Annotated in this window: 36 protein-coding genes and 2 rRNA genes (1 of these 38 cut by a window edge); 21 read left to right on the forward strand and 17 right to left on the reverse strand. The window is 46.8% G+C overall.

The window, feature by feature from the left end; genetic code table 11:
• The 3 genes from recO to panB all read left to right on the forward strand — a co-directional run.
• Positions 1 to 182, forward strand: the 3' end of a protein-coding gene (gene recO, locus HMPREF9140_RS07650; RefSeq protein WP_025073342.1) for a DNA repair protein RecO. Its footprint begins 544 nt before the window's first position; only the last 182 of its 726 coding nucleotides appear in the window; its start codon lies off the left edge, out of view; the stop codon is at positions 180 to 182.
• A 72-nt stretch (positions 183 to 254) separates the two neighbouring features.
• On the forward strand, positions 255 to 953 hold the full coding sequence (locus HMPREF9140_RS07655) for an HAD family hydrolase (protein ID WP_006953097.1): 699 nt from the start codon (positions 255 to 257) through the stop codon (positions 951 to 953).
• A gap of 7 nt (positions 954 to 960) precedes the next feature.
• A complete protein-coding gene (gene panB, locus HMPREF9140_RS07660) occupies positions 961 to 1,779 on the forward strand; it encodes a 3-methyl-2-oxobutanoate hydroxymethyltransferase (RefSeq protein WP_006953098.1) in 819 nt (272 codons plus the stop codon).
• A gap of 313 nt (positions 1,780 to 2,092) precedes the next feature.
• Here the strand turns inward: panB and HMPREF9140_RS07665 are convergent, their stop codons facing one another.
• Positions 2,093 to 4,576 (reverse strand): TonB-dependent receptor, encoded by a 2,484-nt coding sequence (locus HMPREF9140_RS07665; protein ID WP_006953099.1) that lies wholly within the window; start codon positions 4,574 to 4,576, stop codon positions 2,093 to 2,095.
• 189 nt (positions 4,577 to 4,765) lie between these two features.
• Here HMPREF9140_RS07665 and HMPREF9140_RS07670 point away from each other — a divergent pair, with 189 nt between their 5' ends.
• On the forward strand, positions 4,766 to 5,599 hold the full coding sequence (locus HMPREF9140_RS07670) for a hypothetical protein (RefSeq protein ID WP_006953100.1): 834 nt from the start codon (positions 4,766 to 4,768) through the stop codon (positions 5,597 to 5,599).
• Here HMPREF9140_RS07670 and HMPREF9140_RS07675 read toward each other — a convergent pair.
• Both HMPREF9140_RS07675 and HMPREF9140_RS07680 read right to left on the reverse strand, forming a co-directional pair.
• Positions 5,596 to 6,090: an N-acetyltransferase gene (locus HMPREF9140_RS07675; RefSeq protein WP_006953101.1), complete on the reverse strand. Its 495-nt coding sequence runs from the start codon at positions 6,088 to 6,090 to the stop codon at positions 5,596 to 5,598. The two genes, HMPREF9140_RS07670 and HMPREF9140_RS07675, sit on opposite strands and share 4 nt — an antisense overlap.
• Entirely contained in the window at positions 6,071 to 7,027 is a 957-nt protein-coding gene (locus HMPREF9140_RS07680; RefSeq protein ID WP_006953102.1) for a glycosyltransferase family 2 protein, read from the reverse strand. Before HMPREF9140_RS07680 ends, HMPREF9140_RS07675 begins: the two co-directional genes overlap by 20 nt.
• Positions 7,028 to 7,129: 102 nt before the next feature.
• On the opposite strand from HMPREF9140_RS07680, the gene HMPREF9140_RS07685 reads away from it, so the two are divergent.
• The 3 genes from HMPREF9140_RS07685 (at position 7,130) to HMPREF9140_RS07695 (ending at position 15,495) form a co-directional block, all read left to right on the forward strand.
• Positions 7,130 to 7,729 carry a 30S ribosomal protein S16 gene (locus HMPREF9140_RS07685; RefSeq protein ID WP_006953103.1) on the forward strand — a complete coding sequence of 200 codons (600 nt, stop codon included), beginning with the start codon at positions 7,130 to 7,132 and terminating at the stop codon, positions 7,727 to 7,729.
• Positions 7,730 to 7,984: 255 nt separating this feature from the next.
• Positions 7,985 to 9,952, forward strand: a complete 1,968-nt coding sequence (gene rho / locus HMPREF9140_RS07690) for a transcription termination factor Rho (protein ID WP_006953104.1) — start codon at positions 7,985 to 7,987, stop codon at positions 9,950 to 9,952.
• 1,082 nt (positions 9,953 to 11,034) lie between these two features.
• Positions 11,035 to 15,495: a choice-of-anchor J domain-containing protein gene (locus HMPREF9140_RS07695; protein WP_006953105.1), complete on the forward strand. Its 4,461-nt coding sequence runs from the start codon at positions 11,035 to 11,037 to the stop codon at positions 15,493 to 15,495.
• A 324-nt stretch (positions 15,496 to 15,819) separates the two neighbouring features.
• On the opposite strand, the gene HMPREF9140_RS07700 is transcribed toward HMPREF9140_RS07695, so the two are convergent.
• A complete protein-coding gene (locus HMPREF9140_RS07700) occupies positions 15,820 to 17,337 on the reverse strand; it encodes a bifunctional ADP-dependent NAD(P)H-hydrate dehydratase/NAD(P)H-hydrate epimerase (protein ID WP_006953106.1) in 1,518 nt (505 codons plus the stop codon).
• A gap of 62 nt (positions 17,338 to 17,399) precedes the next feature.
• Between HMPREF9140_RS07700 and ligA the strand changes: the two genes are divergently transcribed.
• The 5 genes from ligA (at position 17,400) to rpsA (ending at position 29,407) form a co-directional block, all read left to right on the forward strand.
• Positions 17,400 to 19,382: an NAD-dependent DNA ligase LigA gene (gene ligA / locus HMPREF9140_RS07705; RefSeq protein WP_006953107.1), complete on the forward strand. Its 1,983-nt coding sequence runs from the start codon at positions 17,400 to 17,402 to the stop codon at positions 19,380 to 19,382.
• 32 nt (positions 19,383 to 19,414) lie between these two features.
• The gene (locus HMPREF9140_RS07710; protein WP_006953108.1) at positions 19,415 to 21,160 is read left to right on the forward strand and encodes a phospho-sugar mutase; all 1,746 of its coding nucleotides are present in this window, start codon (positions 19,415 to 19,417) and stop codon (positions 21,158 to 21,160) included.
• Between the two features lie 100 nt (positions 21,161 to 21,260).
• The gene (locus tag HMPREF9140_RS07715; protein WP_006953109.1) at positions 21,261 to 22,703 is read left to right on the forward strand and encodes a lipopolysaccharide biosynthesis protein; all 1,443 of its coding nucleotides are present in this window, start codon (positions 21,261 to 21,263) and stop codon (positions 22,701 to 22,703) included.
• Positions 22,704 to 23,039: 336 nt separating this feature from the next.
• The gene (locus tag HMPREF9140_RS07720) at positions 23,040 to 27,509 is read left to right on the forward strand and encodes a translocation/assembly module TamB domain-containing protein (RefSeq protein ID WP_006953110.1); all 4,470 of its coding nucleotides are present in this window, start codon (positions 23,040 to 23,042) and stop codon (positions 27,507 to 27,509) included.
• A gap of 116 nt (positions 27,510 to 27,625) precedes the next feature.
• Complete coding sequence (gene rpsA / locus HMPREF9140_RS07725; protein ID WP_006953111.1) at positions 27,626 to 29,407, forward strand: 30S ribosomal protein S1; 1,782 nt, start codon at positions 27,626 to 27,628, stop codon at positions 29,405 to 29,407.
• 484 nt (positions 29,408 to 29,891) lie between these two features.
• Here the strand turns inward: rpsA and typA are convergent, their stop codons facing one another.
• Entirely contained in the window at positions 29,892 to 31,697 is a 1,806-nt protein-coding gene (typA, locus tag HMPREF9140_RS07730; protein WP_006953112.1) for a translational GTPase TypA, read from the reverse strand.
• Positions 31,698 to 31,905: 208 nt separating this feature from the next.
• Between typA and rpsO the strand changes: the two genes are divergently transcribed.
• Positions 31,906 to 32,181, forward strand: coding sequence for a 30S ribosomal protein S15 (gene rpsO, locus HMPREF9140_RS07735; protein WP_006953113.1), 276 nt, complete (start codon positions 31,906 to 31,908; stop codon positions 32,179 to 32,181).
• A gap of 93 nt (positions 32,182 to 32,274) precedes the next feature.
• On the opposite strand, the gene HMPREF9140_RS07740 is transcribed toward rpsO, so the two are convergent.
• Both HMPREF9140_RS07740 and HMPREF9140_RS07745 read right to left on the reverse strand, forming a co-directional pair.
• On the reverse strand, positions 32,275 to 32,691 hold the full coding sequence (locus HMPREF9140_RS07740) for a Fur family transcriptional regulator (protein WP_006953114.1): 417 nt from the start codon (positions 32,689 to 32,691) through the stop codon (positions 32,275 to 32,277).
• Entirely contained in the window at positions 32,688 to 33,506 is an 819-nt protein-coding gene (locus tag HMPREF9140_RS07745) for a GSCFA domain-containing protein (RefSeq protein ID WP_006953115.1), read from the reverse strand. Before HMPREF9140_RS07745 ends, HMPREF9140_RS07740 begins: the two co-directional genes overlap by 4 nt.
• A 407-nt stretch (positions 33,507 to 33,913) precedes the next feature.
• On the opposite strand from HMPREF9140_RS07745, the gene HMPREF9140_RS07750 reads away from it, so the two are divergent.
• From HMPREF9140_RS07750 to HMPREF9140_RS07765, 4 genes are all read left to right on the forward strand, one after another.
• A complete protein-coding gene (locus tag HMPREF9140_RS07750) occupies positions 33,914 to 36,223 on the forward strand; it encodes a TonB-dependent receptor (protein WP_006953116.1) in 2,310 nt (769 codons plus the stop codon).
• A gap of 362 nt (positions 36,224 to 36,585) precedes the next feature.
• Positions 36,586 to 38,475 carry a GH32 C-terminal domain-containing protein gene (locus tag HMPREF9140_RS07755; protein WP_006953117.1) on the forward strand — a complete coding sequence of 630 codons (1,890 nt, stop codon included), beginning with the start codon at positions 36,586 to 36,588 and terminating at the stop codon, positions 38,473 to 38,475.
• Between the two features lie 12 nt (positions 38,476 to 38,487).
• Positions 38,488 to 39,648, forward strand: coding sequence for an MFS transporter (locus HMPREF9140_RS07760; protein WP_006953118.1), 1,161 nt, complete (start codon positions 38,488 to 38,490; stop codon positions 39,646 to 39,648).
• A complete protein-coding gene (locus HMPREF9140_RS07765; protein WP_006953119.1) occupies positions 39,645 to 40,526 on the forward strand; it encodes a carbohydrate kinase family protein in 882 nt (293 codons plus the stop codon). Before HMPREF9140_RS07760 ends, HMPREF9140_RS07765 begins: the two co-directional genes overlap by 4 nt.
• Before the next feature lie 689 nt (positions 40,527 to 41,215).
• Here HMPREF9140_RS07765 and rpmA read toward each other — a convergent pair.
• The 8 genes from rpmA to mscL form a co-directional block, all read right to left on the reverse strand.
• A complete protein-coding gene (rpmA, locus tag HMPREF9140_RS07770) occupies positions 41,216 to 41,506 on the reverse strand; it encodes a 50S ribosomal protein L27 (protein WP_006953120.1) in 291 nt (96 codons plus the stop codon).
• 18 nt (positions 41,507 to 41,524) lie between these two features.
• A complete protein-coding gene (gene rplU / locus HMPREF9140_RS07775; protein WP_006953121.1) occupies positions 41,525 to 41,842 on the reverse strand; it encodes a 50S ribosomal protein L21 in 318 nt (105 codons plus the stop codon).
• Between the two features lie 248 nt (positions 41,843 to 42,090).
• Complete coding sequence (gene guaA, locus HMPREF9140_RS07780; protein WP_006953122.1) at positions 42,091 to 43,632, reverse strand: glutamine-hydrolyzing GMP synthase; 1,542 nt, start codon at positions 43,630 to 43,632, stop codon at positions 42,091 to 42,093.
• Between the two features lie 25 nt (positions 43,633 to 43,657).
• Positions 43,658 to 44,908 (reverse strand): imidazolonepropionase, encoded by a 1,251-nt coding sequence (gene hutI / locus HMPREF9140_RS07785; RefSeq protein WP_006953123.1) that lies wholly within the window; start codon positions 44,906 to 44,908, stop codon positions 43,658 to 43,660.
• Entirely contained in the window at positions 44,905 to 46,380 is a 1,476-nt protein-coding gene (gene hutH, locus HMPREF9140_RS07790; RefSeq protein ID WP_006953124.1) for a histidine ammonia-lyase, read from the reverse strand. Before hutH ends, hutI begins: the two co-directional genes overlap by 4 nt.
• A gap of 363 nt (positions 46,381 to 46,743) precedes the next feature.
• A complete protein-coding gene (locus HMPREF9140_RS07795) occupies positions 46,744 to 48,738 on the reverse strand; it encodes a urocanate hydratase (protein ID WP_006953125.1) in 1,995 nt (664 codons plus the stop codon).
• A 7-nt stretch (positions 48,739 to 48,745) separates the two neighbouring features.
• Positions 48,746 to 50,449: a glutamate formimidoyltransferase gene (ftcD, locus tag HMPREF9140_RS07800; protein ID WP_006953126.1), complete on the reverse strand. Its 1,704-nt coding sequence runs from the start codon at positions 50,447 to 50,449 to the stop codon at positions 48,746 to 48,748.
• A 437-nt stretch (positions 50,450 to 50,886) separates the two neighbouring features.
• Complete coding sequence (gene mscL, locus HMPREF9140_RS07805) at positions 50,887 to 51,276, reverse strand: large-conductance mechanosensitive channel protein MscL (protein ID WP_006953130.1); 390 nt, start codon at positions 51,274 to 51,276, stop codon at positions 50,887 to 50,889.
• Between the two features lie 238 nt (positions 51,277 to 51,514).
• On the opposite strand from mscL, the gene gap reads away from it, so the two are divergent.
• The 4 genes from gap to HMPREF9140_RS07825 all read left to right on the forward strand — a co-directional run bounded on the left by gap (position 51,515) and on the right by HMPREF9140_RS07825 (position 55,159).
• Positions 51,515 to 52,546 carry a type I glyceraldehyde-3-phosphate dehydrogenase gene (gene gap, locus HMPREF9140_RS07810; protein ID WP_006953133.1) on the forward strand — a complete coding sequence of 344 codons (1,032 nt, stop codon included), beginning with the start codon at positions 51,515 to 51,517 and terminating at the stop codon, positions 52,544 to 52,546.
• 109 nt (positions 52,547 to 52,655) lie between these two features.
• On the forward strand, positions 52,656 to 53,591 hold the full coding sequence (gene miaA / locus HMPREF9140_RS07815; RefSeq protein ID WP_006953136.1) for a tRNA (adenosine(37)-N6)-dimethylallyltransferase MiaA: 936 nt from the start codon (positions 52,656 to 52,658) through the stop codon (positions 53,589 to 53,591).
• A 12-nt stretch (positions 53,592 to 53,603) separates the two neighbouring features.
• Complete coding sequence (locus HMPREF9140_RS07820) at positions 53,604 to 54,542, forward strand: diacylglycerol/lipid kinase family protein (RefSeq protein WP_006953138.1); 939 nt, start codon at positions 53,604 to 53,606, stop codon at positions 54,540 to 54,542.
• 11 nt (positions 54,543 to 54,553) lie between these two features.
• Positions 54,554 to 55,159 carry a DUF3109 family protein gene (locus tag HMPREF9140_RS07825; protein ID WP_006953140.1) on the forward strand — a complete coding sequence of 202 codons (606 nt, stop codon included), beginning with the start codon at positions 54,554 to 54,556 and terminating at the stop codon, positions 55,157 to 55,159.
• Positions 55,160 to 55,763: 604 nt separating this feature from the next.
• Here the strand turns inward: HMPREF9140_RS07825 and rrf are convergent.
• Positions 55,764 to 55,876: ribosomal RNA gene (rrf, locus tag HMPREF9140_RS07830) — 5S ribosomal RNA — on the reverse strand.
• A 147-nt stretch (positions 55,877 to 56,023) separates the two neighbouring features.
• Positions 56,024 to 56,136, reverse strand: a 23S ribosomal RNA gene (locus HMPREF9140_RS07835); the annotation flags it as partial.

Here is a 56,136-nt window from a genome sequence, read left to right on the forward strand (position 1 = left end):
CGCAAGAAGTTGGGGTGGTTGGCGATTTGATGCGCATGAATTATGAAACGATGCGTCTTTTCCGATTATCACATTCGGACAGGAATCGCATAACCGAGCTAACTCTTTATTATTATCGATTACATATCACGAGCATGCCCGAGTTACAGAGCTTCCATGTTCTGCGTACCCTTTTTGCCTAAAGGAAATTTCTAATCCGGTAGCAAGAAACATCTGATTAACTTTGCTGGCCAGACTTAATTACAAAAAATAAGATGATAAAAGCGTGTTTATTCGATTTGGACGGGGTAGTGTTCGACACCGAACCGCTCTACACTGAGTTTTGGAGAGAAATCGGCAAGGAGTTCGTGCCGGGTATTAAGGATTTCGAGTATAAAATCAAGGGGCAAACGCTGGTACAGATTTTTGACGTATTCTTCGGCGGGATAACCGATCGAAATCCCGAGAGAACTGTCCAACAGACAAAAGTAACAAACCAAAGAGCTGGGAGGAATGACCAACCAATCAATCAAAAGGCCGAGATAACCGACCGGCTTAATCGTTACGAGCAACGGATGCGATATGAATATGTGCCAGGATTCGAGGAGTTCATTGTCAAGATTAGGAAGGAGGGAATGAGAACTGCGCTTGCAACGAGTTCCAACCGCGAAAAGATGCAGAATGTTTACAATCAGCACAACGAGTTTAGGGAGTTTTTTGACGAGATTCTCACCGCGGAAGAATTCGATGAGAGTAAACCTTCTCCCGATTGCTATCTTAAGGCTGCCGCTCGACTCGGAGCCGCCCCCGAAGAGTGCGTAGTATTCGAGGATAGTTTCAACGGACTTAAAGCCGGAAAGGCATCGGGTGCGTACGTCGTGGGCCTCGCAACAACCAATTCACCCGAGGAAATAGATAAGTATTGCGAGTTGGTGATTAAGAATTTCAGGAATTTCGAACTCAAAATAGGATAAACAAACAATGGGCTATCTCTCAACCAACCGGAAGAAAATTACCGTGCGCACTTTCCTGGAGATGAAGGCTGCCGGAAAGAAAATAGCGCAGCTCACGGCCTATGATTTCACCACTGCACGACTAATTGACGAAGCCGGTATTGACAGTATTCTTGTAGGTGATTCGGCATCGAATGTTATGGCTGGCTATGCCGACACGCTACCTATTACTCTCGACGAAATGATATATCACGCTCGCTCTGTTGTTCGTGCTTGCCGTCGCAGTTTGGTGGTGTGCGACATGCCTTTTGGAACATTTCAGGCCTCGCGCGAAGAAGGAATCGGCAACGCCATTCGCATTGTAAAGGAGAGCGGTGTGGATGCACTGAAACTCGAGGGTGGAAGCGAAATTATCGACACAGTTCGCGGTATTATTGCGGCCGGTATTCCTGTTGTTAGTCATTTGGGCTTAACTCCGCAGAGCATTCATAAGTTCGGCGGTTACGGTCTTCGGGCATCGACCGAGGATGAGGCTCGGAAGTTGATCAACGATGCTTTGGCACTTGATGCTGCTGGCGTGTTTGCCATTACTCTAGAGAAGATTCCGGCTGCTTTGGCTGCTGAGGTTACTCGCAAGGTGAAAGCTGCAACAATCGGCATCGGCGCAGGGAGCGAAACCGATGGTCAGGTGTTGGTTTATGCTGATGCGTTAGGCCTGACCGATGAATTCTGTCCGAAATTTCTTCGTCGGTTTGCCGACGCCGGCCGCTGTATCACACAGGGTGTCCAGTCTTATATCGAGAGCGTGAAGATGGGCGATTATCCCAACGAGTCGGAGTCGTATTAACCGCCACCAGAAAAAATGAAACCTGCGCGCATCACTGTGGGCAAGTCTCAATATAATAAAAAGCCGCGCACGCTCGCTGACTGCTGCAACCGAGTTGTTTGAAAATAAACTCTGCTCAATTTCACGTCCTTATGCCAACTCGAGTGTTAGCCCGCATGTAGTCCGCCCATTCGCTAAGGACGGAGATATATTGTGCGGTCGGTAGACCGAATTAGCGCGGGAATCTGACAGGGGAATCATTCCTCCCCACCTTATTGTATATAAGAGACGGCATTATATATAAGAGACGGCATTATATATAAGAGACGGCCGACTAGAAATGATACATAATGTCGAGGCCGAGCTGAAAGGGATGGCCCTGTTGTGCGAAAGTGAGGCGGGTTCCGGTGGCTGAGCTCTGGATGGCGAAGGTATTATGGCGGGTGTCGGTTAGATTACGAATCCAGAGATTGAGGTGGAGGACACCGAAATTGGCGTCGGCATGGGCACCGAGAAGAGCGTAAAAATTTTGTCGGATGGTGTTGGCCATATCCCAATAAATCGGCCCGTTGGCCGATAGATTCAGTCCGACAGTGAGAGTTCGGAGGTGCATTTTGGCCGTAGGATTGATGAGGGCTGCGGGGTCGACTTTTATAAGATAATCGACCATTGTTCCTAGCGTGTGTCGTGGAATGAATGGCGTTTGTTTGTTGTGATATGGTGCAGTGATAGAGGCGTTCGTTCGGGTGAATCGTGCGCGTGCGAAGGCGTAGCTGAAGGCGTAGTTCATTTTTCCGTCAAGTGCGTTGCCTCGTAGTTGAGTTTCGATACCGAAGGTGTTACTTCGTAGGGCGTTGGTTGTTTGTCGACCGAATCCATAGTTCGATGCCATTACTGAAATTTGCTGGTTTCGGATTCTAGCGTAGTAAGCTGCTAAGTCAACGTGGAGCTGTTTGTTTTTTGTGTTGAGATGTGCTCCAATCTCGTAGTTCCAGCTGGTTTCGGGTTTATATGTTATTGTTTCGGCAAGAGCACGATATTGTTCGGGCGTGTGGGCAATGTTGATGTCTTGTCGGGCAGTTTGCGTTACAGCTGACAGCTCGGCCTGTAGAATGTCGGCAAACATCTGGATATTGTATCCTCCGGCACGATAGCCTTTTGCACATGTAAAGTAGATGTTACTCTGGTTAGGGAGTTTGTAAAGCAGGCCCGCTTTGGGGAGTATATGTTTGAATCGGGTGCTTTCGTTGCTCCGTAGTATTGAGGTGATGGTTGGTGTGAGGGTTACGCCCATTACTTGCTCGTTGAGTGTTGCTCGAGCCGATGTTGCATAGTCAATTTCGATTCGCGAGATGTCGTATCGTAATCCGATGGTAGCCGTGAGCCGACGGGTTAGGGCGATGTTGCTTTCGTGGAATATTCCAAGGTTGGTACTTGGCGTTTGGAATGTTCCAGGAATAGGACTCATGTTGATTGTGATGTTGCATCCGCCTGCGGCTTGTATCATCGTTCGAGCTGTGACGAGGGCGGCTAATTGTGCCTGTTCGGGCGACATTCCGTTTTGAATGAGTTTCTGCGCTATGCCGGCGGCCATGGATTTGAGAATTCCGTTGTAGGCATATTGGGTGATGAGTTGCGATAGGTGTTTATTCATGTCGTTCCCGAAAACAACAGGCGATTCGGTTCTAAGCCACTGGTGGGTTGCAATGGCTCCGAAGGTCCAATTCCATGTGGCAGGAGTTGTGTTCTTTATGGTTAGTTCTTGGGTTAGAGCGTTTTGTTTTTGTTTCTGTTGGAGCAGCAGATAGTCTTTTGGCAGATAATCTACATCCATTAGCATTCGGTCTTTGAGGAATTGCCACGTCATCATGGAGTTTATTTCAAATTGCGGAGCAGTGTATTTTATTCCGAATCCGGTGTTGAGCAAATGTCGTTTGTAAGAGCTTTGTCTGTTTTGATTAGGAGCCTGCGTGCCTGGCTTCAAACCAAATAATGGTGATGTGATTGGAGCTTGCGCAATCTGCTCGGAAGTTAGAAACAATCCGTAGGGCGCGGCGTTTTGATCGGTGTTCTGATAGTCGGACGTGAGCATGAAATTCCAGTTGGTGTTAGTTCGCCAAAGGAGCTTCGCTCTCGAGCCAAATTCGTTTATCAAACTAGCATACTCACCGTTGAATTTATTCTTGAATGATCCATTCTCTCCACTGTAGAATGCGGCTAGCGAATAGGCAAAGTTGTCGCTTTGCTTTTTGTACAAAACCGCTTCAAATTCTCGCTTGAACTTGGTTCCAATAGATAGTTTAATATCTGTTCCCTGATAGTTGAACGGATTGCGGGTGTAGAGGCGAATTAATCCGCCCTCGGTGTTGGTTCCGTAGAGCGTGCTTTGCGGACCGCGCAGAATATCTATACGTTCAACATTATAAATGTGGAAGTTAAGGGCGCTTTTACTCTGGATGGGCATTCCATCAAGATATATCCCCATCGCTGGCGAATAAACTCGCGAACCGATACCTCGGATATATATCGAAGAAGTGTAGCGACTTCCGTAGTTGGGCATGGCAAACGATGGAACAAAAGCCGAAAGCTGATGCAAACTGCCAACATTAAGCAAATGCAGCTGATTTTGACCGAAAGTAGTACTGCTCAAAGGTTGTTGTCGCAAGCGGAGATTCTCTTTCGGTTGGTCAACGATAACAACCTCCTCTATGTCGTAGACTCGTGAAGAATCTTCAACAATATCTTTACATACAGCACTCATCTTGGTCGATGATGTCAGGGCTAACAAACAGCTTAGTAGAAATACATTTCTAGTCATTATAGTCACTTGTTTCTAATTAATTTTGCAGTGTTGCAAAGGTATGCAGATTCGCCAGAACAGGCAATCCGAAACCTTATTCAGCTCGTTTTGAAAAGTTTGGCAATTTATGTTTTAGTCTTTACTTTTGCAACGCTTCCATTGCAGGGTAATGGAAGCGAAAATAAACAGAAAACAGAATAAAAATATATGAAGCGACAAGGTCAGTCATTATCGTTAAAAACACTCACGAAAAACAACGTTTGGGAAATTCAAGAAAACGACATCTTCAGGTTATGGAGTCAGGCAGAACGCGATTCAGATTTCAAAGAAAACAGACATCGCTATATGGACGTAATCAAGAGTGCCTTCATGGTTGAAGAAATTAAGCTTGACAGGCCCGAAATTCTTAAGAAATATCAAGAACGCGGATTCAAAACCAATAACGTGCGCATGGACGACCATGTCACCGTGAAGTGGGCCATAAAAAAGAAACCGATTCTCAGAGTAACCGACCTCACGATGGAGAATATTCATCACATCTCGGCACATAAACTCATAAAAGTACTCGAACGTAACTTTGGAGGCGGATGGGATAGCCTTTCAAAATCGGTGCAGAACATAATTCAATCAGCATTCGACGTAACCACAACCACCATGCCCACCAACCGCATTAAAAATCCGGGCGGACTCTATGAAAAGAAATGTAACGAAGGCTATGAAGTACTAGAAATTCCAAAAGGCGGATGGACAGAAGCTATTTTCGTTAGAGATAAAATGGTTTTCGAGTTGCCGCCTGAAGAAGAAGAGGAAAAAGTTGTCGCCGCTCCTGAGAAACCGAAGGAATCTCCAGAAGAAAAACTCGAAGAAACAGTCCAAACCGAACCTTTGCCCGCCGAAACCGAAAGCACAGGACAAGAGGAAGAAGACGATTCTTTCGACGACGAAAAACTAACCGAAGAAAGTTATCGCACAACCTATGAGACTAATCCCGAGGATTTGGAAATGCAAGCCGAAGAGGTAACCGACGAGGAGGAATTCTAAACTCCGCGATTGCATTTCATTTGATAAGCCAAACGCACGCCGTGATCCGGAATTTCTATAATACCACAATACTGAAATCCCGCTCCGAGCAAAAGATGTTGCATTATTTGATTATCGGCGTGCGTGTCTATCCGAATATTCGCAGTTTGTCGCGAACAATAATCCAAGATTCTTTTGAAAACCCCACGAGCTCCCGGAGCCGAGGCTATGCGATGAATCACGCAATAAGGTTCATCGTTTAACCATCGGCCGTCTATGTTTCGATAAGTGTCGTCAGGACCGGGAATAAAAGCGAATGTCGCCACAGGCTTTCCATCGTCCACAACAATATACGAATGCCCTTTGAGAATATCGGTAAGCAACTGCTCATGTGACGGATAACCCGGTTCCCACTGTCGCATATTACCTGACTCTCTCATCTTTTCTTTACCAAGATCGATGAGATTCTCAACGGTAACAAGATCTGTCGTATTAGCCTTTATTATTTCCATATTGTTCGATTTGCTTTTCTGTGCAGAGCGAAAGGAATGCCCCAAGTTTATAGGCATTCAAAACAATTAGTGAAGGATGGCGGCCCGTTAGATTTAGCCTTTCGAGCGGACAGAAAATACTATGGAATAACCTAACTGCCGGACGAATAATCGCAAGCCTACGCGCTGTTTGGACAAGCTGAGAATAGTCGCAAAGCTCAATCTCGAAGTTCTTCAGAGTTTGTAAACTGATGTCGATTTTCTCCAAATATGCCGCATTAGTTTCATATTTCCGATAAACAACCGGGTTCTCAATGTAAGTTATCGGAACAGCTCGAAGACTCAATCGTCGACCAAAATCTACGTCTTCATATCCGAATCTCCTGAATCGCTCATCAATCCGAACTTCCAGCATAGTTTGTCGGCGAATAGCGAAGTTTGTTGTCCGGAAACTTTTGTAAGGCTCGGTTTGTTGGCAGTCTACTGAATGTCTTGCATAGTAATTGTGTTCGTAAAGATAGCGCAAACAACTTCTGGCAGACTGGTTGGTAGGAAGTTCGGGGCAGACTCCACCGCAAATAACATCACTTTCGGGTGTCATCGCATTGAGATAAATCTCCAAGAAGGAATCGTTCTCGATTTCAATACTACTGTCGAGAAATATCAAATACTCATAGCTCGCCATTTCGGCCAGCAGATTCCTAATGGCAGCTCGTCCGTGATTCTTTTTGTTCCGAACTAACCGACAGTTGGGCAATTCGTTCACGGTACTATTTTGGCGAATGAAACATGGGTCGGTCGAAGCATCGTCCATAACTATTATTTCATACGTCAGCCTAGGGATTTTATTAGCCTGCTCACAGAGGGTCTTAACCTGCGTCAAACACAGGTCGTTGTATGTTGGAATAAGGATGGATATGTTTCTGTTCACGCGAACAAATTTACGATAATGTTGCATATACGTTTAATTACAGCCACATAAGTAGATTTAAAGTCGTATTTTTGCACGCGCTGCTACGTGATGGCAGCATAAAATTCAAACCTAATTAAATAGTTTTTTATGGCAACAAAAATCAGATTGCAACGCGGAGGTCGCAAAGGCTATGCTTTCTACAGCATCGTCATCGCCGACGCTCGCGCACCACGTGATGGTAAATTTACTGAGAAGATTGGCACTTACAATCCAAACACCAATCCGGCCACAGTAGATTTGAATTTCGAACGTGCCCTTTATTGGGTTGGCGTAGGAGCTCAGCCAACAGACACTACTCGGAACATTCTTCGTAATGAAGGTGTCTACATGATGAAGCATCTTCTTGGAGGCGTTAAGAAAGGCGCTTTCGATGAAGCCGAATGTCAGAAGCGTTTCGATGCTTGGAAACAGTCAAAGATTGCTTCGCGCGAAGCTCTTGGCAAAAAAGAAGCCGACGAAAAGAAGGCCATAATCGCCAAGAATCTCGAAGCTGAGAAGAAAATCAATGAAGCAATAGCCAAGAAAGTGGCCGATAAAAAGGCTGCCGAAGAGGCTGCAAAAGTTGAAGAAGCTGCAGTAGCAGTTGCTGAAGAAACATCGGCAGAAGAAGAAGTTCAGGCAGCCGAAACTCCGGTAGCTGAAGCTCAGACAACTGAAGCTACAGCAACTGAAACAACAGAAGCTTAAAAGCCATTGTTTCTCAAACCAACAGGATGGGGAGGTGAATGCAAATAAATGGCATTTACCTCCCGTTTTTATATTCAGCCACCAAAGAAATTCAGAGATTCGACAACGCGTATCAGAGAGAGCACAAAAAAGAACCCGCTTTTGGAAAATTCAATAAAAGTCCTACCTTTGCAATGTTCTAAACACACTTATGTTTCATTCCTCGAAGCATATTTTCACAGATAGAATAAAAACTCCCTTCACATTTAATTTTTTATGTTCAGTAAAGAAGAATTATTAGAGAAAGATATTTCCGAATTGGGGAATATCGCAAATGAAATCGGCGCAGATTTCAAACATGACGACGATAAAGATTCTCTCGTTTATGCCATACTAGACCGACAAGCCATAGAAGTTGGAACAACTCATCCGTTAACAAATAAAAGGAAACGCACACGAATAGCACGAAAAGAAACCGATAGAGTGTATTCAGTTAATGGAGACAACGGCGAGAACTTCGACACACAGAAAAGCAAAACAAATGCCGAAACGCAACCCTCAATTTTCAAAGAAGAAAAAACAAACGACAACCTCTTGAAACTAGAAGGCAAAGACCCCGAAGAAATCCTTGCATCGTTACCAAAACACCGCGGACGTAAATCGAAAGCCGAACTCGAAACCATAGCCGCTGCAGAAGCCGCTATACGCGAACGGCAAATGCGCGAAAATGAACAACAAGAAACTATGAAAGAAGAAACCGAACAACAAAACAACGACACCCTAGCTATACCCGAAGCAGAATTTGCCGCAAAAAAATCCGAACAGAATCAAAACGCCAATGAAGAAAACAACATGCTGGCTAAATTGCAAGAAAAAGTGAACGCACACAACGAAGAAAACACAACCATACACTTAATTGAAGAAGAAACACCCAACGGCGTTTGGGAAGGTGACCCTGGAGACGGAACCGACTTCATTCCAGTTGTCGACATACCTATCGAAGACGAAGGCGTTATGCCCATCTACGATATGTTCGACCGCCCCATAACACAGACACAAACCCCCAATATGCCCAACAATTATAAGGCACCCACACAAGCACCCGCAAATGATAAATTCGACTTTGCAGACATCATCACCGCAAATGGAGTACTGGAAATAATGTCGGATGGATATGGATTCCTACGCTCAAGCGACTACAACTATCTCTCATCGCCCGACGACATATACGTATCAGCAAACCAAATCAAAAACAACGGACTCAAAACCGGCGACGTTATAGAATGCGGCATACGACCACCACGCGAAGGAGAAAAATATTTCCCGATGACAAGCATCGAAAAAATAAACGGGCGCAAACCAAACGAAATGCGCGACCGCATATCCTTCGAACATCTCACCCCACTCTTCCCCAACGAAAAATTCACACTTTGCGGCAATCCCCATACAACAAACCTCTCCACACGAATTGTAGACCTCTTCTCACCAATCGGAAAAGGACAGCGCGCACTCATCGTAGCACAGCCCAAAACCGGTAAAACAATTCTCATGAAGGACATCGCCAACGCCATCGCAGCCAACCATCCCGAGGCCTATCTCATGATGCTCCTCATAGACGAACGACCCGAAGAAGTAACCGACATGGCACGAACCGTCAATGCCGAAGTCATAGCATCCACATTCGACGAACCAGCCGAACGCCACGTCAAAATAGCCGGCATAGTGCTCGAAAAAGCAAAACGAATGGTTGAATGCGGGCACGACGTTGTCATCTTCCTTGATTCCATAACCCGACTCGCCCGCGCCTACAACACCGTAGCCCCAGCAAGCGGAAAAGTACTCACCGGCGGAGTCGACGCCAACGCCCTCCAAAAGCCCAAACGATTCTTCGGAGCAGCACGAAACATCGAAGGAGGAGGCTCGCTCACAATCATCGCAACCGCCCTCATCGACACCGGTTCAAAGATGGATGAAGTTATATTCGAAGAATTCAAAGGAACCGGCAATATGGAATTACAACTCGACCGAGTCCTATCCAACAAACGCATCTTCCCAGCCGTGAACCTCGTTGCGTCGAGCACCCGTCGCGACGACCTATTGCAAGACAAGACAACACTCGACCGCATGTGGATTCTCCGCAAATACATCGCCGACATGACAGCCATAGAAGCCATGAATTCACTGCACGACCGAATGGCTCGTACACGCGACAACGAAGAATTCCTGATGTCGATGAACGGATAAATTCTCATCTCAACCCATACAAAACAGGGTGCGCCTAGCTAGGGGCGCACCCTGTTTTGTATATTCTTCATTGTGTTGTGGATTATCTTGTCAAATTCAACATTTGGCTCCCTATCGATAAACTCCTCCCTCCGCTACTTATCTTAATATTTCAGGGGTATTCGGCAATCCTCTTAGCCTTTACGACAGTATCGCAAGTGCTAAAACAAGTATATATATTCATTTGCGCTAGCGTCGCACATAGGTCTCCATCCTATTTACATACGTATCTCCTAGAAATTACTCCCGTATTGCAATACGATTGTTCCCGTATTCCCTTCTATTTATATACGGAGCCCCCTCTATTTGCTCCCGTACTCCATTCTATTTATATACGGAGTCCCTTCTATTTATATACGTACTCTCATTGTTTTCTAAACCGAGAAATTGAATTATCATCATGATGAAAAATTAGTTTCATCATGATGATACAAACGTTTCATCATGATGATAAATTTGTGTCATCACGATGATAATCCAATTTCTCAAGTATGTCTATGATACAACTCCCTAATGTGAATAGAAGGGAGTACGTATATAAATAGAAGGGAATACGGGAACAATCGCATTGCAATACGGGAGTAATTTCTAGGGAATACGGGAGTAGATACACGTGGGCTCGTATGTAGATGGAAAGAACTCCGGGAGTAATTTCCAGGAGTTCGGGAGTAGAGGAATGGATTTATGTATTGGCTTGCTCGGAGATTCGTAAGGGGGCAATTAATTATCCGTATGTATAGAAAAGGGGTCTACAGGTATCTTTAATTACGTGTTGATTCCACTATGACCGAAGATGATAGCCCGTTTTTATACCGCAGGGAATTAGAATGGCAGAAAGAAAGTCTTATACACTGTTTTTCAGTTGTTTTTCTAGTGACAGTATGTGTTTAGCCGACAAAAAACCTTGTGTTCCGGAGGAAATAATTTCAAAATTCTTTAAGTAATCATTAGGAGGCATGAGAAACATCGCCTATATTCGCGAAAGTTATTTTATAACAGTTAGTAATTATTTCTTTTATTATTAAACCAAACCTTTTCACAACATGAAAACAAAGGCCTACTTATTGGGAAGCATCATTGCAATAGCAACTGCTTTACCGGCATCGGCACAAATTAAACCGATGACTCAGATTCCTTTTACGGCTGAACGACTTCTGCCAGGTCAGAAAAGCGCTACGCCGGAAATTGATGTCGAGAAAGAATACCCGTTGCTCAAGGGTAGATTGGCGATAGACAACAGGAGCGCGTTATTTAAACGACCAACTACAGTGTTGAAATCGACTCCGAAGGTAACGCCGCTGCAAGTCAACCAGAATCTTACGATTTGGGGAAACCTTCTGTCTAACGGCAGCTTGCAGGGAATCTATTCTTTTAATCCTACGCCGACCATTAACTTCACAGAATTGCTTGCTTACAGTGAATCTTATTTTAATGGCGGAAGCGCTCTTATAGGCGACAACTTGCATGGTATCTATTTTGATGCAAGGCTTGCACCCCAAGGTATTATTCTGGTTTATTATTATGCGTTCGACATCTATACTTGGGATTTCTCAATTGAACCCAAGATGGTGCAGGGCTACAACCTGATTGCCATGGAAACTGCTTATGACCCGACAAACGATAAGATTTTCGGAGAGTTCTATACTGCAGACCTTAAGGGTATGGAATGGGGCGAAATTGACTACACAACGCTCACTCGTACTACAATCGGACCTGCACAGCGTACGTATGTTGCATTGGGGGTGACCAATGACGGACGGGCCTTCGGTGTTGCAGATGATGGGAATCTCTATCAGATTGACCGTGCCACAGGTACTGAAACTCTGAAAGGCTCGACGGGCATACGGATTACTAACGATAAGGGTATCTATTATTTCCAGAGCGGAGAAATCGACCCGAAGACCAATGAGTTCTATTGGGCAGCTACGAATTCCGAACAAGTTTCGACTCTCTACACGGTCGATCTAAACGACGGTCATCTCACGGAGGTTGGACAATTGAACGATATCAACATTCTTGGAATGACCATTCCTAAACCCAGAGCCGTTGAAGATGCACCCGAAAGTGTGACGGATGTGAACTTGAACTTCACGAATGAAAGTAGAACGGGCATGGTTTCTTTCAAAGCTCCTAGCAAAACATATGGCGGTGCGGCTTTGGCAGGTAATCTCAAATACACCATAACGGCGAATGATGAAGAAATTGCTAAAGACCAACCGATGTCATCGGGAGCTACAGTCAATGCCCCCGCAACTGTAAATAAAGAAGGAATGTATGTGTTCACGATAACGGCAAGCAACGACAAAGGTCAAAGCCCCAAGGTGAAAGTGAAGAAGTATATCGGCTATGATGTTCCGAAACCTGTGAAAGACATAACCTTCAGTATCGAAGAAGCAACGAGAGAAGCTAAACTGACATGGACTGCTCCAACGGAAGGTCTTAATAGAGGATATATCGGAAATCTTACGTATGATGTCTATCGAATAAAGAACTCCGACACAACGCTGGTTGCAAATAACATTACACAGACCAGCTTCAGCGAAATTCTTCCGCAAGCGAAATTGGCTAGTTACACTTATGCTATTTGTGCTGTGAACACCACTCAAAAAAGTAGATTGGCAAAGAGTAACTACAAGATTTTCGGTGATGTGTTTGAACCGCCATACTTCGATAACTTTGAAGACGAAAGTTCATCAAGGTTCTACAAGATTATTGATAATAACAATGACTGGTCGACCTGGGAATGGGTTAACGACAGAGATAAGGGTAAGTCATTCTTCTATAAATTCAGCAAGAAGAATACGGGCGACGACTGGCTCATCACTCCGGCATTCAAGCTCAAAGGCGGTAAGACATATAATGTATTATTCAAAGCCAGTGGCCGAAATTCGTTCTATCCCGAACGCATTGAAGTTAAATACGGAACCAGTACAACCGCTGAAGGAATGACCGAAGAGGTGATGCCTACAACCGAAATAACATCGGGAGAATTTGAAGAATTTGAGAAACAGTTCACCCCTGCCGCCGACGGTGAATATTATATCGGCTTCCATGCTGTTTCAGAACCAGACAGATATTATCTCTTTTTAGATGATATCGGTATTGAAGTTGCAGCCGACAAGGCAGCTCCTGCAGCTGTGACAGACCTGAAAGCCACGCCTGATCCAACTGGCGCTCTGAAGTCGACCATCACCTTCAAAGCTCCGGACAAGACTATCAGCGGAAGCTCATTAGCAAACATAAGCAAGATTGAAGTCAAGTCGGGTAACCGTCTCGTTAAGGATATAACAGCCCCCGCACTTGGTTCAGTTCAAACAGTTATTGATAACGATGCAGTGGCCGGCTATAACTCTTATACCGTCATTGCCTACAATGACAAGGGTAATGGTATGAGAAACAATACGAAAGTTTATGTTGGCGTGGACGTTCCTACCAAACCCGATCCCAAGATAACAGATAACATCACGTCGGTGAAATTCAACTGGGAAGGTGTTACAGGAAGTCACGGTGGAATAATGCTTGCAGATAAATTGGAATACAATATATTCAATGTGAGTCCTCGAAATGAGATAGGCGATAAATTGGCTACTATTCCGGGCACTGCCACAGAGTACACCGTTACGGGTTTGAATACAAACGATGGTGAGCAAGCCTATGCTAAGTGGGCTATGAATGCCAAGACACCAACCGGAACCAGCGAATACGGAGTGACTTCTATCATTGTTGGAAAGCCCTATGTTCTGCCATATCACAACAGCTTCAAGGATGCCGGCGTAGAGGGTAAATTTGTTGCTCTGGAATCATTGGACCAGAGTGTTTCATGGAGTATCAGCGAACGAGTATCTGTTGATGATGATGGAGGTTCGCTCATCTTCAATCCAAAGAAAGAAGGCTATTCAAGCATTATTCCTGGAAAGTTAAGCTTTAGAGGCGCGTCAAATCCAAAACTAATCTTCGATTATCAAGGCGAGGCTGCAGCTCCTGGTAAGCTCGAAATACTAATTCGTCATAAAGACGGAACGTTTGATCCAGCTGTTTGGACACACGATTTCACCAACGAGCCGAATCCCGGAGAGTGGAATAATGTGGTTGTGAATCTTCCAGCATCGATTGCAAACGAAGATTATGTGCTCTTATGCATAAAAGCAACATCGAGTGGCGATATGAGTCAGGCGCCAATCTATGTGGATAACATCAACATTGCCGACCCATTGCAGAAAGATGCCGACATTGAACTAACAGTGCCGGATAATTTGAAGAAAGGTCAGATGGCTAATCTTAAACTTAAAGTAACTAGTCGTGGACTCGATAAAGTGGAGAACGCAAAGGTTAGAGTTAGCGTGAACAATAAGATTGTACACGAATCTACAATCAGTCAAGCAATTGGCTATGCCAAGAGCGTAGATATTCCTGTAACCTATAGAACTACCACTCTCGATCAGGCAACAAGTCTAAATGTTAAAGCCGAAGTAATAGTACAAGGCGACCTTTATGTCGACAATAACATAGCCAATGCAACCATCGCCCTTGAAAAGGCAAATGTTGCAGCTCCGACTGATTTGAAGAATACCGGAAACCATAAGCCTAACGTTGAACTAACGTGGAAAGCTCCTGCTTCGACACAGGAAACTGTAAATGACGACTTTGAGGAATATGAAGCATGGGGACTCGACTTCGGTAAGTGGACAACCGTAGATGCCGACCACGGTAAAGCCGGCTATCTAACTCAGAAAGCAAAGTATAATCATCAAGGCGAAGAGTTCGCATTCATGAACTGGAAACCATCCGACATCTTTAAGGCCGGCCAAGGTCTAGACCCACACTCTGGCGACAAAGCTGCAGTAGCAATCTATCAGGTTGAAGGTCAGAATTTCGTCGATGCCGATAACTGGATCATCAGTCCGGAGCTCTCAGGCAAGGAGCAAACTGTGAGATTCTGGGTGAACAATTACAAAGGGCCTAATTACGGAACTGAAACGTTCGAAATCCTCACCTCGTCGACTGGCAATGCCACGAGCGACTTCCAGAAGATTGGCGATACTTACACACAAGGCACTGGTACATGGACCGAAATCAGCGTTAAAGTTCCACAAGGCACCCGCTATTTCGCCATTCACCATATCACTTTAGGTGCTCAAGCATTCATCTTCATGATAGATGATGCAACCTTCGAGGCAAGTTCTGGAGCTAGTAGTTTCAACATCTATCGCGACAATGAATTCAAGATTAACACCACCGAGCTCACGTTTATCGATAACTCGGCCGACGCCGGAACAAGTAATCACACTTACAGCGTCACGGCAGTTTATTTTGACGGTTCAGAATCAGATCCTATTACGATTAGCGTAGCCAGTCTGATAGACGCTTTGCAGGCCGACGGTCAGTCATCCTTCACGGTTTACACTCTAGATGGCAAGCTCGTTCTGGATAAAGCCCGCAGTTTGAAGTCACTCCAGAAGGGCGTCTACATCATCAACGGTAAGAAGACGACAATAATAAAGTAGCCCCTTTGTTTTCATTTCGCCTCCAATAATTGGGACGCGAAAAATCCTAACTCTCTGTACAGCCGCAACCCACCTATGGGTTGCGGCTTTTTGAATTGCATTCGAGTGCGAGGAATACAATAGTATTTTTCGTCGTAGAGTGCCAGCGGCCGAGTTGGCTTCTATTGAGTATTAAAGCAAAGGAAATCGTCTCCGAATATAAAAGTTCTGTTTCCTCTCCAGGGTTTAAGCAGATTCTTAAACCGAATTCACTTTTAAGATGCAAAAAGAGGATGTGACTGTATTATCACATCCTCTTTTTGCATCTTAAAAGTATGTAGGCGATTATTCGTAGAGTCGTTTGAAGACCTCTGGAAGATAATCGATAATGTCACCTGCCATTAAACTTTCCTTTCCAAATTTGCGAGCCGCCATATCACCTGCTGCTCCGTGAATAAACATTCCAATAATACAAGCATTCAATTCCGAATATCCACGAGCCAGTAGAGCAGTAAGGATTCCCGTAAGAACATCGCCACTGCCAGCTGTAGCCATTCCGCTGTTGCCCGTGGGATTAAAAATAACCTTACCGTTAGGCAAACAAAGTGCGCTGTTTTTACCCTTAAGAATGATATATGCATTCAGATTTCGTGCCATATTCCGCGCACTGTTCAACCGTTCATAGTCGCAGGTCGAGGCTGAACCCGCAAGCCGTTCCATTTCCTTCGCGTGCGGGGTGAGAATGATTCCTTTGGGAAGTTGCTGCATCCAGGCCCGATGAGTACTCAGGATGTTCAGAGCATCGGCGTCGGCAACAATCGGGCAGCGTGTGCGGCGAATCTGTGAGATAATTGCAATGGCCGTGTTTTCGTCTGTTCCGAGTCCGGGCCCTATTCCGAGCGAATCGAATTTTTCCGCGTCTACAGTCTCAGTAAATTTCTCTTCATCAGCATCGATTTGCACAATCGCCTCGGGTACGGAAGTTTGAATAATGGTGTAGTTTTTCTCCGGAATATGCACCGTTGCCTTTCCTACACCCGATCGCAAACAGGCTCGAGTTGCCATAACTGCCGCACCCGCCATGCCGTAGCTTCCGGCAACGATGAGTGCATTACCCATTGAACCTTTATGGGCAAACTCGTTGCGTTGATGAATTAGTGCTCTGACTGTTGATTCGTCTAAAATGGAAAACTCCGTATCGGTGGTCTTGATATATTCTCGACTCAGACCTATGTCAAGAACCTTCACCCGACCAAGGAACTCTTGGGTGTCGGCGAAGAAGAATGCAAGTTTACGCTGATGTAAACTGAGGGTCACGTCGGCCTGAATGATATTGGCCCGCACGTTAGATGAGTTATCTTCGGCCATCAATCCCGATGGAATATCTATACTCACAACTTGTGCATTACTTTGATTGATATATTTGATGAGCGATGCAAATCCGCCGGCGATAGGCTTGTTGAGGCCCGACCCGAATAAACCATCAACAACCAGCATATCGGCCGTGAGTTCGGGTGGGTCGAACTTTATCGTGACTTCCGTGAACTCTTTCACATTCTGATTTTCTTTTAGTCGGTCACGATTCACAACACAGTCGGCCGATAAATCATTTGAAATATTGAAAAGGAATGCGCTTACTTTGTAACCTTTCTCGGCTAGCATCCGCGCTACGGCTAGCGCGTCGCCCCCGTTATTTCCAGGTCCGGCAAACACTGTTACAGGCGTATCGTTATTCCATTCTTCGGTTATTGCACGAGTTATTGTTCTAGCGGCTCTCTCCATAAGGTCTATTGATGATATGGGTTCATGTTCTATCGTAAATTTATCGAGCTCTTTAATCTGTGAGTTTGTAAAAATCTTCATAATAGCGCAAATTTACTAACATACATGCAGAAACATCCCCTACGCACATTACTTTTGTGCTCATGCAATCATCAAAACTCCAAGAAATACAATTGCTCGTGAGGAAACTCAACGAGGCATCGGATGCCTACTACAATGGGCGCGCCGAAATGATGACCGATTTCGAATGGAATGCCGACTTAGATAGATTGAAACGTCTTGAAATCGAAAGTGGTATTGTTTTGCCAGAATCACCGACAAACAGAGTTGGAGCCGACAATACTTTGGGGCAAAAGGAAGAACACGAGTTTGCAGCTCTGTCGCTAGCCAAGACCAAGAGCGTTATCGAATTGGCTAAATGGGCTAGCGGCAGACCGATTTGGTTGTCGTGGAAGTTGGATGGACTGACGCTAGTTGTGACATACGACAGTGGACGACTCACAAAAGTTGTCACACGCGGCGATGGACACATCGGTACGAATATAACCCATCTTGCGAAGGCTATAGAGGGCATAAGGTCGGAGGTTAGCGACACTGGACATATTGTTATCCGCGGTGAGGCTGTGATTAGTTATGCCGACTTCGAGCAATTTAATATGGAGGCTGATGAGGAATATGCCAACCCGCGTAATCTGGCGTCGGGTTCACTTACGCTCAAGAATGCCAACGAAGCCAAGACGCGCCATCTGCAATGGATTCCTTTCACGCTTGTACATTCCGATAGCGAGATTCGGTCGTGGGGTGAACGGATGGAGTTCTTGCGCCGGCTGGGATTCAATCCCGTGGAGCACGAACTGATTGCGAATCCGGAGCCCCACAATATAGAAAAGGTAATTGAACAATGGACAGAACGGGTAACCTCGATCGAAAATAGATTCCCTTTCCCGGTGGATGGACTAGTTATAAACTACGATGACACGGAATATGCGTCAACAGGTTCGGTTACCGGTCATCATGCCACACGTGCCGGTTATGCTTTCAAATGGCAAGACGAGAGTGCTGAAACCCAACTCGAGAGAATCGAATGGTCGTGCGCAGTGTCGACAATATCACCGATTGCCGTGTTCCGCCCGGTTGAGCTGGAAGGCACAATGGTTAAGCGAGCCAGTCTTTGCAACATATCAGAATGCCGACGTTTGGGAATCGGTGACAGTGGAACACAGATTGCTGTCATCAAAGCCAATAAGATTATTCCAAAGGTCATCGAAGTCATCCGTCGCAAGGGCGATCTGCATATACCTACTACTTGTCCTGTTTGCAGTGCGCCAACAGAAATAATCCGAAGCGAGATTAGTAGCACCGAAACTCTACACTGCACCAACAAACGATGTGCGGCAAAGCAACTTAAGAAGTTTGCAAGATTTGTGTCGAAAGAAGGCATGAGTATCGATGGCCTGTCTGAACAAACGTTGCAGAAATTCGTAAACCTTGGGTGGGTTTTGGAATATGCCAACATATTCAATCTAAGTGTCCACGCTAACGAAATACGAAGCATCGATGGTTTCGGAGATCGCAGCGTGAATAATTTGCTCACTGCAATAGAGAAAGCACGAAACGCTGAGGCTCGTCGCCTGCTTTATGCACTCAATATTCCGCTTGTGGGTAAAGAAGTTTGCATGCGTTTGTTATCAGCCTATTCACTTGAGGAGCTAATCATCCATGCTCGTCAAGCTAGCGACCCGGCAATATTTTCGTCAATCCCCGGTATTGGTCCGGAGAAAAGCACGAGTTTCGTGACATGGATGCAGGATGCTGAAAATATCAAGATACTCGATAATTTGCTGCACGAGCTCAGTGTCTCGCAACCAGTGTCCGAATTAAAGGGAGAACGTTGCAAAGGACAAACCTTTGCTATAACTGGCGATGTGCAGCGTTACAAGAATCGTGATGAACTGAAAGCCTATATCGAAAGCCAGGGTGGCAAGGTTACAGGAAGTGTTTCAAAGTCAACCGACTTCCTCATCAACAATGATGCCGAAAGTACATCGAGTAAGAACCAAAAGGCAAAGGCTCTATCAATACCCATAATCACCGAAGGCGAATTCATCGAACGATTCGGAGAATAGAAATACTTTACTCATTCAAATACATTTCACTTATGGAAAATAACCAGAAACTCATCGCCCAGTGCGAAGCGAAAGCGCGCGAATGGTTGTCGCCTGCTTTCGACGAAACAACAAAGAAAAAGGTTCAAAACATGTTGGAAAATCCCGACAAAAACGAACTCATTGAGAGCTTCTACAAAGACCTCGAGTTCGGTACCGGAGGATTGCGTGGAATCATGGGCGCCGGCTCGAATCGGATGAATATCTACACAGTGGGTATGGCTACGCAGGGGTTTGCCAACTATCTGAAGAAGAATTTCAAGGATAAAGAGCAGATAAGTGTAGTTGTTTGCTATGACTGCCGAAACAACTCGCGCCTCTTTGCAGAAACGGTTGCTGACATCTTCTCGGGTAATGGAATCAAGGTTTATCTCTTTGAAGACATGCGCCCTACGCCCGAATGTTCATTCGCCATTAGACATTTCAAGGCACAGGCTGGTGTTAACATGACAGCTAGCCATAATCCCCGTGAATATAATGGCTACAAGGCTTATTGGGAAGATGGTGCACAGGTGCTAAGTCCACACGACACGGGTATCATCGACGAAGTGAACAAAGTTAAGGTTGAAGACATCTGCTTCGAAGCCCGTCCGGAGCTAATCCAGATAATCGGCAAGGAAATAGATCAGATTTATCTCGAGGAGATTAAAACTCTCTGCATAGACCCCGAGGTTATCACTCATCAGCACGACCTCAAAATTGTCTATACTCCGCTGCATGGGGCGGGTATGAAACTCATCCCACAATCACTCAACCTTTGGGGATTTAATAATATTCATTGCGTTAAGGAGCAGATGGTGAAGGATGGAAACTTTCCCACCGTTGACCGACCTAACCCCGAGTTTGCTGAAGCATTGACGCTAGCTCTTCGTGATGCTAAAGCCATTGATGCCGACATATTGATGGCCTCCGACCCAGATGCCGACCGTGTGGGAATGGCATGCAAAAACGATAAGGGGGAATGGGTGCTCATTAACGGAAACCAAACCTGCTTACTCTTCTTGTGGTATATCATTACTAATCGGCAGGCAGTGGGAAAGATGCAGCCCAGCGATTTTATAGTAAAAACTATAGTTACCACCGAGGTTATTGCCGAGATTGCCCGCAAACAACATATAGAAATGCGCGACTGTTACACCGGATTCAAATGGATTGCTCGCGAGATTGCACTCTCCGAAGGCAAACAGAAATACATAGGCGGAGGCGAAGAAAGCTATGGTTTCCTAGCCGAAGATTTTGTGCGCGACAAAGATGCTGTGAGTGCCTGTTCGCTGCTCGCCGAGATGTGTGCCTATGCCAAAGACCACGGTAAAACGCTCTACAACATTCTCATGGAAATCTACATTGAATATGGCTACAGCAAAGAACACACCGTGAACGTTGAGCGACCCGGCAAGAGCGGCGCCGAAGAAATTCAGCAGATGATGAAAAACTTCCGTATCAATCCGCCCCAACAGCTTGGCGGAAGCAGAATATGCGTTTGGAAAGACTATCAAACTCTTGAGGAAACCCACGACGATGGCTCGAAACATAAGCTCGAAATGCCCGACACGAGTAATGTTCTGCAATGGTTCTGCGAAGATGGAACAAAGGTGAGTGTTCGCCCGTCGGGAACCGAACCTAAGATTAAGTTCTATCTTGAGATTAAGGACAAAATGAACTCGCCTGTCGACTATACTGAGTGCGAAAAGCGAGCCGAGCAGAAAATCGAGAAAATCAAGAAAGACCTTGGTGTGTAATCCTTCCATATTTGCAACTGATTCAATAGTTGTGAAATAAAAGAAGACAGTCGACCGATTCCTGAATCAGTTGACTGTCTTTCATTAATCCAACCGAAAGATGAAAGAAAATCTCAAAGCCAAAACCGCAAAGGGATTGTTCTGGGGAGCCCTGAACAACGGAACAATGCAATTGCTCAACATTGTGGTAGGAATATTCCTGGCACGACTCCTGTCGCCGGCTGACTATGGACTCATTGGTATGCTTGCTGTGTTCACTGCCGTGGCAGGGGCCTTGCAAGAAAGCGGATTCACTACCGCACTTGCCAATATCGAACGTCCCACTTCGAACGACTACAATGCCGTGTTTTGGTTCAGCATAATCGTGAGTTGGTGCTCCTACGCCATTCTTTTTTTCTGTGCCCCGCTCATTGCCGCCTTCTTTCATCACGACGAACTAATTCTGCTTGCTCGATTCGTTTTCGCTACCCTTCTTTTCTCAGCCATCGGTACAGCTCCCACTGCCTATCTGTTCAAGAATATGATGGTGCGCGAAACCACCATCCTTCGTGTTTCATCGCTCTTCGTCTCCGGCACTGTTGGGATAACCCTAGCCCTATGCGGTTATGCTTACTGGAGTCTGGCTTGGCAACAGATGATTTACATTGTACTAATAAGTCTTGGGAGATTTTTCCTCATTCCTTGGCGACCGTCGTTGAAGATAGACTTCTCGCCGGTGAAGCGAATGTTCGTATTCAGCTATAAGATTCTAGTCACTACGATTGTCAACACCCTAAGTCAGAATCTGCTCACCTTTATTTTTGGTAGGCTTTACTCGGCTAAGGCTGTGGGTAATTTCTCGCAAGCATTCAAATGGGATACTATGGCAAGCAACTTTGTTTCGGGAACCATCGCCCAAGTTGCCCAGCCCGTACTGGTTGAGGTAAATAGCGACATTACTCGACAGAGAGCCGTGTTTAGAAAGATGCTTCGTTTCACCGCCTTCCTGGCCTTTCCTGCGATGTTCGGCTTGGCAATGGTAGCCCACGAATTTATAATCCTGCTCATTTCCGATACCTGGGTTGAAAGCATTCCTTTGCTTCGTATTCTATGTATTAGCGGTGCTTTTTTGCCGTTCTACACCATGTATCAAAACCTCATCATAAGTCACGGTCGGTCCTCGCTCTACATGTGGTGCACCATCGGACTCATCGCTATTCAGATCCTTTGTGTTATTCTTGTTCATAGTCGAGGCATAATCTTCATGGTGAGCGTTTACACCGCCATTACCATTCTATGGCTCTTTGTGTGGCAGATTCTTGCTTCGCGCCTCATCGGTTTGAAGCTGCGCGAAGCGGTAAAAGATATTGTTCCCTACTTTATCATCTCGGTTGGCATAATGTGCGCGATTTATTTTTCAACCGGTTTCATCAATAACCTTATTCTTCTCCTCATAGCGCGCATCATTCTTTCGGCTGTGCTTTATCTTCTTATTATGAAGCTATGTGGTTCGAAGATTCTACAAGAAATCATTGTGTATCTCGGACAGCGCAGAGTACGTTAACCTCTCGGCCAAATCAGCATGGGTTGGGCGAGAGGCTAAGTATGTAGGGACTATCCGTGAGAGAGGATTAGCAATATATAACCTCGAAAGAGATGATGGACGATAGACATGGGAAACAATGCCAATGTGGTCATAAGCCCGCATGTATGCCCCCCGTGTCTGTCTGCCCACCCGACAGGACGGTATATATTATGCAGTCGGTAGACCGAATTGGGATGTAGGTACAGAACACAGGGCCTGTACCTACATGCGGACTAACACCCGGACGGGAGCTCTTTTCTTAAACCAAACTCTCGTACAGCTGTATCGTGTGCATAAATGCATTTATAAAAGAATGTGGTAATTTTTCGTAGTTTTGTCCGTGCTTTGAGGATTATCAAAAACATTATAAGTAAGACAATATGGGTACTCATTAGCTCATATTTAATAGTGGCAGTACTACTCCATATTCCGGCGGTTCAGCGACTCATCGGCGACGGATTGGAAGGCATACTCGCCAGAAAATTCGGAACGACCGTGGAAGTAGGAAGAGTTAACCTCGGGATGCTGAACCGCGTGACGTTGGATGATATTCTGGTATACGACCAGCAGCAGAAAAAAATGTTGCAGATTACCCGACTCGCAACGCGTCTGAACATCATTGAAATATTGGGAGGTGAGAATGTCTCCATCTCGTCGATTCAGCTCTTTGGACTCAAAGCCAACCTCTATAAAAACAACGCTCAAAGCAAGCCTAACTTTCAGTTTGTGATCGATTCACTCTCTTCCGGAGGAGCAGACTCTGGGTTGAATCTGAAAATTCAGAGTATAATAGTTAGGCACGGTGCGGTGAAATACGATGATAATGCCGCTCCCGTAAAGCATGACGTAATATCTGCCAACCATATCGACCTGAAAGGAATTTCAGGACATTTCGTTCTGGAAAGTCTCACGGACAAGGAGGCGAAAGCAACGGTTAGATCGCTGGCTTTCGAGGAAAACTCCGGACTGGCAGTCAAGAATCTCCGATTCTCTTTACTGGCCGATAAGTATCGCGCCAGAATAAACGATTTCGAGCTCGAACTCGGGCAGAGCCGGATTTCCATTCCGCGTGTGGAGGCAACATACAGAACGATTGAGAAAGGAATCGACCTCGACGCAATGAACCTGTATGCGAGCATAGCCTCTTCAAAGCTGTCGCCGGTAGATATGGCGTTTCTCGACCGTAGACTGGGGCGATATAGTGGTGCGGTGTACTTCAGCGGAGATATTGAGGGCGGAAAAAGATGGATTAAAATTCGAAAGCTGAATCTTAGGTCGTCGAAACCATTCTTGTCGATGCGGTTGGATGGGCAGATTGTTAATCCTTTCGGGAATATGAAGTGGAATATTAGAGTTGCGTCGCTGCATGTTGGCCGAAATACCTGCGAACTGTTTGCAAGAGATTGGAAAATACCCATTCCGAAAGAGATTATTCGGTTGGGCTATGTGCACTTTGCGGGATATTCAGCAGGCGATAAAGAATCAGTCTCGCTTGGCGGCACACTAAAGTCTGACCTGGGCGGAGCGAAGTTCAATCTGAAATCAGGAAAGACAATACAGCTGGCTTTGAACACGCAAGAATTCAACGTGGGTGGGGTGCTCAATGATTCGCGCTTAGGAATGCTTACGGCACGGATGAATGTTCGGCTGGCTAGAAATCTATCGTCGGTTTGGGCGAAAGGTACAGTCGCATCGTTCGATTTCAATGGCTACTCCTATAAGAACATCGCCGTGGATGGAGATTATTCCAACGACACTTTCAACGGCATGGCATCCATAAACGATGCCGGTGGCACACTGTCGGTAAGAGGCCGGATAGAAAATATCCGAGGTTTCATCGAAAAGAGACGGCATATAATTGCGACTGTGAAAATCGATGCTAAGAGCTTCAATCCCGAGCGTCTAAATGTTACTAAGGCTGTGAACGACAAGTCGTTCAGTTTTTCGGCTTCGATTGAAGGACGCGGGTCGTCGCTCGATAATATCATGGGTTCGCTTTCGCTTGAGAATTTCTCGATGACCGGAAAGAACGAGCAATTCGCCCTGAACAGTTTGAAATTGAAGGTCGACAACAGTATGTTAAGAAAGATGCTCAACGTTCGCACCGATTTTGGAGAGGTGAATCTTAACGGGCAATACGACTACACAACTTTAGAGAGAAGCGTCGTTAGAATAGCTCGTACCTACTTCCCCATGCTATTTAAAGAGCCATGGAAAATGCCGATACTATCGAAGTATAATACCTTTTATATATATGCCAAGCTGGAGAAGAGCGATTGGCTGAAACCGCTGCTAGGATTGAATCTCGATTTACCATCGGCTTTATCGTTGAATGGGAAAATAGATGAGCGCACCAATTCCTTTAATATATACATAGACGCGCCTCGAGTTGTATACAGTGAGCAAACGTTTACTAATACGAATATTACAATGTTGGGTATTGCGGGCGATATGTTGGTGCAGGCCTCTACCCAACGAATGGATGCCGTCAACAGACCACTTTCATTGAAACTCAACGGGAAGGTTCATAATGGAACAATCGACTCGAAGATTGATTTCGTAACGCCGGGTAAAACTCCAATGCATGGTAATATCGACTCGCGTGCAACACTATTCAGATCACAGAACATACTAGGCGTACATATGCATTTCAATCCGTCGGAAATTAGTATTGATACAATTCGCCTGAATTTGCAGCCGTCGGAGTTTACTTATGTTAAGGGTACACTCGACATAGACCATTTCGAGGTATCGAATAGGAATCAGCACATTATTATCAACGGACAAACTACAGGCAATCCGCACGACTCGCTAACAATCCACCTCAAAGAAATAAACGTGCCCTATGTTCTCGATCTGCTGAATTTCCGTAGCGTTGCATTCGGTGGTGTGGCATCGGGAAGCATATCGTTGAAGTCTATTTTCACACATCCGCAGATGAGAGGTGCGCTCGACGTGAAAGATTTTACTTTCGAGCATGGCGACATGGGGCTTCTGCACGCCGAAGTGGACTATAATCACCGAGACGGAAAACTTAATATTGACGCTAAAGCTGATGCGGGAGCTGATTCATACACCGACATTAAAGGATATGTCGATATCAAAAACAGTTACATAAACCTACCTATCTACGCCCACGATACTCGGCTCTATTTCATTAAGAATTTCTGCGGGTCGTTCATGGACAACATTAATGCCACTGCCAACGGATGGTGTAAGGTGGTCGGGCCGCTTAGCAACATCAATCTTGAGGGCGACATGTATGCCTCCGGAACTCTGCACATGACTCCGATTGGAACGAAATACCATCTCGACGATTGCCGAATCAAGATGATTCCGAATAATATAATCTTTGAAAAAGATACGGTGACTGATGCTGAAGGACACATTGGAATCATCACAGGTGGATTGCATCATCGCGAACTACGAGCCCTCACGTACGACATCAACATCGAGTCGCGCAACCTTCTCGTCTATAACTTCCCGAAAAGAAGCCATGAAAATAGTATCTTCTGGGGAAAGGTTTATGCCTCCGGGCGATGCAACATCGTCGGTCGGTCGGGGGAAACAACTATAAACGTGGAAGCAATACCGAATAAGAACTCATTCATAACTTACAATGCGGCAAAAAACAATACTATCGACGAAAACTCTTTTATCAAGTGGCGTGACCTCACTCCCGATTCGACTCTCACTGTACACTTTCCAAATGATTCCCTGAAAAAAGTAGTTAGGCGTAACAACTTCCATGATAAGTTCAGCAGCGACCTGCGAATCAATTTCACTATAAATACTAATCCCGATTTTGCGTTGAATGTTCTGATGGATGAGGTGAACGGCGACAACATTGTGCTCAACGGCTCAGGCGGAATCCGGGCGACCTACTATAATAAAGGTGCACTACAAATGTTCGGCAACTTCAATATCGTCCACGGAGCCTATAACCTCACCATTCAAAACATTATCAAGAAACAGTTCACATTCCAGCCGGGTTCGGCTATCACCTTTGGAGGTGACCCGCTCAACGCGAATCTGAATCTGAAAGGACTCTACACACTCAATTCGGTTCCACTGAGCGATTTACATATCGGTAATTCTTTCACCTCAAACAATACTCGTGTGAATTGCCAGATGAATATCGAAGGAACACCCGAACAACCTACCGTGACCTTTGGTCTCGACTTACCTAATCTTTCAGCCGACGCACAACAGATGGTACACTCCATTCTTAATTCAGAACAAGATATGAATCAGCAAGTGCTCTATCTGCTGGCCGTTGGCCGATTCTATCCTCAGGAAACAAACAACGCAGCCCAGGAGGGTGCAGCTATGAGGCAAACGTCGCTAGCTATGCAAAGTTTACTCTCCGGAACGCTCTCGCAGCAAATAAATACCGTACTCTCGAATGTCGTAAAAAACAGTAACTGGAACTTCGGAGCAAACATTGCAACCGGAAATGAGGGATTCAGTAATGCCGAATACGAGGGACTTCTTTCGGGCAGTTTGCTCAACAATCGTCTGCTTTTCAATGGCGAATTTGGTTATCGTGACAATGTAGCTACAAATAACTCTTCCTTCATTGGCGATTTCGACATTCGTTACCTGCTCTTCCCAAGTGGAAGCCTTTCGCTACGGTTCTATAACCACACTAACGACCGCTATTTCACACGAAACTCATTAACGACACAGGGAGTCGGGTTAATCCTCAAAAAAGACTTCCATACTGTTTGGGATCTCTTCGGACTCCGACGAGGCAAAAGGAAAAAAGGAAAGCGAAGTCGCTGATTCGCAGTTTATATTATTATCTTTGCGCCTCGGATTCAGCAGCCTAAGCTGCAATCCAACAGAGAGAATTCATATATAAAGTCTAACTGTATTAATTCAATTCATTTTAAACACTTATGGCAAATTTAGAAGACGTCAAGAACGTACAACCTTTAGCCGACTTCAACTGGGACGAGTTCGAAAATGGGACTAATGTCGAAGTCAGTAAAGAAGAACTGGTGAAGGCCTACGATGAAACACTCAACAAAATCCAAGAGGCACAGGTAGTAGAAGGAATCGTAAGCTCAATCGACAAGAAAGAAGTAGTCGTAAATATCGGTTACAAAAGCGATGGAGTTATACCTGCATCTGAATTCCGCTACAATCCTGAGCTGAAAGTTGGAGACAAAGTCCAGGTCTATGTAGAAAACCAGGAAGACAAACGGGGGCAGCTCATGCTCTCCCACAGGAAGGCCCGCCTGCAAAAGAGCTGGGAAAACATCAACAAAGCAATGGAGAACGACGAAGTTATCCAAGGATACATCAAGAGTCGTACAAAAGGCGGCATGATTGTAGACGTGTTTGGCATTGAAGCTTTCCTCCCAGGCAGTCAGATTGACGTCCACCCAATACGCGACTATGACGTATTCGTAGGCAAAACAATGGAATTCAAAGTTGTTAAAATCAACCAAGAATTCCGCAACGTCGTTGTTTCGCACAAGGCACTAATTGAAGCAGAACTCGAAGCACAACGCAAAGAAATTATCTCGCACCTCGAGAAAGGACAAATCCTCGAAGGAACTGTCAAGAACATTACTTCCTATGGCGTATTTGTCGACCTTGGTGGCGTAGACGGCCTCATACACATAACCGATCTATCATGGGGACGTGTGAGCGACCCGCATGAAGTTGTTGCACTCGATGATAAGATAAACGTCGTTATCCTAGACTTCGATGAAGAAAAGAAACGCATAGCCCTAGGACTTAAACAACTTATTCCACACCCATGGGATGCACTCGACGCAAACCTCAAAGTGGGCGACCACATCAAAGGAAAAGTTGTTGTCATGGCCGATTACGGCGCATTCGTAGAAGTTCAGCCTGGAGTTGAAGGACTCATTCACGTTTCTGAGATGAGCTGGAGTCAACACCTCCGTTCGGCACAGGAATTCATGAAAGTGGGCGACGAAGTTGAGGCAGTTATCCTAACTCTCGATCGCGAAGAGCGCAAAATGTCGCTCGGCATAAAACAACTTCGTGAAGACCCATGGGAAGTTATCGAAGTGAAATATCCCATCGGCTCCAAGCACACGGCAACAGTTCGTAACTTCACCAACTTTGGTATCTTCGTGGAACTCGAAGAAGGAGTCGACGGATTAATACACGTGAGCGACCTCTCATGGACCAAGAAGGTTAAACACCCATCAGAGTTCACCTCACAGGGAGCACAGATTGACGTAGTGGTTCTCGAAATCGACAAGGAAAACAGACGTCTCAGCCTCGGCCACAAGCAGCTCGAAGACAATCCTTGGGATACTTACGAAACCCTATACACGCCCGGTTCGATTCACGAAGGCAAAATCACTGAATCGATGGACAAAGGTGCTGTTATCACTCTTAACGAGGGCGGCGAAGGTTTCGCAACACCGAAGCATCTCGTCAAGGAAGACGGTACGCAGGCTCAACTCGGTGAGGTTCTGCCTTTCGTTGTCATCGAATTCGTGAAAGACACTAAGCGTATAATTCTTTCTCATTCTCGTACGTTCGAAGAGGTGAAAGAAGAGCAGCCGCGCCGTCGTCATGCCAATAGCTCACGCAAGCAGCAGGAGGCACAGGTGAACAACGTTGCAGCAGGTACTTCGTTGGGTGATCTCGACGTGCTTGCCGACCTCAAAAAGAAGATGGAAGAAGGTCAATAAACCTTCTCCGTACAATTAAGGATTATCTTCATTGTAATTATAATCATACTTTTAAAGTGTCGAACCCTCCGAGGTTCGACGCTTTTTTTATGCTCATAAATCTCCAATTGGGGGCTTATATGACAAAAAGAATCTATCGAGCCTAAATAGAATTGGAAACTATCTGAAAGGTTCTTTTCTATTCCAAGGGAGGAGCGCAGCCTTACTCAATAGGAAGGCAACATCTTTCCCAATAGGAATCCGACACCTTTCCCAGTGGGAATCCGACACCTTTCCCAATAGGAAGACAATACCTTTCCCAGTGGGAACCCAAGAGCCTTCCCACTGGGGATAGTAACGACTGCTCAATAGGAGAGCGAAACGTTGCTCAACGGAGAGTCGATACGGAATAAAAGATAGATAAAACTGGATGTAATTTTAGTGTGAGACCGCTCTCCGATAAAAGCCATAATTACGAGACTTTTATCGGAGATGGTAGGAGAACCTATGAGTCCTTATTTTCGCGCTTGCGCTCCTGGTGGTCGAGGATGATTTTGCGCATGCGAATATTCTTGGGGGTCACTTCAACATATTCATCACCCTTTATATATTCCAGACATTCTTCCATACTCATTTCGGTTTTTGGAATGACGCGTGCTTTCTCGTCGGAACCGGAGGCGCGAATGTTAGTGAGTTGTTTAGCCTTGGTTACGTTGATGACAAGGTCGTTATCGTGGACGTGCTCGCCTACAACCTGTCCGCCATAGACTTCTTCTCCGGCATCGATAAAGAATTTTCCGCGGTCCTGGAGTTTATCGATGGCATAAGCATAGGCTGTTCCGTTTTCGAGAGCTATCATGGAGCCGTTTATTCTACGGGTTATTTCGCCCTTGAACGGTTGATAGTTTTTGAACCGGTGAGCCATGATGGCTTCGCCCTGGCTGGCGGTGAGAACATTTGTGCGGAGACCGATTATGCCGCGCGAGGGTACTTCAAAGGTTATGTTGACGCGCTCGCCTTCGGAATCCATTCCGAGGAGTTCGCCTTTGCGGCGGGTAACCATATCAATCATCCGACTGGAGAAATCGGTGGGTACGTTTATGGTAAGTTCTTCGATGGGTTCGCATTTTTTTCCGTCGATGTCTTTATAGATGACCTGTGGTTGGCCTACCTGCAGTTCGTAGCCCTCGCGCCGCATCGTTTCGATGAGTACGGAAAGGTGCAGTACTCCGCGCCCGCTGACAATCCATTTATCCATTGAACCTTCGAGTTGTTCAACTCTAAGGGCTAGGTTCTTTTCGAGCTCTTTTGTGAGGCGTTCGCTGATATGTCGCGAGGTGCAGAATTTGCCTTCGCGACCGAAGAAAGGCGAGTCGTTAATGGTGAAGAGCATACTCATAGTGGGTTCGTCGACAGCTATTGGCGGAAGGGGTTCGGGGTTTTCAAAGTCGGATATGGTGTCGCCTATTTCGAACTTTTCGAGTCCGATGACGGCGCATATATCTCCCGAGTCTACGTGGTCGGTTTTCTTATGTCCCATTCCTTCGAAAGTGTGGAGTTCTTTTATTTTAGTTCGTTCATGGGTTCCGTCGCGATGGCAGATGGTTATGTTTTGTCCATCTTTGAGGGTTCCTCTGTGCACTCGTCCCACTGCTATTCGTCCGGTGTAGCTGGAGTAGTCGAGCGATGTGATTAGCATTTGCGGTATTCCTTCGAGCTGGCGCGGTGCAGGAATAGATTCAACGATGAGGTCGAGCAGATAGTCGATATTGTCGGTTGGAGTTTTCCAGGTGCTATTCATCCATCCGTTTTTGGCCGAACCGTAGACTACAGGGAAGTCGAGCTGCTCTTCGGTTGCGTTGAGATCGCACATCAGGTCGAAAACCATTTCATAAACCTCTTCGGGGCGGCAGTTGGGTTTGTCGACCTTATTAATCACAACCATTGGTTTCAATCCAAGTTGCAGTGCCTTTTGGAGTACGAATCGTGTTTGCGGCATCGGGCCTTCGAAGGCATCTACAAGCAGCAGACATCCGTCGGCCATATTGAGCACTCGCTCCACCTCTCCACCGAAATCGGAGTGTCCAGGCGTGTCCAGGATATTTATCTTAGTTCCTTTCCAGTTTATGCTGACGTTTTTACTGAGTATTGTTATTCCTCTTTCGCGTTCGAGGTCGTTCGAGTCAAGTACCTCGTCGCTGTTGTTTTGTCCATCACGAAAGAGTTTGCCGGCCAACATCATCTTGTCGACTAGTGTAGTTTTTCCGTGGTCGACGTGCGCAATTACTGCGATATTACGAATATTTTGCATGAAAAATTTTTGAAGGAGTTTATTGTGAAAATCTGTTGGCAAAAGTACTGAGAAATTCCGAAAGCTTTGAGAGGCCATAAAAAGTTATACCTTTGCAAAGCAAACTCGGACAATCCGATGCATTCAACGTCGTTGCGACCAGGTTGTGATTAAGACCCCACGACGACCGCAGGATGTAATTGCACAAAACATTAATCAAAACAAAATCATGTATTTAAACAAAGAAAAGAAAACCGAGATTTTTACTCAGTACGGTAAGGCCCAGAGTTCAACCGACACCGGTTCGGCCGAGAGCCAGATTGCATTGTTCACCTATCGCATCAAGCATCTCACTGAACACGTTAAAAAGAATCACAAGGATTATGTAACAACACGTTCTCTTACCCGTTTGGTTGGTAAGCGCCGTGCGTTGCTCGATTATCTCTACGACCGCGACGTGGAACGCTATCGTGCAATCATCAAAACCTTGGGTCTGCGTAAATAAAGAAGTCCCGAATTCGTATAAGAATCCCCGCAACCGTCTTGCAAAGTCAGGTTGCGGGGATTTTGTTTTTCAGGCCCCCGATTCCGAGCATCGCTACATACAGCACTTCGGGCAGATTCCTTTTATCATATAGTTAACGTTGCGTTGTTTGTACCCTGCAGGAAGGGTTACTTCGGGTACGGGTGTATCAGGCAAGCAAAAGGTTCGATGGCATTGTTCGCAATAGAAATGCACGTGCAAGTCGTCGTCGATATTGTCGTCGTGGCTAAGACACAGTTCATAGCGCACGACGTCGTTACCATCCTCCACATGATGTACTAAACGATTCTCACGGAAAGCCGTCAAGGCCCTAAAGATGCTCGACTTATCAATGGTTATCAACTTATTTTCCAATTCTTTCATCGACATCGGATAGCCGGCTCTGTAGAGTGCGTCGGCTATAAGAATTCTATTAGCTGTGGGTTTAATTCCATGCTTGGTGAGCAGTTCGATTATTATTGTATTCTTCATTGTTCAGGGAGATGTAGTTCCATTTCAGGATATTTTTCCTGAAGTGCTTCGGCCATGTTACGGGTTGCGGCCATGAAAGTTTTATATTGTTCGGCCTCCGGGTTGAATGGTTTATGCGCCAGGGCCTCTTTTATCGGCTTCCATTCCTGTATGAATTGTCGGGCTTTTTCAGAGAGCAGTGCGGGTTGCAGTCGTTCCCAGATATATTCAACGGCCTGTGCGTTTGGATGCAGCATGTCGGCTTCATAGAAGCGATAGTCGCGCAGCTCATCGTTCACAATCTCGTAGGCAGGAAAATAATAAGCTATCTTGGGAAACAAGCTTATCAACCTGTCGGCAGCCAGCAATAACACGGCCTTTGCCAACTGGCTCTCATGATAGCCGTATTTTGCATAACGAATCGGACTAACGGTGACAATAATCTTTGTGTTAGCATTGCGCGATAAGGCCTTTTCAACAGCTCTCGACAGGAATTCTACACATTCGTCGATACTAAGTTCGCGTTCGTAGAAAAGCGATTGCGGTCTTTTCTGACAGTTGTCGACAATCTCGCCCGACGACTTCTCAACATACACGCGATTCGTGCCGAGCGTCATAGCCAGCGTATCCACGGGCCTCTCCACGCGTTCGACAGTGTGTAACACCGACGCCGGATTATACATCACACCGAACGGATTAACCATCGCTCTGAATTTCTCTTCAAAAAATCGCGTTCCGATGCGTTCTGCAAAGCACGAACCTGTAAACAGCATTTGTTCGCATGGTTGCAGCTCGAACGGAGCTTTCGGAATGTTTATAACTGTGCTGAATTTCATGACGCAAAGTTAATCAGTTAAATAGAGGTTCATTCTTAAACGTGTGGAAAGACTCTCAGGGGCGTTTTGTGTATTTCTTCCATGGAAGAAATACATAAAACAACTGAATGTGTATTTCTTCCATGGAAGAAATACAGAAAATACCATTATCACGACAGAATAATAGTTTGAAAGGGCGACGGAGATGCTGGGACGACTGCGGCGAGGGAATTTTCAGTCATCGGGATTGTTTTTTCGGTTTATCACGTGTAAAAAGCCTGGCCGACGATTTTTTGATAATAAATGAGATGTTTTTTATAGTCCCCCGGTTCGGTTAGCTATTAAATTTGCGTTCGAGGATAGACCTTATATTACAGGGGCCGAATCTTAACACAGTAAATAACTTCTATATTTTAAAATTGAGGGTAATGAAAATGAATTTAAGCTTATCGAAAAGATTGAAGGGCCTGGCCATGTTGCTACTCGTATGCACAGCAACGGCTTCGGCACAGGATGACGGAGGAAAAAACAGCTCGGCAAACGGAAAGGAAGAAAATAACCGAAACGTTATGCTCAATGCTGCAAGCGCTAACGGACCGAGAGAGATTCAGATTGGACTCCCATCGGCCGACGTGAACGTGCTCGAAAATGGATTGCCCGTGACCTATGCCACCAATCCGCACAGTGTGAATACCATTTGGAGAGGCGACGCCAGCTTGAGTCATCAGGGACTTCTGAAGATTGCCGAAACAGCCATCACAACCGGTAACATAGGCTATGCCGTGAACTCGTTCACCCAACTGGGACGCGAGGGTTTTCACGGAACGCTTAACTACAAGACGAATCATTTCGGACTACAGGAGCTTTCGCTCAATATGAATGGCTCGCTGGGCAGCGGATGGTTCTACAGCGGAAGCATATATCAGGATTTCGACCCGGGAACGTTCAAAATCCGAAGTTCGCAACAGCAAGACCGAACGCAGATATACAAAGGTGCGCTCACGAAGAGATATGCTGCCGGGCGAGGCGAGTTCACGGCTATGTATAGCTATGCTAACAGTCATCCGGTTTATAATTTCGCAACACAGTCGGCACCATTTATCTACGTTGGCGATGGAAGTGTGAAGGAATATGGCGCGTTCAAGCTCGGCACAACCTCCTATCTGCCTGTCGACGCCGACATAACCTATCGCGACATTCGTACGGGCGAGCTGCGCAGCATCTCTTTGTACGACGCCATCGAGAATCGCAACAGCAGCATCTCGCTGATGAATAACTTCGACTTCGGCAATGGATTGAAATGGAAGGCCATCGCGAAATACGACCATGCTCACGGCGCTCTGGTTTATCAAACGCCCATGTCGCTCTTGCAGGTAAAGAATAATCCAACGTACAACTACTTATATCGCGGCCTTGACGGAGCAATGCTACCCTATGACGGCGAATATGTGCAGACGCGGATGTCGTGCCTCAACGCGGGCGATATAGATGAGTTCCTGTTCACCTCCGAGCTGTCGAAAAAGTTCAACACATCGACTCTTCGACTGGGCCTTAACGAGTGGTATTATCACATCGACTACGCGTCGAACACAACGATGTACGACCAAAGCGTGCCCGAAGACGGAACATATGCTATGCGGATGTATAACGCGAATCTGCACAGATTCTACTTCTACGATTTCAATAAGAATGCTTCGGAATACTATCGTGGACACGAAAACAAACTAGCTCTGTACTTCACACACGATTGGGACGTACTGCCCAAACTGAACCTCTATTACGGCGCGCGCGTTGAGATGCAGAAGCTCACCGGAGAGAATCTCGCGGTAGTTAATGCGGCAGGGAATTATGTGGGCCGATTCGCCGACTATTATATCGGAGCAACTGCACCCGACGGAACACTGATTGCACCTCGCCCGATTGATTACAATTGGTTCAACTACGACCTGGCTCTTGCGGCCACTTACAAGCTGAACAGCAACTTCGGCTTCACGGGCGACTTCACCTACATTGTGCAGCATCCCAAGTTCGAAGCCTTCTCGCCGGCTACCCTGCCCAATACCGACCAGATATCGGTGCCGCTCGGACGGGTCGGGATATATTACAACAACGCGTGGCTCAGTCTGACATCGCTTTTCTCCTATATCTCGAAAACCAATAATAACTCAACGCTGAATCTCCAGCACAACAGCGAAATTATGGCCGCGCCGCTCACCTACGATATTCAAACCATTGGATGGACAACCGACGTGATGGCACATCCGGTGAAAGGACTCGATATTCACTTCCTCTTCACCTATCAGCGGCCAACCTATAAGAAATATGAAACGTCCGTAACCTTCGGCGACGGCTATGTAGGACGAATCAATGCAACGGGCAATATCGTGGCCGAAGTACCGCGAGTGCTCATAGAATTCGACCCGAGCTATATGATAACAAAGGATTTGAAGATATGGACCAGCTTCCGATATTTCAGCAAAACCTACGCTAATATCAACGACGCCTACTATTTCAACGGCCACTGGGAAACCTTCGGCGGCCTCAACTGGCAGGTGAACGATAAACTATCGCTGGGTTGCACGGTAGTGAATTTCCTTAATCAAACCGGAGCCAAAGGCAGTATTGCCGGCACCGAACTAATTACGAAAAACGAAGCGGCCGGCATTCAAAATAAACTAATGACGGGAAGCTATCTGCGCCCCTTCACGGTTGAATTCACTGCATCGTTGAAATTCTAATCAAAAAGCAAAGTTGTGTATAAGAATATGGTTAGCACATCAACTCTCATAAAGGATAGATTGCAACTCGGCTGACAGATCGTAACCCAATGGATGCCAATTCGGCCATTAGGCCGCTGTAGGGACAGACCCCGTGTCTGTCCGCTCGGTTCGCAGAACCGAATTCACGTAAGGAAATATGTTTTGCGGGCGGTAGCCCGAGTTGGTATGGGGGGCGGACAGACACGGGGTCTGTCCCTACAGCGGCCTAACGGCCGAATTGGCGACTACGTTGGATTGCGAGCCTATCGGCCCGAATCCACAAAGGATGAGTAACTATATTTCTATACCTATCTCACATTAATAAAAAATAATCCTGCAAAATGAAGAAGAAAACAATTCTATGCGCCACCATGGCATGCGTATCGGTGGCCGCAACAGCACAAAAAATCAACGTTAGTAGCAACGGCGATACAACCATCGTGAGAATAGAAAATTCCACGAAATTCCTCATCTTGCCCGTGGAGGAGGATAAAGCCGAAGCCAGAGTAATGCTCGATAATAACCAGCCTTCGGACACGTGGATGGATATTCGTCTGGCACAAAATAAAACAGACTATTACGTTCCTTTCAAACTCAATGAAGGTGGCACGTCGGTAGTTAAGATTCTAGGGCTCGACCGGAATGCTCTCGCACTTCGAAATGGCGAAATGAAGCTGTCGAACGAGTGGAATGTGACTAATACCGACTTCTACCGTCCGTCATATCACCATACACCCTCCTACGGCTGGATGAACGACCCGAATGGAATGTTCTATAAGGATGGGGTCTATCATCTTTGTTATCAATACAACCCCTACGGCTCTAAATGGGGTAACATGCACTGGGGGCACGCCATCAGTCGCGACCTTATACATTGGAAGCAGGTTGAACCTACCATTGCACGCGACCCTATGGGGCACATATTCTCCGGAAGCGCGGTTGTCGACAAGAACGGAACAGCCGGTTACGGGCGCGATGCTATCGTGGCTCTCTATACGTCGGCCAGCGATAAAGGCCAGGTGCAGTGCATGGCTTATAGTACCGACGGCGGCTATACCTTTACGAAATATGAAGGAAATCCGGTGCTCACGCCTTTCGATGGCTTGAAAGACTTCCGCGACCCTAAAGTGTTCTGGTATGCACCTGCAAAAAAGTGGTTCATGATTGTGTCGGCCGATAAGGAGATGCGCTTCTATTCGTCGCCCGACCTGAAAAAGTGGACTTATGTCAGCGCATTCGGTCGAGGCTATGGTGCGCAACCCAATCAGTTTGAATGCCCGGACTTCTTCCAGCTCCCTGTCGACGGAAACAAGAACAAAAAGAAATGGGTGATGATTGTGAACATTAATCCGGGATGCCTCTTCGGAGGAAGCGCAACGGAATATTTCGTGGGCGATTTCGATGGCGAGAAATTCATATGCGACAGTAAACCGAACATTGCAAAGTTCCTCGATTACGGTAAAGACCATTACGCAACCGTGACTTTCTCCGGTCTCGAAGACCGCGTGCTGGGCATTGCGTGGATGAGTAACTGGCAATATGCTAACGTGACGCCCATCAAGCAATATCGTGGCGCAAACACTCTGCCGCGTGAGTTATCGCTTTTCACCGGCAAGGACGGGCAGATATACATGGCCGCCAACGTTGCACCCGAAGTGAAAGCCCTCCGCAAAAGCACCAAAACGCTTGCAAACGCCGAGCTTCTAAGAGAGAAGACGGTTAAAGACATCAACATGAGCGAAAGCAATGCCTTCGAACTCGAAATGGATGTTACACCCGGACAAGCAGATCGAACAGGATTGGTGCTCTACAATCAAAAGGGCGAAAAGATTGACATATACTTCGATATGAAGCGTCGTAGACTGGTCATGGACCGTACCGAAAGCGGACAGATTGCATTCGGAGAGAAAGCTGTGGCACACGATATCGAGAAGGAGTTCGACATTCACGAACATCGTGAAATCAAAGAACCCCTGCGTAAGGCAAACTCCGTGAACTATAAGAATGACTTCGCACTTGGAACTTGGGCGCCACTCAGTCTTTGTACCGGTAAGAACTATCATCTGAATGTGTTCGTTGATAAATGCTCCGTTGAAATCTTCGTGGATGGCGGGCGTATAGCCATGACTAATCTGGTGTTTCCCACGGCGCCCTACACATCGGTGAAGTTCTACTCCGACGGCAAGAAGGTTTCTTATCGAAACATAAAAGTGAGCCAACTCTCGCTCTAAACAACTACGATTATGAACAACAATAAAATCTTGCGATTCATCCCCGTGATGTTCTGCTTCTTCGCGATGGGATTTGTCGACCTTGTCGGAACCGCGTCGAACTATGTTAAGAGCGACCTCTCGTTAAACGACACCACGTCCAACCTTATGCCGTCGCTCGTGTTCTTCTGGTTCCTTATATTCTCCATTCCCACGGGTATGCTAATGAACCGAATCGGGCGTAAGAAAACCGTGCTGCTTAGTTTGGTTATAACAATAGTTTCGTTGCTTTTGCCTCTGCTTGGCGATTCGTTTCCGCTAATGCTCGTTTCGTTCTCCCTTCTGGGAATCGGCAACGCGCTTATGCAAACATCGCTCAACCCGCTTGTGGCAACCGTTATGCAAGGCGGCAATCTGGCCTCTACGCTCACCTTCGGGCAATTCGTTAAGGCCATCGCCTCGTTCATGGCCCCTTACATCGCCATGTGGGGAGCGATGGCATCCATCCCCTCGTTCGGCTTGGGGTGGCGAGTGCTCTTCCCAATCTATATGATAATCGGCGTGCTGGCAACGCTGTTGCTTTTCTCTACGCCGATAGTCGAAGAGCCCATCAAAGGCAAGCCCAGTTCGTTTATAGACTGCGTTAAACTGCTCGGCAAGCCAATCGTGCTACTTAGCTTTCTGGGCATAATGTGCCACGTGGGCATAGACGTTGGAACCAACACCACCGCACCGAAAATATTGATGGAACGCCTCGGCATAACGCTCAACGACGCCATGTTCTCAACCTCGCTCTACTTTGTTTTCCGCACCTTAGGTTGCCTCACCGGCTCGTTCTTTCTGCGAGTTATGAGCAATCGCGTGTTCTTCATCATCTCTGTTACCATGATGGGCCTATCGATGTGCGGACTAATTTTCGGGCACTCAACTGCCGTGCTCTACACCGCCATTGCTCTTGTGGGCTACGGCAACAGCAACATCTTTTCGATGGTGTTTGCCCGAGCATTGCAAAGTGTGCCCGACAAGCAGAACGAAGTAAGCGGACTCATGATTATGGGACTCTTTGGAGGAACAATATTCCCCCTTTTCATGGGACTGGCCAGCGACGCATTCCGCCAAATCGGAGCCGTGATGGTAATGGCAATCGGAGTAATATATCTTTTCACCTATATTCCAAAAATCAATAAGCAATGAAACAAATAATCGTTGGCCTCGGAGAGGCTCTTTGGGATTGCCTGCCTGAAGGAAGAAAACTGGGTGGGGCACCTGCAAATTTCGCATTTCATTCCGGTCAGTTCGGATATGATTCCTACGCCATCAGTGCCGTGGGAAATGATAAGTTGGGCGACGAGACCCTCGAAGAGTTCAACCTTAAACAGGTGAGATACATCATGCCGCGGGTGGAATATCCCACCGGAACTGTACAGGTGGAACTTGACGACGAGGGCGTACCAACCTATGATATCAAAGAAGGCGTAGCATGGGATAATATCCCTTTTACATCCGAAATAGAAGGCCTCGCTCGAACCGCCAGTGCCGTGTGTTTTGGCTCATTGGCACAGAGAAGCGTGGTGAGTAGGCAGACTATCGAGAGCTTCCTCGATGCTACAAGCAATAATTGTTTGAAGATTTTCGACATAAACCTACGGCAGAACTTTTATACCAAAGATATCATCTGCGACTCGCTCAATCGGTGTGACATTCTGAAGATAAACGATGAAGAACTCGTCACCATCGGTCGACTGTTCGGTTATCCCGGTCTTGACATGGAGAACAAATGTTGGCTTCTGCTAGGGAAATACAATCTCGACATGCTTGTTCTCACCTGCGGCGTGAACGGTTCTTACGTGTTCGCCCCGAACCTGAAGACATTCCACGAAACACCTAAGGTTGAGGTGGCCGATACTGTTGGCGCAGGCGATTCGTTCACAGGGGCATTCACCTCGGCCATACTGGCTGGTATGCCCATTCCCGACGCTCACAAACTGGCGGTCGACGTGAGCGCCTACGTATGCACATGCAACGGCGCCATGCCCCGTCTGCCCGACGAATATCTCTCCCGACTGAAATAGAGAGTCTCCGTAGGTAGGCACGCACACTCCCCTCTCGCCCTCCTATAACAGTTAAGCAGGACTATCCTCCTTTCAGGATAGTCCTGCTTTTCCGTAATACAGTCACACCTTACAAATTATACATTGCCTAGCATCCACAATATCAATACGATAGCATGCCCAATAGGAATCCTTGACCTTTCCCAATAGGAGTCCTCAACCTTTCCTTATAGGAGTCCTTGACCTTTCCTTATAGGAGTCCATGACCTTTCCTTATAGGAGTCCTCGACCTTTCCTATAAGGGGTGCTCTATATATCCTTAGGCGAGTTCGGTTTAAGAATCAATTTAAACTTCCGATGAGCCAATGGGGAATAAACAACGGATGCCAATTCGGGCATTAGCCCGCATGTAGGGACAGACCCCGTGTCTGTCCGCCTCCATGTCAATTCACTCTACCTACCGCATAACATATTTCCCCCTATCGTCAGGTGCGGACAGATACGGGGTCTGTCCCTACATGCGGCCTATCGGCCGAGTGGGAGTCTCTATCAAACCAAACTCGCATATATCCTTATAGGAGTCCTTGGCGACTCTAATATGAACATGATAATGCCCTCAATAGATATGCTCTTAAACACGAAACTCCCGATGCTCTTAATTAAAAGAGACATCGGGAGTTTTTGTCTGTTTGGAATAATCTTTATTTGTCTTATGCTTCGGGCTTTACGGTTTTAGCTGCGTATGCTTCTTCCGACAAAACAGAGACGGTGCTCTTGTTGTATCTTCCCTTGTGGAAATAAACAATTCCGTCGGCAAGCGCATACAGTGTATCGTCTTTGCCCTGTGCAACATTCTCGCCGGGGAAGTGACGGTTGCCGCGCTGACGAATGATTATATTGCCGGCAATGATTTTCTGACCTCCCCAAATCTTCACACCTAAACGCTTCGAGTGTGATTCGCGTCCGTTCTTAGAACTACCTACACCTTTCTTATGTGCCATTTGTTGTTCCTCCTTGGTTTAAGCGTTAATTGTTTTTATTTCAACCTGGGTAAACTGCGAGCGATGACCGTTCTTCTTACGGTAATCCTTGCGACGCTTCATCTTGAAAACGATTATTTTCTCGCCTTTCACAAGAGGAGCAACTACCTCGGCTACAACTTTTGCACCAGTAACAGTCGGTGCACCCACTGTGACAGTCCCGTCATTGTCGATGAGCAGAACTTTGTCGAACTCAACAGTCTTGCCTTCTTCAGCATCTTTGATGTGATTCACGAAGAGCTTCTTGCCTTCTTCGGCTTTGAACTGTTGACCGTTAATTTCTACAATTGCGTACATTATCTTTTTATTGTAAACGGTTTCACCGCCAGGCGGCCGGCATTCTCTTGCGGCGCTTATCAGGCCTGAACGGCATCAAAACGCTGCAAAAGTACAACCTTGGAGAGAGTTCTCAAAATCTCTAGAATAAACATTCACCTTTGCGAGAGGATGAAGAATAAACCTGATATCCGATTGAGGATAAAAAAACTTCCGCTCGATACTCGAACAGAAGCCTTTTTGATTCACATACGGATGGGAAAAACACACTATTCCCACTCGATAGTTGATGGTGGCTTGGATGAGATGTCGTAGCAAACACGATTGACACCCTTAACCTTGCGTATTATTTCGTTTGAAACATCGGCCAGGAAATCGTAGGGCAGATGAGCCCAGTCGGCCGTCATGGCATCTGTCGAAGTAACGGCACGCAAAGCCACAGGATGCTCGTAGGTACGCTCATCGCCCATCACTCCGACAGAGCGAATAGTTGAAAGGAGCACCGTACCGGCTTGCCAAACGTTGTCGTAGAGCTTCGTACCATCGGGCATTGTATAGGAATGCATCTTCTCGATGTAGATGTCGTCGGCATCCTGGAGTATTCTAACTTTCTCGGGAGTTATGTCGCCTAGGATTCTTACAGCCAGTCCGGGCCCAGGGAAGGGGTGACGATTGATGAGACGTTCGGGCATTCCCAGTTGTTTTCCAACTCTCCTAACCTCATCTTTGAAAAGCCATTGCAAGGGTTCGCATAGGTTGAGTTTCATCTCTTTGGGCAGACCTCCAACATTATGATGGCTTTTGATAGTCATGCCAGTGATACTGAGGCTCTCAATTCGGTCAGGGTATATCGTTCCTTGCGCGAGCCAGCGTGCGTCAGTTATTTTTCGAGCCTCGGCGTTGAACACTTCAACGAAATTGTGTCCAATGATTTTACGTTTCTCCTCTGGGTCAGTTATGCCTTTGAGGTCGCCAAAGAATTTGGCCGAGGCATCTACGCCAACAACGTTTAATCCTAATCCTTTATAAGCTTCCATGACTTTAGCGAATTCGTTCTTACGTAGCATTCCGTGATCCACGAAAATACAAGTGAGACGATTGCCGATTGCCTTGTTTAGCAATGTGGCGCACACTGAAGAGTCGACGCCACCAGAGAGTCCAAGGATAACTCGATCGTTGCCTAGTTGCTGTTTGAGTTCGGCCACAGTGCTTTCTACAAACGAGGCGGCACTCCATTCTTGTTTGCTTCCGCATATGCCGACCACGAAGTTCCTCAGTAGCTGCATTCCTTGTAGGGAGTGATAGACCTCGGGATGAAACTGTACGCCCCAGACAGGTTGGGTGTCGGATGTGTAGGCAGCGAATTTCACATCTCCGGTCGATGCAATAACTCGACAGTTATCGGGCAGTGCAGTAATAGTGTCGCCATGGCTCATCCATACCTGTGAATCGGGCTCAATGCCTTTTAGCAGAGGATTGTTAGGTTCAACAACTTCAAGATTGGCTCGGCCGTATTCGCGTGTTCCGGTTGGTTCAACTTTTCCACCTCCCATAGAGGAGATGAATTGTGCGCCGTAGCATATTCCGAGTACAGGGACTTTTCCTACGAACTCTGTTAAATCTACTTTGAAAGCTTCGGAATCGTGAACTGAATAGGGCGAGCCGGAGAGGATTACTCCAATGACCGAGGGGTCGTTCTTTGGGAACTTGTTGTAGGGGAGAATCTCACAAAAAGTGTCGAGCTCACGAACGCGTCGACCTATCAGCTGGGTTGTTTGTGACCCGAAATCTAGGATGATGATTTTTTGCATGTAAAGCTTATAACTGGTTTGAAAGTTAAGATACTATTTCTTCACCACGCAGGAACACTCGATTCACGAGCGGTGTGGTGTAGGAATATGGGATGAAATCGAGCGAAGGAATCGGGATGGTGATGAAGAAGTTGGCCATCTTGCCCACAGCTATCGAGCCGTAGTTGCGACTTAAATTCATCGCATAGGCGCCGTTCAGGGTTACGGCATTGAAGGCTTCGATGGGGAGAAGACGGAGCTTTATGCAGCCGAGGGAGAAGATGAACTTCATATCGCCCGAAGGAGTTGAGCCGGGATTATAGTCGCTGGCTAATGCCAAACTGAGACCGCGGTCGATGATTTGCCGGCCGGGAGCATATTTCATGTTAAGGAAGAAGGAGGTTCCGGGCAATGCGGTGGGAATGGTTTCGGCATTGCGGAAGAGTTCTATCTCTTCTTCGGTCATGCTTTCCAGATGGTCTACGGACAGGGCGTTATGACGTATGGCCACTTCTACGCCTCCCGATGCGGCGAGTTCGTCGGCATGAATCTTGGGACGCATTCCGTATTTCGCGGCTGCTTCCATGATTCGTCCGGTTTCGTCGGGGGTAAAGAAGCCTGTGTCGCAGAACACGTCGACAAAATCGGCTAACTTTTCTTCGCCTACAGCCGGAATCATTTCATTGATGACGAGGTCTACATATTCGGCTTGTCGACCGGCATATTCTCTCGACACGGCATGAGCGCCGAGGAAGGTGGAGACAACGCGTAATGGAGCTGTTTCTTTTATACGGCGAATCACGCGCAGCATCTTCAGTTCGTCTTCGGTGTTGAGACCGTAACCGCTCTTGATTTCGAGGCATCCGGTTCCTTTGCGAATCACTTCATTGACGCGTCGCATGGCTTGGTGGTAGAGTTCGTCTTCGCTGGTGTTGTGCAGCAGGTCGGCCGAGTTGAGGATACCTCCGCCTCGCTTGGCTATCTCGGCATAGCTGAGTCCGCGTATCTTATCCACGAACTCTTGTTCGCGACTTCCGCCGAAGACTACATGCGAATGCGAGTCGCACCATGAGGGCAGCACGGTTCCGCCTTCTGCATCGACGATGGTTACGTTGGGCGTATGCTCCAGGTCTTGGGCTTCGGCCATCTGTCCGAAACGTTTGATGATACCATCTTCAACATAAAGAAAGGCATCGTTGATGATGCCTGTCTCTGCCATTTCGCGGCCTTGCAAGCGCAGTTTGCCGTGGCTGTCTGCGCCTGCAAGGATTGCTATGTTTTTTACAAATAGTTTCATTTGCGCAAGAAGTCTACTGATTTAGCGATATGAGGTGCCATGAATTCGTCATTGACGATGAAAGGTACTTCTTTCCGATAGGCATTGAAGATAGCTTCGATGGCTGGCGACGACTTCAGTGGCCGACGGAACTCCAGCGCCTGGGCTGCATTGAACAGCTCGATGGCGAGCACTCGTTCTGTGTTGAGCACAACTTGATAGAGTTTCGTGGCGGCGTTGGCGCCCATGCTTACGTGGTCTTCCTGTCCTTGCGACGAGGGGATGCTGTCGGCTGAAGCGGGTGTACAGTACATCTTGCTCTGGCTCACGATAGAGGCGGCGGTGTATTGTGGAATCATGAATCCGCTGTTCACACCCGGTTTAGCTACCAGGAAGCTTGGAAGATTGCGTGTGCCGGATACGAGTTTGTAGATGCGTCGTTCGGAGATGTTGCTCAGTTCGCATAGGGCGATTGCGAGGAAGTCCATTGGTTGTGCAATGGGCTCGCCGTGGAAGTTGCCGGCTGAGATGACAAGGTCTTCGTCGGGGCAGACGGTTGGGTTGTCGGTAGCGGCGTTCACTTCGATGTCGATAACCGATTTCACGTAGCGTATCGTGTCTTTCGACGCGCCGTGCACTTGTGGCATGCAGCGGAACGAGTAGGGGTCTTGTACGTTTACCTTTGGTTGTTTGATGAGTTCGCTTCCTTCGAGCAGTTCGCGAATGTGTCGTGCGGTGTCTATTTGTCCTTGGTGCGGACGAACGGCGTGTACGGCGTGTGTGAATGGTTCGATGCGTCCATCGTAGGCTTCGAGCGACATGGCGCCTATCTTGTCTGCCCAGTCGCTCAATCGCTGTGCTTGTAGCAAGCACCAAACGGCGAAAGCGTTCATGTTCTGTGTTCCGTTGAGCAGTGCGAGTCCTTCTTTTGAAACGAGCTGGATGGGTTGCCAATTCATCTTCTTGAGCATTTCTTCGCCCGAGATAACTTCGCCGTTTATTTCTACGCTGCCAATGCCCAGAAGCGGCAGGCACAGGTGGGCTAACGGAACGAGGTCGCCCGATGCACCGAGCGAGCCTTGCATGTAGACAACGGGGTAGATGTCGTTGTTGAAGAAGCCAATCAGTCGCTCCACTGTTGCCAATTGGCAGCCGGAGAAGCCGTAGCTTAGCGACTGTATCTTCAGCAGGAGCATTATCTTCACGATTTCGTTTGGCACGCGTTCGCCTACGCCGCAGGCGTGCGACATCATAAGGTTTTTCTGGAGGTCGGAGAGTTGTTGCTTGTCGATAGATATTTTGCACAACGAGCCGAAGCCGGTTGTTACGCCGTAGATGGGCTTGTCTGATGCTTCAATCTTTTTGTCCAGATACTCGCGGCAGCGTGTAATTCTCTGTCGGGCGTCGTCGGAGAGCTCGAGTTTTATTCTTTTCTCTATAATCTCTCCGATGCGTTCGATGGAGAGGTGTTCTGCGCTTATTTGATGTGTCATTATAATTGATTTATTAAATTGTTTATAGGGATTGAGGTAGGGATGTAGACTGTTAAACTTAGACGGCGATTATCGCTCCTTAGGGCGGACGGTTGTCGTTTAACTTAGAGGACGATTGTCGCTTAACTTAGAGAACGATTGACGTTTAACTTAGAGGCCGATTGACGTCTAACTTAGAGGACAAATGTCGTTTCGTCGAGAGGACAATCGCTATCCCGTGCAAGCCCCGAAGGGGCGTCAGACCACAGGCAGGCGGTGGAGCCCTATCGGGCTCCACCGCTGTAAAATGGTCGACCAATCAACCGAAGCCCTGAAGGGGCGACGGAATGTGTGGCGGACGGAACTGTTCCCATTGCGTTGTTGTTAGAATGCTTTGTCGATGATGCCGTCGTCCACGAGGTTGGGGAGCGTTACGGTGAGGTTGGGTGTGCGCTCCATCTCGCGCTTGATGGCGTCGATGGAACCCTTGTTGCGTGCCCAGCTCCGGCGTGCGATGCCGTTGTTTACGTCCCAAAGTAGCATTTGCTGAATGCGGCGTGCCGAGTCGTCGCTTCCATCGACAACCATGCCGAAGCCGCCGTTGATGACTTCGCCCCAGCCTACTCCGCCGCCGTTGTGAATCGACACCCAAGTGGCGCCGCGGAAGGAGTCGCCGATGACGTTCTGTACGGCCATGTCGGCGCAGAATTGCGAACCGTCGTAGATGTTGCTGGTTTCGCGGAATGGCGAGTCGGTGCCTGATACGTCGTGATGGTCGCGCCCGAGCACAACGGGTTTGCTGATTCGGCCGCTGCGCACGGCTTCATTGAAGGCGAGGGCTATTTTTATTCTTCCCTCTGAATCGGCGTATAGGATGCGTGCTTGCGAACCTACGACGAGCTGATTCTTGCCGGCTTCCTTAATCCAGTGGATGTTGTCGTCTAACTGCCCGATGATGTCGGGAGTTGCAGTCTTGCGTATTTCTTCGAGAACTTCGGTTGCGATGCGGTCGGTTGTTGCCAGATCTTTCGGGTCGCCCGACGAGCATACCCATCGGAACGGGCCGAAACCATAGTCGAAGAACATCGGCCCCATGATGTCTTGCACGTAGGATGGATAACGGAACTTTCCGTTTTTGCCCATGATGTCGGCTCCTGCGCGACTTGATTCGAGTAGGAAAGCATTGCCGTAGTCGAAGAAGTACATGCCTTTTGCGGTGAGCCTGTTGATGGCTGCAACCTGACGGCGGAGCGACTCTTGTACCTTCTCTTTAAACTCTTCGGGGGCTTCGGCCATCATACGTTTTGATTCCTCAAGGCTCTGTCCGACGGGATAGTATCCGCCAGCCCATGGATTGTGGAGCGAGGTCTGGTCGCTTCCGAGGTCTACGCGAATGTTCTCGTCGGCGAGGCGTTCCCAGAGGTCTACCACGTTGCCTACGTATGCCATTGAAACTACGCGCTTTTCTTCAACGGCTTTGCGGATTGCAGGAATCAGCTCGTCGAGGTTTTCGTGCAGCTCGTCTACCCAACCTTGCTCATAACGCTTGCGGGCAGCTAACGGATTGATTTCGGCCGTTACGCTGACAACGCCTGCAATGTTTCCGGCCTTAGGCTGTGCGCCCGACATTCCGCCCAGACCTGCTGTAACAAACAGTTTCATGTTGTTGCCTCCTACCTTGCGAGCGGCGTTCAGGACAGTTATCGTCGTTCCGTGAACAATACCTTGTGGACCGATATACATATACGAGCCGGCCGTCATTTGTCCGTATTGACTTACGCCGAGTGCATTGTCGCGCTCCCAGTCGTCTGGCTTTGAATAGTTCGGAATAACCATTCCGTTTGTCACAACCACGCGTGGGGCGTTTTTGTGCGAGGGGAACAATCCGAGCGGGTGACCGGAATACATCACAAGTGTTTGCTCGTCGGTCATCTCGCTCAAGTATTTCATTACAAGCCGATATTGCGCCCAGTTCTGGAATACGGCGCCGTTCCCGCCATAGGTTATCAGTTCGTGCGGATGCTGTGCTACAGCCTTATCGAGGTTGTTCTGAATCATCATCATGATGGCTGCGGCCTGCTGCGAGCGGTGTGGATACTCGTCAATTGGACGGGCGTACATCTCGTAGGTAGGCCTGAAACGATACATGTATATTCTTCCATACGTTTTCAGTTCCTCCGCAAACTCGGGAGCCAGAACGGCGTGGAACTTCTGCGGGAAGTAGCGCAAAGCGTTGCGAAGTGCAAGCCTCTTTTCCTCTTCGGTAAGAATATCCTTGCGTTTAGGCGCATGGTTGATGGTCGTATCGTAGGCTTGCGGCTCAGGCAGTGTGTCGGGAATGCCGGCACGAATATCTTTTACGAATTGTTCTTTGGTCATAGTTGGATTACATTTTTGATTCAACGATTTTCAATATCTCTGCTTCTTCCGAATTAGCCTTTGCAATCAGTTCGTTGGCCTCGGCAACCAATTTGTCGGCAGTTGCGCGGTCTTTCAATCCGGCGGCGTTGATTTTCACGTTCAATCCGGCGCCAAGGACGGCAGCGCGAGCGGCCAATGCGCCTACTCCGGCATCGGAAACGCTGTTCGGATTACCTTCTTCGGCCATTGCGCGGCACAGCCCGAATACATGATAGGAGGCCTTCATCGTGTGCAACGGAACTTGTGTTGCATATAACGTGGCATCCTGAATGGCTGCCGAGCGTAAGGCTTTCTCTTCGTCGGTTCCTTTTGGCATTCCGAAGGCAGACATGATGCGATTGAAGGCTTCGGTGTCTTCGTCAACGAGTGCCATTAACTCTGTCTGAATCTTCTGTCCCTTGTCTGCCCAGTTGCTAAACTCTTCCCAGCGGGCATCCCAACCTGGTTTGTGGCTTGAGAGGTTGGCAACCATCGTTCCCAATGCTGCACCCAGCGCACCCATGTAGGCTGCGATGGTTCCGCCACCCGGAGCTGGAGATTCGCGCGATGTTTCGTCGGCGAAGCCTTTTACTGTCAGGTCGATAAGTCGGTCTGTCTTGTTCTCGTCTTCGAGCAGATACTCAATAACTTTCTCGCGTGGATTGAATGGTTTCAAATCAGCCAGTCCCATCGACGAGACGGCTATTTTAAGTATATCTTCCTCGGGAATGCCCGTAGAGCGGTTTTGCTTGCGCAAGAAATATTTACCTGCATCGATGAGCGTGCGTTTCGGTATCAAGCCAACGATTTCGGTACCTGTCACACGAACGCCACGGTTTTGTGCGCAACGACAGACCTCGTCGAAAGCAATGTGCAATGGGGTAACGTTTATATCGGTAATATTCATCGACACCTGTGCAATGCCGTATTCGTCGATAAACCAGCCAATCGCCTTTGTTCCTTTCAGCGTTCCGGGAATCATAATGGTTTTGCCATTGGCATCCTTCATCGGTTTACCAATCGGTGAACCTCCTTCGCGCTGCGGACGACCTTTTTCTCTAACGTCGAAAGCAATCGCGTTAGCCCTACGAGTGGATGTGGTGTTCAGGTTGAAGTTTGTTGCGATGAGAAAATCGCGTGCGCCCACGGCTGTGCATCCGGTGCGGGCAATCGATTCGTCAAAAGCTCGTGCGCCGAAATCGGGAGCTTCACCGGTATCGGTCATTCGTTCAGGCAGTCCTTCGTATTCGCCCTTACGACAAATGGCGAGGTTCTTTCTCTCGGGCTTTAGTACTGCAGCTTCATAGCAATAGCAAGGCACATTCAGTTCTTTTGCAATTCGTTCAGCCAACTTGCGAGCCAGTTCGGCACACTCTTCCAGCGTTATACCCGACACGGGGATGAGCGGGCAAACATCCGTTGCTCCCATTCGCGGATGGGCACCGTGATGCTGACGCATGTCGATGAGTTGTGCTGCTTTCTTCACTGCAAGGAAAGCTGCCTCGACAACCTCTTTGGGTTCGCCAACGAATGTTACCACCGTTCGATTAGTAGCCTCACCGGGGTCGACATCCAACAGTTTGACACCTTTTACAGAAACGATTTCGTCTGTGATTTGTTTGATTACATTTTGATTGCGTCCTTCGCTGAAATTAGGGACACATTCCACGATTTGTTTTTCTCGTATCATTTCAAATTTTATTTTATGTAATTGGGTAATAGCTTGAAAACGAGTGTAAAATTAAGGAGATGTGAAAAAACTACAAAATAAAAATCATTAATTCTCTAATCCCGTCAACCCAATGAACATCGCGCTTAAGAACAACTTTTAAAGTATGATAATCGGCTCGATTGGCACACGATTCATAATTGAGGAATCGATGATTTATATGACTAACAGAGCCTATATAATAAAAAGGTGGAATATTTTATTTCGCCTCACCATAGCAACTGTTGTAATGCTGAAATCGAGGGCTCCGGAGATTATATCGAATGCATCGGCCCGAAATAATTTATTTTCGAGCATTATATCATGTACAAGTACTGAAATAAATTATTCGGCGTTGCAAAGACAGATTCAGAGTACTAAAAACCGCCGAACAAGAGTGCTGAAAGAGCTCCTGAAACTTATTTCTCCTTTAGAAGGTCGCGAATCTCAGTTAGAAGTACCTCTTCGTTGTTAGGTTTAGCCGACTCTTCGGGTTTAGGCTCTTCTTTCCATCGTTTTGCGAGTGTGTTCATACCTTTGATCATGAGGAAAATGCAGAATGCAATAATGATGAAGTCCAGAATATTCTGTAAAAACATACCATACTTCACGGTGGCATCTTCGACATTGAAACTCAGTCCACTGAAGTCGATACCGCCCGTGATTACACCAAGAAGCGGCATGATTATATCGTCGACCAGCGAACTTACAATCTTGCCGAATGCGGCACCAATGATAACGCCCACAGCCATGTCCATCACATTGCCACGCATGGCAAACTCCTTGAATTCCTTTAAGAAACTATTCATAAACTATTTGATTTTAAATACTCGAAGATTCCGCCATGAGAAACTTCGAATCCTTGTGAATAACAATCTTTTTATAAAACAATCGGGCTTCCAATCTTTAATAATGTTTAATACAAAACCCGTCGGCAAAATTAAGAACTTCTATGTAACTTTGCCGATGTAAAAAGATAAAAGTTATCTATTTTCAGGAGCACAATCCAGCATTTTTTAATATTCATCTTAAATAAAAACGAAACAAATGATTAAAATTGGTATTAATGGTTTCGGTCGTATTGGCCGCTTCGTCTTCCGTTCCACTCTCGAGGAAGCAAACGCAAAAGATGTAGTTGTAGTAGGAATTAACGACCTTCTTCCGGTTGATTACATGGCTTACATGCTCAAGTATGATACTATGCACGGACAGTTCAAGGGAACAATCGAAGTCGATGCCACTAAAAATGAACTCATCGTAAATGGTAATCGTATTCGCGTAACAGCAGAAAAAGATGCAGCAGATTTGAAATGGGGTGAAATTGGAGCCGAATATATTGTTGAATCAACCGGTTTCTATCTCACAATGGACCGCGCAGAAAAGCACATTCAGGCCGGAGCAAAATATGTTATTCTCTCGGCCCCATCGAAAAAAGGTGATGACGGACGCCAGGCCGATATGTTCGTTTGCGGTGTAAATACTGATAAATATAACGGGCAGACTATCGTTTCGAACGCATCGTGCACAACAAACTGCCTCGCACCGATAGCAAAAGTTTTGAACGACAAATTTGGAATCGAAACCGGATTGATGACAACTGTACACTCAACCACAGCAACTCAGCGCACTGTTGACGGTCCGTCGTTGAAAGACTGGCGTGGCGGTCGTGCAGCATCGGGTAACATCATTCCTTCATCGACTGGAGCAGCAAAGGCTGTGGGTAAGGTTATTCCTGAGCTCGACGGCAAACTGACGGGTATTTCTATGCGAGTTCCGACTCTTGACGTGTCGGTTGTCGATCTCACGGTTAATCTCAAAAAACCGGCTTCAAAAGAAGATATCTGCAAAGCAATGAAAGACGCCGCAGAAGGTGAATTGAAAGGAATCCTTGGTTATACCGAAGATAAAGTTGTTTCTTCCGACTTCCTGGGATGCTCGCTCACATCAATTTTTGATGCCGATGCTGGAGTTTATCTCACAGACAAATTCGTGAAAGTCGTTTCATGGTATGACAACGAAATCGGTTACTCTCACAAGGTGGTCGACCTAATAAAGATAATGAAGAAACACAACGGATAATTCTGTTTTATAACGTTTATTATATGTGCCGCCCAGCAACAGTGTTGGGCGGCTTTTTTAAATATCTTTGCCAGCATTCATTTCTAAGTATCGTCTACAAGAACAACTGATGGAAAAGAAGCTAATCACGATTCTCGGACCAACTGCAAGCGGAAAAACTGCTCTTGCTGTGTCCCTTGCTCAGAAGTTAGCCGGAGAAATAATCTCAGCTGATTCACGACAGGTTTATCGTGACATGACTATCGGAACCGGTAAGGATTTGGACGATTATATAGTCAACGGACAACCAATACCTCATCATCTCATCGACATTTGCGATGCCGGAACAAAGTATAATCTCTTCCAGTTCCAGCACGATTTCCGAACGGCCTACAACGACATCTGTCGACGTAATGTTCAGCCAATACTTTGCGGAGGAACCGGATTATATATCGAGGCTGTGCTAAAAGGCTACAACTTGCACGAGGTTCCACGTAACGAAAAACTCCGACTCGAATTAAAAGACAAAACACTCGAACAGCTCACAGAAATCCTTATAAACCTCAAACGCCGAACTCAGTCAACCCTCCATAACAAAACCGACCTCGACTCCTGTCAGCGAGCCATACGAGCTATTGAAATTGAAACATTTAACCTCCGAACGCCAGCTTCCAAACGCACCTTCTTGCCCATTCAATCATTGATATTCGGGATAAATATCGACCGTAACATGCGCCGACAGAGAATCACCCAACGACTCAAAGAACGATTAGATAACGGACTAATCGAAGAAGTGCGCTCACTTCTTAACAGAGGAATATCAGCCGAAGCCCTAATCTACTACGGATTGGAATATAAATACATCACTGAACACATTATCGGTAAGTCAACTCTAGACCAAACCTTCCGTGCTCTCGAAACTGCAATACACCAGTTCGCAAAACGACAAATGACCTGGTTCAGAGGAATGGAACGTCGAGGATTCAAAATCAACTGGCTCGACGCCGAAATGCCTAACCACGAAAAGACGCAAACAATTATCAGCATGATAGAAGAACCAAAATAAGAGGAAACAAATATGACGAACCAACACAAATGGGGAATTATCTACTGTCCGAAAGGCGGTATTTTTGGATATGCCCGCAAACGCTGGGAACATGCCGAGCGATGCCTTAAAGCACGCGGTATAGACTATGACATGGTGCAAAGTGAAAATTCAAAGAGCGTTGTTAGACTAATAAGAATGATGGTGCACAACGGCTACGGAACCATTGTAATCTATGGTGGAGACTCGGCCCTTAACGACGCTGTGAACTATCTAATGCAAGAATCAGCCGAAGTGCGCAACCAAGTTGTTCTAGGAGTGATTCCGAACGGAATAATGAACGATTTTGCAAGATTCTGGGGATACAGTCAGGATGACGTTGAGAAAAACATCGGGTGGCTACAAAAACGACGTATACGGAAAATAGACCTCGGATGCATACACTACAAAAACCGAAAAGGTGAGAACTGCCACCGCCATTTCCTCAATTGCATAAATATCGGCTTCGTTGCATCCATCATGAACCTGCGTCGCCGTACTCGCAGTTTCTTTGGTTCACGCAGTTTGTCATTCATCTTCTCGTTTATATTCCTAGCTTTCCAACGGATGGACTACAACATGCACATTCGCATAAACGAGGATTTCATTAAGCGGAAAATCATGACCGTATGCATCGGCAATGCCCACGGATACGGACAAACCCCCAACGCCGTACCCTATAACGGTCTGCTCGACGCCTCGGTAGTTTATCCTCCCGAAATGACCCAACTTTTTGAAGGTATATACCTTTTCCTCCGCGGTAAATTTCTGAATCATCGAAGTGTTCATCCCTATCGTACTCGTAACATTGAGATGCACGTCGAGCCCAGCACAATGGTCAGCGTCGATGGCCGACTGCTAAGCAACACCCCTGTTGGCCCATTCCGTGTCACGGTCGAAAAGGAAGTAATAAACTTCCTCATCCCAGCCTAAGCCATTATTTCATGGACGACAATATTACGAATGCAATTTTTCAGGTCGACAATGTTCTTGTGTCGGCAGCGGTTCTAACCGAATGCTTCTGTTGTGACCTGAAGATTTGCAAGGGAAGATGTTGTGTCGAAGGCACGTCGGGTGCACCGGTGAATTTGGACGAGGTGATGGAACTTGAGAGTTCATTGGATGATTACTGGCCGTATATGAGCGCAACGGCACAGTCGGTTGTCGACAGTCACGGCGTGGCTTATACAGATTCGGATGGCGATTTGGTTACAAGCATTGTGGGCGGAAAAGACTGTATTTTCACGTGTTATGATGGCGATTGTTGTTTATGTTCAATAGAGCGAGCTCATTGCGTTGGCCGAACATTTGTTGAGAAGCCCGTTTCATGTGCACTCTATCCTCTGCGTGTTAAGGATTTTGGCGACGGTTTGTTTGGGATTACTTATCATCGTTGGTCTATATGCCAGTCGGCCGTCGATAAGGGTCGTAAGTTAGGTCTGCCGCTTTATGTTTTTCTTCGTGAGCCCCTCATTCGGAGGTTCGGCGATGAGTGGTATGGCAAGCTGGTTGAGTTGGCCGACGAGTTGAAGGCCTACAGCATATCTTAAATATCTATTATTTAATTAATCGTTTTCTTCATTGGTAACGATGCAACCGTGCAGGAGTCCATTTTACTTCTGCACTGTGCCTTTACACATACGTATCCCCGAGCGATTACATACGCAGCTCCGAATAACTACTCCCGAGTCCACGTGTATCTATTCCCGTATCTCCTAGAAATTACTCCCGTATTCCCTTCTATTTACATTAGGGAGTTGTATCATAGACATACTGGAGAAATTGAATTATCATCGTGATAAAACAAATTTATCATCACGATGAAACGTTTGTATCATCATGATGAAACTAATTTTTCATCGTGATGATAATTCAATTTCTCGGTTTAGAAAACAATGAGAGTACGTATATAAATAGAAGGGGCTTCGTATATAAATAGAAGGGAATACGGGAACAATCGCTCGGGAATACGGGAGTAATTTTTCAGAGATACGGGAGTAATTTCTAGAGGATAGGGACGTAATTTCTAGGAGATACGGGAATAGATACACGTGGACTCGGGAGTAGTTGGAAAGAGCTCCGGGAGTAATTTCCAGGGGTCTGGTATTACGAAGAATCCCTCGGGAGCTGTGCTTCCGAGGGATTTGGTTTTAAAGTGGGCAGCCTCCTACTCTCCCGCATTGCATTGCAGTACCATCGGCGCAATCGGGCTTAACTTCTCTGTTCGGAATGGGAAGAGGTGGAACACCGACGCAATAGCCACCCAAAGGGGGTTGACATTATTGACAGGCAAGATGTAATAAATAGTTCCCGCTTGAGGATGATTCTCTTTCAGGTCGGCTGCGAGATTGGCTTTACCTTGCTGGCTTGGCTTCTCGTATGACTTGTGATATTACTGAAAGTTCGAGGTTCTTTATATGAAAGTTTTTGGGCAATTAGTAGTGCTTGGCTTTGACGTCGCCGTCTTTACACCTGCACCCTATCAACGTCCTGGTCTAGGACGACCCTTATAAGGAGTTCTCATCTT

The organism is Prevotella micans F0438, from assembly GCF_000243035.1.
Lineage (GTDB): Bacteria > Bacteroidota > Bacteroidia > Bacteroidales > Bacteroidaceae > Prevotella > Prevotella micans.

Coding starts and splice junctions, on each gene's coding strand:
- HMPREF9140_RS07655 (WP_006953097.1), top strand. CDS start 255: ATGATAAAAGCGTGTTTATTCGATTTGGACGGGGTAGTGTTCGACACC.
- panB (WP_006953098.1), top strand. CDS start 961: ATGGGCTATCTCTCAACCAACCGGAAGAAAATTACCGTGCGCACTTTC.
- HMPREF9140_RS07665 (WP_006953099.1), bottom strand. CDS start 4,576: ATGACTAGAAATGTATTTCTACTAAGCTGTTTGTTAGCCCTGACATCA.
- HMPREF9140_RS07670 (WP_006953100.1), top strand. CDS start 4,766: ATGAAGCGACAAGGTCAGTCATTATCGTTAAAAACACTCACGAAAAAC.
- HMPREF9140_RS07675 (WP_006953101.1), bottom strand. CDS start 6,090: ATGGAAATAATAAAGGCTAATACGACAGATCTTGTTACCGTTGAGAAT.
- HMPREF9140_RS07680 (WP_006953102.1), bottom strand. CDS start 7,027: ATGCAACATTATCGTAAATTTGTTCGCGTGAACAGAAACATATCCATC.
- HMPREF9140_RS07685 (WP_006953103.1), top strand. CDS start 7,130: ATGGCAACAAAAATCAGATTGCAACGCGGAGGTCGCAAAGGCTATGCT.
- rho (WP_006953104.1), top strand. CDS start 7,985: ATGTTCAGTAAAGAAGAATTATTAGAGAAAGATATTTCCGAATTGGGG.
- HMPREF9140_RS07695 (WP_006953105.1), top strand. CDS start 11,035: ATGAAAACAAAGGCCTACTTATTGGGAAGCATCATTGCAATAGCAACT.
- HMPREF9140_RS07700 (WP_006953106.1), bottom strand. CDS start 17,337: ATGAAGATTTTTACAAACTCACAGATTAAAGAGCTCGATAAATTTACG.
- ligA (WP_006953107.1), top strand. CDS start 17,400: ATGCAATCATCAAAACTCCAAGAAATACAATTGCTCGTGAGGAAACTC.
- HMPREF9140_RS07710 (WP_006953108.1), top strand. CDS start 19,415: ATGGAAAATAACCAGAAACTCATCGCCCAGTGCGAAGCGAAAGCGCGC.
- HMPREF9140_RS07715 (WP_006953109.1), top strand. CDS start 21,261: ATGAAAGAAAATCTCAAAGCCAAAACCGCAAAGGGATTGTTCTGGGGA.
- rpsA (WP_006953111.1), top strand. CDS start 27,626: ATGGCAAATTTAGAAGACGTCAAGAACGTACAACCTTTAGCCGACTTC.
- typA (WP_006953112.1), bottom strand. CDS start 31,697: ATGCAAAATATTCGTAATATCGCAGTAATTGCGCACGTCGACCACGGA.
- rpsO (WP_006953113.1), top strand. CDS start 31,906: ATGTATTTAAACAAAGAAAAGAAAACCGAGATTTTTACTCAGTACGGT.
- HMPREF9140_RS07740 (WP_006953114.1), bottom strand. CDS start 32,691: ATGAAGAATACAATAATAATCGAACTGCTCACCAAGCATGGAATTAAA.
- HMPREF9140_RS07745 (WP_006953115.1), bottom strand. CDS start 33,506: ATGAAATTCAGCACAGTTATAAACATTCCGAAAGCTCCGTTCGAGCTG.
- HMPREF9140_RS07750 (WP_006953116.1), top strand. CDS start 33,914: ATGAAAATGAATTTAAGCTTATCGAAAAGATTGAAGGGCCTGGCCATG.
- HMPREF9140_RS07755 (WP_006953117.1), top strand. CDS start 36,586: ATGAAGAAGAAAACAATTCTATGCGCCACCATGGCATGCGTATCGGTG.
- HMPREF9140_RS07760 (WP_006953118.1), top strand. CDS start 38,488: ATGAACAACAATAAAATCTTGCGATTCATCCCCGTGATGTTCTGCTTC.
- HMPREF9140_RS07765 (WP_006953119.1), top strand. CDS start 39,645: ATGAAACAAATAATCGTTGGCCTCGGAGAGGCTCTTTGGGATTGCCTG.
- rpmA (WP_006953120.1), bottom strand. CDS start 41,506: ATGGCACATAAGAAAGGTGTAGGTAGTTCTAAGAACGGACGCGAATCA.
- rplU (WP_006953121.1), bottom strand. CDS start 41,842: ATGTACGCAATTGTAGAAATTAACGGTCAACAGTTCAAAGCCGAAGAA.
- guaA (WP_006953122.1), bottom strand. CDS start 43,632: ATGCAAAAAATCATCATCCTAGATTTCGGGTCACAAACAACCCAGCTG.
- hutI (WP_006953123.1), bottom strand. CDS start 44,908: ATGAAACTATTTGTAAAAAACATAGCAATCCTTGCAGGCGCAGACAGC.
- hutH (WP_006953124.1), bottom strand. CDS start 46,380: ATGACACATCAAATAAGCGCAGAACACCTCTCCATCGAACGCATCGGA.
- HMPREF9140_RS07795 (WP_006953125.1), bottom strand. CDS start 48,738: ATGACCAAAGAACAATTCGTAAAAGATATTCGTGCCGGCATTCCCGAC.
- ftcD (WP_006953126.1), bottom strand. CDS start 50,449: ATGATACGAGAAAAACAAATCGTGGAATGTGTCCCTAATTTCAGCGAA.
- mscL (WP_006953130.1), bottom strand. CDS start 51,276: ATGAATAGTTTCTTAAAGGAATTCAAGGAGTTTGCCATGCGTGGCAAT.
- gap (WP_006953133.1), top strand. CDS start 51,515: ATGATTAAAATTGGTATTAATGGTTTCGGTCGTATTGGCCGCTTCGTC.
- miaA (WP_006953136.1), top strand. CDS start 52,656: ATGGAAAAGAAGCTAATCACGATTCTCGGACCAACTGCAAGCGGAAAA.
- HMPREF9140_RS07820 (WP_006953138.1), top strand. CDS start 53,604: ATGACGAACCAACACAAATGGGGAATTATCTACTGTCCGAAAGGCGGT.
- HMPREF9140_RS07825 (WP_006953140.1), top strand. CDS start 54,554: ATGGACGACAATATTACGAATGCAATTTTTCAGGTCGACAATGTTCTT.